41 protein-coding genes and 1 pseudogene are annotated in these 48,645 nt (G+C 62.7%); 26 read left to right on the top strand and 16 right to left on the bottom strand.

Translation table 11 applies throughout. The annotated features are described in order from the left end of the window. The 6 genes and pseudogenes from RID11_RS12555 to RID11_RS12530 all read left to right on the top strand — a co-directional run. A pseudogene (locus tag RID11_RS12555) lies at positions 1–137 on the top strand (peptide chain release factor 1); the annotation flags it as partial. Continuing rightward, positions 134–1,000 carry a peptide chain release factor N(5)-glutamine methyltransferase gene (prmC, locus tag RID11_RS12550; RefSeq protein WP_350139625.1) on the top strand — a complete coding sequence of 289 codons (867 nt, stop codon included), beginning with the start codon at positions 134–136 and terminating at the stop codon, positions 998–1,000. The pseudogene RID11_RS12555 and the gene prmC, both read left to right, overlap by 4 nt. A gap of 209 nt (positions 1,001–1,209) precedes the next feature. After that, entirely contained in the window at positions 1,210–1,833 is a 624-nt protein-coding gene (locus tag RID11_RS12545; protein WP_350139622.1) for a DUF4167 domain-containing protein, read from the top strand. A 164-nt stretch (positions 1,834–1,997) separates the two neighbouring features. Further along, entirely contained in the window at positions 1,998–2,741 is a 744-nt protein-coding gene (locus RID11_RS12540) for an RNA methyltransferase (protein WP_350139620.1), read from the top strand. Between the two features lie 55 nt (positions 2,742–2,796). Beyond that, a complete protein-coding gene (gene ctaA / locus RID11_RS12535) occupies positions 2,797–3,945 on the top strand; it encodes a heme A synthase (RefSeq protein ID WP_350139618.1) in 1,149 nt (382 codons plus the stop codon). Continuing rightward, positions 3,942–5,408 carry a carboxypeptidase M32 gene (locus RID11_RS12530; protein ID WP_350139616.1) on the top strand — a complete coding sequence of 489 codons (1,467 nt, stop codon included), beginning with the start codon at positions 3,942–3,944 and terminating at the stop codon, positions 5,406–5,408. The genes ctaA and RID11_RS12530 overlap by 4 nt, the downstream gene beginning before the upstream one ends. Before the next feature lie 269 nt (positions 5,409–5,677). On the opposite strand, the gene RID11_RS12525 is transcribed toward RID11_RS12530, so the two are convergent. The 3 genes from RID11_RS12525 to gyrA form a co-directional block, all read right to left on the bottom strand. Continuing rightward, positions 5,678–7,189 carry a UDP-N-acetylglucosamine 4,6-dehydratase family protein gene (locus RID11_RS12525; RefSeq protein WP_350139613.1) on the bottom strand — a complete coding sequence of 504 codons (1,512 nt, stop codon included), beginning with the start codon at positions 7,187–7,189 and terminating at the stop codon, positions 5,678–5,680. Positions 7,190–7,338: 149 nt separating this feature from the next. After that, positions 7,339–8,187, bottom strand: coding sequence for an NAD-dependent epimerase/dehydratase family protein (locus RID11_RS12520; RefSeq protein ID WP_350139610.1), 849 nt, complete (start codon positions 8,185–8,187; stop codon positions 7,339–7,341). 16 nt (positions 8,188–8,203) lie between these two features. Further along, a complete protein-coding gene (gene gyrA / locus RID11_RS12515; protein ID WP_350139608.1) occupies positions 8,204–10,894 on the bottom strand; it encodes a DNA gyrase subunit A in 2,691 nt (896 codons plus the stop codon). A 229-nt stretch (positions 10,895–11,123) separates the two neighbouring features. On the opposite strand from gyrA, the gene RID11_RS12510 reads away from it, so the two are divergent. Together RID11_RS12510 and selD are read left to right on the top strand one after the other, a co-directional pair. After that, entirely contained in the window at positions 11,124–11,393 is a 270-nt protein-coding gene (locus RID11_RS12510; protein WP_350139606.1) for an usg protein, read from the top strand. 253 nt (positions 11,394–11,646) lie between these two features. Next, on the top strand, positions 11,647–13,839 hold the full coding sequence (gene selD, locus RID11_RS12505) for a selenide, water dikinase SelD (RefSeq protein ID WP_350139604.1): 2,193 nt from the start codon (positions 11,647–11,649) through the stop codon (positions 13,837–13,839). On the opposite strand, the gene mnmH is transcribed toward selD, so the two are convergent. Further along, entirely contained in the window at positions 13,830–14,867 is a 1,038-nt protein-coding gene (gene mnmH, locus RID11_RS12500) for a tRNA 2-selenouridine(34) synthase MnmH (protein ID WP_350139601.1), read from the bottom strand. The two genes, selD and mnmH, sit on opposite strands and share 10 nt — an antisense overlap. 134 nt (positions 14,868–15,001) lie before the next feature. Here mnmH and RID11_RS12495 point away from each other — a divergent pair, with 134 nt between their 5' ends. Genes RID11_RS12495 through modC form a run of 4 tightly spaced genes read left to right on the top strand, consistent with a single transcriptional unit; the run spans position 15,002 to position 18,016 of the window. Beyond that, positions 15,002–15,385, top strand: a complete 384-nt coding sequence (locus tag RID11_RS12495; protein WP_350139598.1) for a winged helix-turn-helix domain-containing protein — start codon at positions 15,002–15,004, stop codon at positions 15,383–15,385. Between the two features lie 29 nt (positions 15,386–15,414). After that, positions 15,415–16,227 carry a molybdate ABC transporter substrate-binding protein gene (gene modA, locus RID11_RS12490; RefSeq protein WP_502949356.1) on the top strand — a complete coding sequence of 271 codons (813 nt, stop codon included), beginning with the start codon at positions 15,415–15,417 and terminating at the stop codon, positions 16,225–16,227. 5 nt (positions 16,228–16,232) lie between these two features. Next, positions 16,233–16,931: a molybdate ABC transporter permease subunit gene (gene modB, locus RID11_RS12485; protein ID WP_350139594.1), complete on the top strand. Its 699-nt coding sequence runs from the start codon at positions 16,233–16,235 to the stop codon at positions 16,929–16,931. Beyond that, positions 16,931–18,016, top strand: a complete 1,086-nt coding sequence (gene modC / locus RID11_RS12480) for a molybdenum ABC transporter ATP-binding protein (RefSeq protein ID WP_350139592.1) — start codon at positions 16,931–16,933, stop codon at positions 18,014–18,016. Before modB ends, modC begins: the two co-directional genes overlap by 1 nt. 102 nt (positions 18,017–18,118) lie before the next feature. Here modC and RID11_RS12475 read toward each other — a convergent pair whose 3' ends face one another. Together RID11_RS12475 and RID11_RS12470 are read right to left on the bottom strand one after the other, a co-directional pair. After that, positions 18,119–18,577 (bottom strand): DNA polymerase III subunit chi, encoded by a 459-nt coding sequence (locus RID11_RS12475; protein ID WP_350139589.1) that lies wholly within the window; start codon positions 18,575–18,577, stop codon positions 18,119–18,121. Further along, positions 18,577–20,049 (bottom strand): leucyl aminopeptidase, encoded by a 1,473-nt coding sequence (locus RID11_RS12470; RefSeq protein WP_350139587.1) that lies wholly within the window; start codon positions 20,047–20,049, stop codon positions 18,577–18,579. The genes RID11_RS12475 and RID11_RS12470 overlap by 1 nt, the downstream gene beginning before the upstream one ends. Before the next feature lie 150 nt (positions 20,050–20,199). Here RID11_RS12470 and lptF point away from each other — a divergent pair, with 150 nt between their 5' ends. From lptF to rsmA, 6 genes are read left to right on the top strand one after another with little or no spacing between them, the layout of a single operon-like run. Further along, entirely contained in the window at positions 20,200–21,327 is a 1,128-nt protein-coding gene (gene lptF / locus RID11_RS12465; RefSeq protein WP_350139627.1) for an LPS export ABC transporter permease LptF, read from the top strand. Continuing rightward, complete coding sequence (gene lptG / locus RID11_RS12460; protein ID WP_350139585.1) at positions 21,324–22,415, top strand: LPS export ABC transporter permease LptG; 1,092 nt, start codon at positions 21,324–21,326, stop codon at positions 22,413–22,415. Before lptF ends, lptG begins: the two co-directional genes overlap by 4 nt. Beyond that, positions 22,412–24,583, top strand: a complete 2,172-nt coding sequence (locus RID11_RS12455) for an LPS-assembly protein LptD (protein ID WP_350139583.1) — start codon at positions 22,412–22,414, stop codon at positions 24,581–24,583. The genes lptG and RID11_RS12455 overlap by 4 nt, the downstream gene beginning before the upstream one ends. A 5-nt stretch (positions 24,584–24,588) precedes the next feature. Continuing rightward, on the top strand, positions 24,589–25,836 hold the full coding sequence (locus RID11_RS12450; protein ID WP_350139580.1) for a peptidylprolyl isomerase: 1,248 nt from the start codon (positions 24,589–24,591) through the stop codon (positions 25,834–25,836). Further along, on the top strand, positions 25,833–26,804 hold the full coding sequence (gene pdxA, locus RID11_RS12445; protein ID WP_350139577.1) for a 4-hydroxythreonine-4-phosphate dehydrogenase PdxA: 972 nt from the start codon (positions 25,833–25,835) through the stop codon (positions 26,802–26,804). The genes RID11_RS12450 and pdxA overlap by 4 nt, the downstream gene beginning before the upstream one ends. Continuing rightward, positions 26,801–27,652, top strand: a complete 852-nt coding sequence (gene rsmA / locus RID11_RS12440) for a 16S rRNA (adenine(1518)-N(6)/adenine(1519)-N(6))-dimethyltransferase RsmA (protein WP_350139574.1) — start codon at positions 26,801–26,803, stop codon at positions 27,650–27,652. The genes pdxA and rsmA overlap by 4 nt, the downstream gene beginning before the upstream one ends. Positions 27,653–27,935: 283 nt before the next feature. Here the strand turns inward: rsmA and RID11_RS12435 are convergent, their stop codons facing one another. Then, positions 27,936–28,514 (bottom strand): retropepsin-like aspartic protease family protein, encoded by a 579-nt coding sequence (locus RID11_RS12435; protein ID WP_350139571.1) that lies wholly within the window; start codon positions 28,512–28,514, stop codon positions 27,936–27,938. 17 nt (positions 28,515–28,531) lie between these two features. Beyond that, entirely contained in the window at positions 28,532–29,158 is a 627-nt protein-coding gene (locus RID11_RS12430) for a MarC family protein (RefSeq protein WP_350139568.1), read from the bottom strand. Between the two features lie 223 nt (positions 29,159–29,381). Here RID11_RS12430 and RID11_RS12425 point away from each other — a divergent pair, with 223 nt between their 5' ends. Continuing rightward, a complete protein-coding gene (locus RID11_RS12425; protein WP_350139565.1) occupies positions 29,382–29,654 on the top strand; it encodes a hypothetical protein in 273 nt (90 codons plus the stop codon). Between the two features lie 75 nt (positions 29,655–29,729). Here the strand turns inward: RID11_RS12425 and RID11_RS12420 are convergent, their stop codons facing one another. Beyond that, the gene (locus RID11_RS12420; protein ID WP_350139563.1) at positions 29,730–31,577 is read right to left on the bottom strand and encodes an ABC-F family ATP-binding cassette domain-containing protein; all 1,848 of its coding nucleotides are present in this window, start codon (positions 31,575–31,577) and stop codon (positions 29,730–29,732) included. Between the two features lie 136 nt (positions 31,578–31,713). Between RID11_RS12420 and ndk the strand changes: the two genes are divergently transcribed. Next, entirely contained in the window at positions 31,714–32,136 is a 423-nt protein-coding gene (gene ndk / locus RID11_RS12415; RefSeq protein ID WP_350139561.1) for a nucleoside-diphosphate kinase, read from the top strand. Positions 32,137–32,424: 288 nt separating this feature from the next. Here the strand turns inward: ndk and RID11_RS12410 are convergent, their stop codons facing one another. The 5 genes from RID11_RS12410 to RID11_RS12390 form a co-directional block, all read right to left on the bottom strand. Further along, the gene (locus RID11_RS12410) at positions 32,425–33,474 is read right to left on the bottom strand and encodes a zinc-dependent alcohol dehydrogenase family protein (RefSeq protein WP_350139559.1); all 1,050 of its coding nucleotides are present in this window, start codon (positions 33,472–33,474) and stop codon (positions 32,425–32,427) included. A gap of 110 nt (positions 33,475–33,584) precedes the next feature. Then, on the bottom strand, positions 33,585–34,466 hold the full coding sequence (gene sucD, locus RID11_RS12405; RefSeq protein ID WP_350139557.1) for a succinate--CoA ligase subunit alpha: 882 nt from the start codon (positions 34,464–34,466) through the stop codon (positions 33,585–33,587). Next, positions 34,466–35,659: a malate--CoA ligase subunit beta gene (locus RID11_RS12400; protein ID WP_350139554.1), complete on the bottom strand. Its 1,194-nt coding sequence runs from the start codon at positions 35,657–35,659 to the stop codon at positions 34,466–34,468. The genes sucD and RID11_RS12400 overlap by 1 nt, the downstream gene beginning before the upstream one ends. A 15-nt stretch (positions 35,660–35,674) precedes the next feature. Further along, a complete protein-coding gene (locus tag RID11_RS12395; protein WP_350139552.1) occupies positions 35,675–36,616 on the bottom strand; it encodes an HpcH/HpaI aldolase/citrate lyase family protein in 942 nt (313 codons plus the stop codon). A 13-nt stretch (positions 36,617–36,629) separates the two neighbouring features. Continuing rightward, entirely contained in the window at positions 36,630–37,838 is a 1,209-nt protein-coding gene (locus tag RID11_RS12390; protein ID WP_350139549.1) for a pyridoxal-phosphate-dependent aminotransferase family protein, read from the bottom strand. A gap of 226 nt (positions 37,839–38,064) precedes the next feature. On the opposite strand from RID11_RS12390, the gene RID11_RS12385 reads away from it, so the two are divergent. Next, entirely contained in the window at positions 38,065–38,706 is a 642-nt protein-coding gene (locus tag RID11_RS12385) for a LuxR family transcriptional regulator (protein WP_350139547.1), read from the top strand. Positions 38,707–38,765: 59 nt separating this feature from the next. On the opposite strand, the gene RID11_RS12380 is transcribed toward RID11_RS12385, so the two are convergent. Next, complete coding sequence (locus tag RID11_RS12380) at positions 38,766–39,020, bottom strand: PAAR domain-containing protein (RefSeq protein WP_350139545.1); 255 nt, start codon at positions 39,018–39,020, stop codon at positions 38,766–38,768. 16 nt (positions 39,021–39,036) lie between these two features. Beyond that, positions 39,037–40,950, bottom strand: coding sequence for a type VI secretion system Vgr family protein (locus RID11_RS12375; protein ID WP_350139542.1), 1,914 nt, complete (start codon positions 40,948–40,950; stop codon positions 39,037–39,039). Between the two features lie 642 nt (positions 40,951–41,592). Between RID11_RS12375 and RID11_RS12370 the strand changes: the two genes are divergently transcribed. The 5 genes from RID11_RS12370 to RID11_RS12350 all read left to right on the top strand — a co-directional run bounded on the left by RID11_RS12370 (position 41,593) and on the right by RID11_RS12350 (position 48,427). Continuing rightward, complete coding sequence (locus RID11_RS12370) at positions 41,593–42,879, top strand: tyrosine-type recombinase/integrase (protein ID WP_350139539.1); 1,287 nt, start codon at positions 41,593–41,595, stop codon at positions 42,877–42,879. Between the two features lie 112 nt (positions 42,880–42,991). Then, complete coding sequence (locus tag RID11_RS12365; RefSeq protein ID WP_350139537.1) at positions 42,992–44,323, top strand: hypothetical protein; 1,332 nt, start codon at positions 42,992–42,994, stop codon at positions 44,321–44,323. 458 nt (positions 44,324–44,781) lie between these two features. Further along, complete coding sequence (locus tag RID11_RS12360; RefSeq protein WP_350139534.1) at positions 44,782–45,138, top strand: hypothetical protein; 357 nt, start codon at positions 44,782–44,784, stop codon at positions 45,136–45,138. 470 nt (positions 45,139–45,608) lie between these two features. Then, positions 45,609–47,336 carry a hypothetical protein gene (locus RID11_RS12355; protein ID WP_350139531.1) on the top strand — a complete coding sequence of 576 codons (1,728 nt, stop codon included), beginning with the start codon at positions 45,609–45,611 and terminating at the stop codon, positions 47,334–47,336. Continuing rightward, complete coding sequence (locus RID11_RS12350) at positions 47,333–48,427, top strand: transporter substrate-binding domain-containing protein (RefSeq protein ID WP_350139529.1); 1,095 nt, start codon at positions 47,333–47,335, stop codon at positions 48,425–48,427. Before RID11_RS12355 ends, RID11_RS12350 begins: the two co-directional genes overlap by 4 nt. The last annotated feature ends 218 nt before the right edge of the window (positions 48,428–48,645 follow it).

The following is a 48,645-nucleotide window of genomic DNA, read 5'->3' as shown; positions in this document are numbered from 1 at the left end:
CGCAAGGCCGGATGACCGACCACCGCAACAACCTCACGCTCTACAAGCTCCATCAGGTGATACAGGGCGAACTCGACGCTGTGATCGACGCGCTGACGGCGGACGCGCAGGCCACGCTATTGGCCGAGATGACGTGAGCGCGCAGGCGGCACTTGTCGCGGCCACGCGGGCCTTGCAGGCGGCGGGGATCGAGGCGGCGGCCGGTGATGCGCGCGCGCTGATGGCGGCGGCCATGCAGGTCTCGCGTGATCGGCTGACCTTGCATCTGGGCGATGATCTCGATGCGGCGGCAGCGGCACGGTTTGACGCGATGATCGCGCGACGCATGGCACGCGAGCCGGTGGCGAAGATCATCGGGCGGCGCGAGTTCTGGGGGCGCAGCTTTGAGGTGACGGCAGATGTGCTCGACCCGCGCCCCGAAACCGAATGCCTGATCGCCGAGGCGCTGCGCGGCCCGGTCCCGGCGCGGTTGCTTGATCTCGGCACCGGAAGCGGAATCATCGCGGTAACGCTACTGGCCGAAATGCCCGGGGCACGGGGCGTGGCCACCGATATCAGCGCCGCGGCGCTTGAGGTGGCGGGGCGCAACGCGGCGCGGCACGGGGTGGACACACGGCTCGATCTTTGCCGCTCGGACTGGTTTTCGCAGGTCACAAGTGAGTTTGACCTGATCGTCTCGAACCCGCCCTATATCGCGGCGGACGAGATGCCGGATCTCAGCCCCGAGGTGCGCGACCACGACCCTGAGCGCGCGCTGAGCGATGGCGGCGACGGGCTTTCGGCCTACCGGATGATCGCAGTGGGGGCAGGGGCGCATCTGCGCCCCGGTGGCCGTATCGCGCTGGAAATCGGCTGGCAGCAGGGCGCGCAGGTGCGCGATATACTGACACGCGCGGGCTTTGCCGAGGTGGGCGTGCTGCCCGATCTCGACGGGCGCGACCGCGTGATCGTCGGCGTCTGGACCGCGAAACAGGGCGGATCGGTGCCGTCTGACCGCTAAAAACCGCGCAAAGTGAATAAAAATCTCGCTTTCCTCTTGTGCGGCGCGGTCCAGCGTGTTTAGTGGAGATTATCAAGACGGCGGATGCCCGATGAGGGCGGTCCCGCTTGATGCCAAGCCAATACATGTCCGATTCGACAGATTTCGGCGCAAGGACGCGCCAGTTCGGATCAAGCGACGCATTGACCACAAGGCTGGACTGCAAAAATATGAGATCATCCAAGTCACGTTCGCGGAACAAGCCGAACCGCAACCGCTCGGTCGGGAATATCGTCAACCGGGTCTTCGACAGCTCCGGCCCCGAGGGTAAGGTGCGCGGGACGCCGCAGCAAATCATCGAGAAATACAATCAGCTTGCACGCGATGCGCAATTGTCGGGCGACCGGGTCGCCACCGAGAATTTCCAGCAGCATGCCGAACATTACCTGCGCATGCTGGGCGAAGCGCAAAAGGAACAGGACGCCCGCCGCGAGGAGCAGGAGCGTCAGAACCGCGACCGTCAGGCGGATCGTGACCGTGATCGCGGCGATCGCGGGCAGGGCGGGCGCGATGACGGCCAGACGCGCGACGATAGCGACAGCGGTGGCCAGGGGCCGCGCCATACGCAGCCCGATCCGGCCCGCAGCACGCAGCCCGATGTGATCGACAGCAGCGGCGATAGCGAAAGCGGCCTGGTCGAGACGCCGGAAACCCAGGAAAAGCCTGCGCCGCAGAAACGCCCGCGCAAGCCGCGCGCCAAGAAGCCGCCGAAATCCGAAGGCGGCGACGACCAGCCGCAGGGGGATGAGGCCAAGGATGCCTCCTCTGGCGGCCCGGCGGAAGCGGCGGAATAAGCCGCCACGCGATGGACTGTTCAAGGGCGTGCGGCCAATCGGGGCGCGCGCCCTTTTGCTTGGGTTTGGCATGAGTATTTTCAGAAAGGTGACGGGCAGGGGCTTTTCAGTTCCGCGGCCCTGTCCTAAACCCGGCGCGCCGCCTATCCGGAAAGAGAGCACCGATGCCCAGTGACCGACCGCAGCCCGCCTTCGTGCTCGTGCGCCCGCAGATGGGTGAGAATATCGGGGCCGCCGCGCGGGCGATGTGGAATTTCGGCCTCGACCGGATGCGCATCGTGGCACCGCGCGACGGCTGGCCCAACCCCAAGGCCGTGGCGATGGCGAGCGGCGCGGGGCGTCTTCTGGACGAGGCGCAGCTGGTCGAGACGACGGCCCAAGGCGTGGCAGATTGCGCCTATGTTTTTGCCACCACGGCGCGGGCGCGGGGCCTGACCAAGCCGGTTTTCAGCCCCGAACGCGCGATGGCGCTGGCCGCCGAAAAGATAGCCGGGGGGCAGAAGGTGGCCGTGCTTTTCGGGCCAGAGCGCGCCGGGCTGGAAAACGATGATATCGCGCGGGCCAACGCGATCATCAACGTGCCGGTGAACCCCGAATTTGCCAGTCTCAACCTTGCGCAATGCGTGCTGCTGACCGCTTATGAGTGGCAGCGCGCCGCAGGTGAGGTGGTGCATGAGCGCATGGACATGGCCAAATCCGATTGGGCGGAGCAGATCGAGATCGAGAGGCTGGCGGAGCATTACGAAGAGCGGCTGGGCGAGGTGGGGTTTTTCTTCCCCGAGCACAAGGCCGAGAGCATGAAGAGCAACCTGCGCAACCTCTGGAGCCGGATGCCGCTGACCCGCGCCGATGTGCAGATGCTGCACGGCGTGTTGCGGCAGATGGTCCGCTGGAAGGAGCGCGGTTGAAGCGGGCAGGTCCGCGACCTAAGCTGTCAGGCGGTCGGAACCGGAAAGGCGGGACATGAGCGGGAAACGCAGTATTTTCGAAGAGGTGGGCGGCACCGAGGCCCCCAAACAGGCCCCCAAGGGTGGTATGATCGATTCCGGGCGGCGCGGCGCGCGGCGCGGTATCCGCATCTGGCTGATGATCCTCTTTGCGCTGGTGGTGGTGATGATCGCCGTGGGCGGGCTCACGCGGCTGACCGATAGCGGGCTGTCGATCACCGAGTGGAAGCCGGTGAGCGGGGCGCTGCCGCCGATGTCCGACGCCGTCTGGCAGGAGGAATTCGACAAGTATCGTGCGATTCCGCAATACGAGCTTTTGAACAAGGGCATGAGCCTTGCCGAGTTCAAGGTGATCTACTGGTGGGAATGGGGGCACCGGCAATTGGGCCGGGTCATCGGGCTGGTCTGGGCGCTGGGCTTTTTCGGCTTTCTGCTGGCGCGGCAGATCCCCAAGGGCTGGGCGGGGCGTCTGCTGGGCTTGGGTGCTTTGGGCGGGGCGCAGGGCGCGATTGGCTGGTGGATGGTGTCCTCGGGGCTTTCGGGGGAGATGATCGCCGTGGCCTCTTACCGGCTGGCGACGCATCTGGGGCTGGCCTTCGTCATCCTCGGGCTGATTGCCTGGTATGTCTTTATGCTTGGCCGTGAAGAGCGGGAACTGATGCAGGCCCGGCGCGGGCGTGAGGCCAGGCTTTTCAGCCTCTCCACCGGCCTGATGCATTTCGCCTTTCTGCAAATCCTGCTGGGCGCGCTGGTGGCGGGCATCGACGCAGGCCGCACCTATACCGACTGGCCGCTGATGGCCGGGGGCCTCCTGCCGCCTGACATGATGGACCTTGCCCCGTGGTGGCGCAATTTCTTCGAGAACCCCGGCACGGTGCAGTTCATTCACCGGGTCAGCGGCTATCTGCTGCTGGCCTTCGCCGTGGTGGCCTGGCTGCGCGGACGGCGCTCTGCGCATGGCATCACACGCGGCGCGTTTACCGCGATGTTCGCGGTGCTGCTGTTACAGATCGTGCTGGGGATCATGACGGTACTCTATATCGCGCCGTGGCATCTGGCGATTGCGCATCAATTCGTGGCGGTGGTGCTCTGGGTGCTGATCCTGCGGGCGCGGTTCCTAAGCCAGTATCCGCGCGCCACATCCATTCGGGGGGCGACGGCATGACGGCCTATGACGATCTGATGGCGCAGGAGCGCGACACGCAGGCGCTGGCACAAGTGGCCGGGCGGCTGGGCTGGGATCAGGAAACCATGATGCCGCGCGGGGCGGCAGAGCAACGGTCCGAGGAGTCGGGCGCGATGCAGGCGGTGCTGCACGCCCGGCGCTGTGATCCCCGGCGCGGCGATCTGCTGTCCGAGGCCGAGGCGGAGGTCAGCGACGAGGTCGCCCGCGCGCAGCTGCGCCATATCCGCCGCGACTATGATCGCGCCACACTGGTGCCTGGTGATCTGGCGGTGGCGCTCGCGCGGCTGACCAGCCGCGCGCAGGGGCAATGGGCCGAGGCACGCGCGGCGGATGATTACGCTGCCTTCGCGCCGGTGCTGGCCGAGGTGATCCGATTGAAACGCGAGGAGGCCGCCGCCGTGGCGCGGGGGCGCGACCTCTATGATGCGCTGATCGACGATTTCGAGCCCGACATGACGGCGGCGCGGCTAGACGCGATGTTCGCCGAGATGCGGCCCCGGCTGGTCGATCTGCGCGCCCGCGCGCTGGAGCGCGACTGGCCCGCGCTGGACGCGCATTTCGACGAACAGGCGCAACTGCGTCTCTCGCGCGAATTGGCACGGAATTTTGGCTATGATTTCGCGCGCGGGCGGCTCGACATGGCCGTGCATCCGTTCAGTTCGGGCAGCGGCGACGATGTGCGTATCACCACGCGGGTGAGCGAGCATGATCCGTTCAACTGCCTCTATTCCACGATCCACGAGGTCGGCCACGCCTGTTATGAGCAGGGCATCGACCCGGATTATCGCCTGACGCCGCTGGGGCAGGGCGTGTCGATGGGCGTGCATGAAAGCCAGAGCCGGATTTACGAGAACCAGCTTGGGCGCAGTCGAGCCTATACCGGCTGGCTGTTCGAGCGGATGCGCGACACCTTCGGCGATTTCGGAGTGGACGATGCCGAGACGTTCTATCGCGCGGTCAACCGGGTGCATCGCGGGTTCATCCGCACCGAGGCGGACGAGGTGCAGTACAACCTGCATATCATGCTGCGGTTTGATCTGGAAAAGGCGCTGATCGCGGGGGATCTGTCGACCGACGATCTGGAGGCCGCGTGGAATGACCGCTTCGAGGCCGATTTCGGCTATGCGGTGGATCGGGCCTCGAACGGGGTGTTGCAGGATGTGCATTGGTCGGTGGGGCTGTTCGGCTATTTCCCGACCTACAGCCTGGGCAATGTCTACGCCGGCTGTCTTTACCAGGCGATGCGCGGGGCGGTGCCGGATCTGGAGGTGCATCTGTCGCGCGGCGATCTGGGCGGGGCGACATCCTGGCTGCGCGCACAGGTGCAGCGCCATGGCGGGCGGTTTGCCCCCGCCGAGGTGATCGGGCGCGCCTGTGGAGGGGCGGAGCCCACGGCGGGGCCGCTGCTGGAGTATCTCGAGGAGAAATTCGGGAGGCTTTGAGGAGGGTAGGTTTTGGCCTCGAGCGGTCGTTTAGTTGCAGCGCCAATGCGCGGAATCAAGGCGCGGAACGCGCCGCCGCGCAGCGCCCGACCGCCCCCCCGGGCGGGCGCTTTTGCAACGTCATAACCCCGCGCAATCGCTGCAGTATTTGGCTGCCATAAAGCGCGCCCCGGAAAGGTTGCAGCGCCCACCCGCGGTCGGGCACAGCGCGGCTCATCTCGGAAACGTCAACGACAGCATCAGGCCCAAATCAACCGCCTTCCGACCCCTCAGTCATTCACCGCCTCATCCGCCTCGGTCTGCTCGATCCACTGCGCGAGGATCGAGCGCAGCAGGGCCACATCGCGGGTTTCGATCGCCTCGGACAGTGACTTGAGCGCCTTGGCAAGCTCGATCTCCGACAGGTGCCCCTCCTGCGCGCGCAGGATGCGCGGATGCAGTGTGGTCAGCATATCCGAGCCGATCAGCAGTTCCTCGTGCAGCTTCTCGCCGGGGCGCAGCCCGGTGATCTCGATCTCGATATCGCCGCGCGGATTGGCAGCATCGCGCACGCTATAGCCGGACGCCTCGATCATCCGGCGCGCGATGTCCTGAATGGCGACCGGTTCGCCCATATCGAGCACGAAGACATCGCCGTCGCGGGCGAAGGATCCTGCCAGCAGCACCAGTCGCACTGCCTCGGGAATGGTCATGAAATAGCGCGTGACCTCCGGGTGGGTCAGCGTTACCGGTCCGCCGCGCGCGATCTGATCGGCAAAGACCGGGATCACCGAGCCCGAAGAGCCCAGAACATTACCGAAACGCACCATCGAAAATCGCGTCTTGTCCGACCGGGTGGCCAGATCCTGCACGATCATCTCGGCAAATCGTTTAGAGGCCCCCATCACCGATGTCGGGCGCACCGCCTTGTCGGTGGAGACGAGGATAAAGCGTTCGACCCCCGCCTCGCGCGCGGCATTGGCGACGGTACGGGTCCCGAGTACGTTGTTGCGCATCCCCTCGATGGCGTTCGATTCCACCAGCGGCACGTGCTTGTAGGCGGCCGCGTGCAGCACCACGTCAATCTTCTTGGCGTGCATCAGCACGTTGACGAGGGCGGCGTCGCAGACCGAGCCGAGGATCGGGATGATCTCCAGTTCTGGGGCGAGACCGCGCAGTTCGCGCTCGATCTGAAACAGCACATGTTCGCCGTGATCCATCAGGATCAGGGTTGTGGGGCGGCATTGCACCAATTGACGGCAAAGCTCGGAGCCGATGGAGCCGCCCGCACCGGTCACGAGAATGCGCCGCCCGGCATAGACGTCGCTCACATCCGGCAACTCGTTCTCGAGTGCGTCGCGCCCCAGAAGTGCTGCCGGATCGACGGCGCGGCCCGTGGGACGGGTTCCGCCGTCATGTCGCCGCCAGAGGTGGCGCGCGCCCGATATGAGCAGATACACGATCCCCGTTGCGATGAAGAACCGCGCCGATGGTCCGGCTACCATCACCGCCGACAGGAGGATGCCGGTGAGGCTTGCAATTCCGGCGACAAGGGCAATCCGTCCCATGTCGCTGGTGAGGTGGCGGATCGGTGTGGCGCGGTGCAGGTCGAGCGCGTTTCCCAACCCCGCCGCGATCAATATGGGAGGCAGCGCCCAGAGACCCGATATGGCGAGCGCGCGCGCGTCACCGGTGAGCAGCGCACCGAGGGTGATGGCCAACAGCATCAGCCCCGCCTCGATCACCGCGTGCAGGATACGCCCTCGCTCGGGGCGCGGAAGGCGGGTCAGCCGGTGGGGCATGGTCGTCTCCGCAGGAAAGTGCCCCCAAATATTTGGGCAGCGTCATGGTATAATAGGGCGTGCCTCGGTCTTGGGGCAATGTTTCTCACCATGCCGTGACCGGATCCGGGCGGGAAGTGAAGGATATGTCCATAGCATGGGCTTGCGTGTCAGGCCGTGCGAGCTTGGGCGCTACGCCAATCGGCGAGCATCTCGCGGGGGGTTACATGGTGCACCGCGCCCGGCAAGAGCCGTGCCAGCCGGTTGCCATCGAGCGAGACCTCCGCCTGCGCCTCGGGCGGCGCTGCGCGCCAGATGATCGGGCAGCCCGCAGCCCGTACCAGATCCTCCATCGCCACGGGCGCGGGCGCTGCGATGTTGAGGAGATCGGGCAAATCGTCCGTGGCCAGCCGGGCCAGCCCGGCCAGCACCCGCGCCAGGTCGCCCGGCGCGACATAGCTGCGCCGCGGCCCGGCCCCATCCGCGAACCGGTCGAGCGTGACGCCGCGCGTCGGATCGTTCAGCGCAGGCGCGAGGCTGTCCGCGCCCACCACGTTGGCCAGTCGCAGGATCACATGATGCAGGCCGTCGCGGGGCAGGGCGGCGACGGTATGCTCCATGTCCAGCTTGGCGTGGCCATAGGCATTGACCGGGGCCGGGATGCGCGACTCGTCCATCGTGTGGCCGGGGCCGTAGATCGCGGCGGTCGAGATATGAAAGACGCGCTTTGCCCCGCAGGCGTGGGCCAGCCGAACGCCTTGCGCCACGAGGCCCACATTTTGCGCAATTGTCTGCGCGTCGCCCGATGTCTGCCCCCAGAGCGCCACCATTGTCTCGCAGAGGGGCAGGTCGGGGAGGGGGGTGGGCGCGCCGGGCCAGAGGATATCCGCATCGCCGCGCCGGGCGAGCCAGATGGGCTGTGGGCCGTCATCAACAGGCCACGCCATGCGCAACAGGCGGCCAAGCCGGCCATTCGCCCCGGTGATCAGGCAGCGAGAGGCCGGGGCAGCGCCTTGCATCCGCCCCGCCCCGCTCTCATTCCTCCGACGATGCCGTCTCGTCCTCGTCCTCGGCCTGCTCGGCGATCCACGCGACCGAGACGACCTCTTCGCCCTTGCCGGTGTTGAACACCTTGACGCCACCGGCGCTGCGCGAGCGGAAGGAAATGCCCATCACCGGCACGCGGATCGACTGCCCGCGCGAGGTGGCGAGCATGATCTGATCTTCCAGCGTCACCGGGAACGAGGCCACGAGTGGCCCGCCGCGCATCGCGCGGTCGATGGCGGCGACCCCCATGCCACCGCGCCTGCGCACCGGGTAGTCATGGCTCGACGACAGCTTGCCCGAGCCATTGGCGGTGATCGTCAGGATCAGGTTCTCGGCGGCTTGCATCTCCTCGAACCGCTCGGCGCTCAGCACGGCGTCGGCGTTGCCGTCTTCTTCGCCGCTCTCGTCCTCGGGGGCCCCGGCGGCGGCGCGGCGCATCTTGAGATAGGCGGCGCGCTCGTCCGATGTGGCCTCGAAATGGCCGATCACGGACATCGACACGACGCGGTCGCCGTTCTGCAACCGGATGCCGCGCACGCCGGTGGATTTGCGGCCCTTGAAGACGCGCACATCAGGCACCGGAAAGCGGATCGCGCGGCCGGAATTGGTGACCAGCATCACGTCATCGGCAGGCGAGCAGATGCGCGCATTGACCAGTTCCACGCCCTCGGGCAGGTCCATCGCGATCTTGCCGTTGCGCATGACATTGGTGAAATCCGACAGCGCATTGCGCCGCACATCGCCCGCCGAGGTGGCGAACACGATCTGAAGGTCGGCCCATTCCTCCTCGGCGCGGTCCACCGGCATGATCGCGGCGATGGAGACGCCGGTGGGGATGGGCAGGATGTTGACGATGGCCTTACCCTTGGATGTGCGCCCGCCAAGCGGCAGACGCCATGTCTTGAGCTTGTAGACCATGCCTTCGGTGGTGAAGAACAGCAATTGCGTATGGGTGTTGGCCACGAAGAGCGTGGTGACCACGTCCTCATCCTTGGTGGCCATGCTGCTGAGGCCCTTGCCACCGCGCTTCTGGGCGCGGAAGTCGGCGAGCGCGGTGCGTTTGATATAGCCGCCCTGCGTGACGGTAACGACCATCTCCTCGCGCTCGATGAGATCCTCATCCTCCATGTCGCCGGACCAGTCGACGATCTCGGTGCGGCGCGGCACGGCGAATTGGTCGCGCACTTCCGTCAGCTCGTCGCGAATGATCTGCATGATGCGCTCGCGGCTGGCGAGGATGGCGAGGTAGTCCTTGATCTTGCCCGCGAGGTCCTGCAACTCGTCGGTGACTTCCTTGACGCCCAGTTGGGTCAGGCGTTGCAGGCGCAGATCGAGAATGGCGCGGGCCTGCGTTTCCGACAGGTTATAGCTACCGTCCTCGTTGGCGCGATGGGTGGGGTCGTCGATCAGCGCGATATATTCGAGGATATCGCCTGCAGGCCAGCGCCGTTCCATCAGCTTCTTGCGTGCCTCGGCGGCATCGGCCGAGGAGCGGATGGTCGCCACCACCTCATCGACATTGGAGACCGCGACGGCGAGACCGCAGAGCACATGCGCGCGTTCCCGCGCCTTGCGCAGATCAAAGGCGGTGCGGCGCGCGACCACCTCTTCGCGGAATTGAACGAAGAGCGACAGAAAGCGATGCAGCGTCAGTTGCTCGGGCTTGCCGCCGTTGAGGGCCAGCATGTTGCAGCCGAACGAAGTTTGCATCGGGGTGAAGCGGAACAACTGGTTGAGCACCACTTCGGCGGTGGCGTCGCGCTTGAGTTCGACCACCACGCGCACGCCGTTGCGGTCGCTTTCGTCCTGAACGTGGGAGATTCCCTCGATGCGCTTCTCGCGGGCGGCCTCGGCGATCTTTTCGATCATGCTGGCCTTGTTCACCTGATAGGGGATATCGTCGATGACGATGGCATAGCGATCCTTGCGGATTTCCTCGGTTCGGGTCTTGGCGCGGATGATGACGCTGCCGCGCCCCTCCAGATAAGCCTTGCGCGCCCCCGACCGGCCCAGCATGAGGCCGCCGGTGGGGAAATCGGGGCCGGGGACGTAGCGGATCAGATCCTCGGTCTCGAGATCGGGGTTGTCGATCAGCGCCAGCGTGGCGTCGATCACCTCGCCCAAGTTGTGCGGCGGGATGTTGGTGGCCATGCCGACGGCGATGCCGCCCGCGCCATTGACCAGCATGTTGGGGAACCGCGCGGGCAGCACGGTGGGCTCGCGGTCCTTGCCGTCGTAATTGTCCTGAAAATCGACCGTCTCTTTCTCGATATCGGCGAGCAGAAAGGACGCAGGCTTGTCCATGCGCACTTCGGTATAGCGCATGGCCGCCGCATTATCGCCATCCATCGAGCCGAAATTGCCCTGACCGTCCAATAGTGGCAGCGACATCGAGAAATCCTGCGCCATACGCACCAGCGCGTCATAGATCGCGGAGTCGCCATGCGGGTGATACTTGCCCATAACGTCGCCCACGGCGCGCGCCGATTTGCGGTAGGGCTTGTCGTGGGTATTGCCACCCTCATGCATGGCATAAAGGATGCGCCGGTGCACAGGTTTTAGGCCGTCGCGCAGATCGGGGATCGCGCGGCTTACGATCACGCTCATCGCGTAATCGAGATAGGAGGTCTTCATCTCATGCGTGATGGAAACCGAGGGCCCGTCATATGCGGGGGGCATTTCATCTGTGTTTTCAGGGGGTTGAGGCGTATCGCTCACGTTTTTTACCGTCCTGTGATCTGGCGCTATATCTTGTTGGAACGACTATATCAGAGCCATGATATGGGGTGCAATGGCGCAACGGGGTGGCATTTGTCAGCCACACTCGCCGAGTGCCAACATACTGTTTTTATTGAAAAGTAATTTCTTTCGGGCATCATCGGAGGACAGGCAGTTAGTGGAGAGACATATGGAGACCTCTGAAACCGAACTGATGCTCAAGGGCTACGGGCTGACCACGGCGGAATTCTTCTACAGGATGCCCGACTATCAAAACGTGCTCAATACCTATCTCTGGCAGGACTATGACCTTGCCCCGGATCATCCGAAACTGTTCGAGTTCATCGAATTCTGGCAGCGCGAGATCGAGGGGCCGCTGCATTCCGTGCGCTTCACCCATCGCAAGTTGATCGCGCCCGGCGAATGGCGCAACGTGACCGGCGAATTCACCCTGCACTGAGTGTTGGATTGATACGCGGGCCGGGTTTGTTTAGGTGGAGCGGCTGCGCCGCGTAGGTTTTGCCGGATTGGGGCGATGCCCGCAAACCCCCGGAGTATCCTGAAAGGAGGACGGCCGCGCGGAGGGGCGACGGCGCGATACGATCGCCATTCTGGTGGTGACAGTCTCAGGGATTCAGGAAACATAGCGTCGTTGCGCTTTTCGCCCGCGCGGATATGCCCTATGCCAACTCCGAAAACTGGAGGCCCATTCCATGATGCAATCCACCGCACCGATGTCGCGCGACCTCGTCCTCGTGGGCGGTGGCCATGCGCATGCGCTGGTGTTGCGGATGTGGGGGATGGACCCGCTGCCCGGCGCGCGTCTGACGGTGATCGACCCCAATCCCGTTGCCCCTTATACTGGCATGCTGCCGGGGCTCGTGGCCGGTCATTACCGGCACGAGGAACTGGAGATCGATCTCGTGAAGCTGGCGCGCTTTGCCGGTGCGCGGCTGGTGGTGGGGGCGGCCACGCGGATTGACGCAGGGGCGCGGCGCATCACCGTCGCGGGCCGCGGCGAGATTGCCTATGACGTGGCCTCGGTCGATGTCGGCATTCATTCGGGCATGCCGGACCTTCCGGGCTTTGCCACCCATGGCGTGGCGGCCAAGCCGCTTGGCCCCTTCGCGCAGGCCTGGGACGGGTTCGTCGCGCGCGTGGCCAAGGGGGAGGCGCCGGCGCAGGCGGCGGTGATCGGCGGCGGCATCGCCGGGATCGAACTGGCGCTGGCGATGGCGCACCGGTTGCAGGGAGCGGGCGCACGGCCCGAGATCACGCTGATCGAGCGCGCGCCCGAGATTGCGCCCGACGCCCCGGTGGCGCGCGCGCGCCTGCTGGCGGCGCTGCGGGGCTACGGCGTGCAGGTGCTGACCGGGGCCGAGGTGCGTGCGATCTCTGAGACGGGCGTCGAGATGGCCGACGGGACGCCCATCCCCGCGGGTTTCATTGCCGGGGCGGCGGGGGCGCGGGCGCATCCTTGGCTGGCAGCTTCAAACCTGCCGGTGACCGATGCGGGCTTTCTGCGCGTCGGCCCGGATCTGCGGGTCGAGGGCTGTGAGACGCTCTTTGCCGCCGGGGATTGTGCTCACCTGGCCCATGCGCCGCGCCCCAAGGCGGGGGTTTACGCCGTGCGCGCGGCCCCGGTCCTGCGTGACAACCTGCGCGCGGCGCTGAGCGGGCAGGCGTTGCGCCCCTTCCATCCGCAGCGTCATTACCTCAAGCTGATCTCAATGGGGCGCAAATCGGCCCTCGCCGAAAAGGCGGGCCTGGCCTTTGCCGGGCCGGTTCTGTGGCGTTGGAAAGACCGGATCGACCGCAAGTTTATGGCGAAATTCGAGCCGCTGCCACAGATGTCGAAATCGGAAACCCCGCGCGTCAGAGCACTCAGCGAGGAGACGGTGCAAGAGCCGCTCTGCGGCGGTTGCGGCAGCAAGGTGGCTCCGGATGTGCTGTCGGGCATGCTGGCCGCGCAAGGTGGTGCCGCGCGTGCCGACATCCTGACAGGGCCGGGCGACGATGCCGCCGTGCTCGACATCGGCGGTGTGCGTCAGGTGCTGACCACGGATCACCTGCGTGGCTTTACGATGGATCACGGGCTGATGGCGCGGGTCGCGGCGCTGCATGCGTTGGGTGATATCTGGGCGATGGGCGCGTGCCCGCAGGCGGCGCTGGTGTCGATCACGCTGCCACGCATGTCCGAGCCGTTGCAGGCCCGCAGCATGTCCGAGATCATGGCGCAGGCAGGCGATGCCTTGCGTGCAGCGGGGGCAGAGATCATCGGCGGGCATTCGACGATGGGCGCAGAGTTGAGCATCGGCTTTACCTTGACCGGACTGCTGGAGGGCGACGCGATCACCACTGCCGGGGCGCGGCCCGGAGATGTGCTCGTTCTCACACGGCCCATCGGTTCGGGCACGCTCTTGGCCGCCGAGATGCGCGGGCAGGCGCGCGGTGGTGACATCCGCTCTTTCTTGGACGTGCTGGCCACCCCGCAGGGCGATGCGGCGGCGATCCTGTCCGACGCGCGGGCGATGACGGATGTGACGGGGTTCGGGCTGGCCGGGCATCTCTGGGCGATCAGCCGGGCCTCAGGCTGTGGCGCGGCGCTCGACCCGGCGGCGGTCCCGCTGTTCTCCGGGGCGGAGGCGCTGGCAGCCACGGGCCTGCGTTCGACCATCTGGGCGGCAAATCGCCGTGCGGCCCCCGTGGCCGGGGCCGGTGAGGATGCGCGCGCCATCCTGCTGCACGATCCGCAAACGGCGGGCGGGTTTCTCGCGGCGGTGGCCTCTGACGTGGCAGAGGACCGGCTGCGCGCCCTGCGTCTGGCAGGCCATGACGCGGCGATCATCGGACAGATGGAAGAAGGCGCGCCGGGCGTGCGCTTGCAGGGTGTTGCTCAGCCGTGACCGGCGATCAGGTGGCGCGCGGTTGCGGCCAGCGTCGCCTCTTCCAGGTCGGGCAGGCAAAGCGGCGCGGCCTGTCCCGGCCCGGCGATGCGAGTGTAACGCGGGTCGTAATGCGTGACGATCAGCGACTCGACCAGCCGCGCCAGATCACCGGTTGCGGCCAATGCGCGCCACTCCGCCACCTGGTCGTGCCCGTGATAGCGCACCAGCCGCCCGAGGATCGTGTCGAGCGTGCCCGGATCGGCGACGAGGTCTGCATAGTCTGACAGAAGATGCGTGACCCGCGCTGCCATTGGTGCGGTGATGCGCACCACCTCCGCCGCCTTCATCGCACGGGCGAGCGCGGGCGGCAGGTTGATCCGCCCGATCCGGGTGCTTTCGGCCTCGACAAAGACCGGGCGCGCGGGATCGAGCGCCGTGATGTGGGCCGCAAGCGTGCTCTCGAACGCCTTTTGCGGCGGTTGCCCGCCTGCGATCGGGCCAAAGACAGAGCCGCGATGGGCCGCCATCTCCTCGAGGTCCAGAACCTGACCGCCCTGCGCCGCGATATGGGCCAGCAGCCGCGTCTTGGCGGTGCCGGTGCCGCCGTCGATCAGCACGACCCGGGCCGGAAAATCCTGCTCGTAGAGCATGTCCGCCACGAGGCGGCGATAGCTTTGATAGCCGCCCGCCACGGTCTCCGCCTGCCAGCCGATCTGCTTGAGGATCACGGTGAACGACCCCGACCGCTGCCCGCCGCGCCAGCAATAGACCAGCGGCCGCCAGCCGCCGCCGCGATCCGCAAGCGGCCCCTCGATATGTGCGGCGGCATTGCGCGCCACCAGCGCCGCCCCGATCTTGCGCGCGAGGAACTTGTCTTCCTGCACATAGATCGTGCCGACGCGGGCACGCTCGGCATCCGAGAGCACCGGCAGGTTGATCGCGCCGGGGATGTGATCCTCGGCGAATTCCGACGGCGAACGCACGTCGATGATCTCGTCAAAGGGCAGCGCGGCAAGAGCGCCGAGGCTGTCGAGCGTGACCGGCATGATCAGGAGGAGAGGGCAGTTGTGGTCATCCCCGTTCCATGCGTCGCCCTGCGCCCGAGTGCAAGGGGCCTTGCGGGCCATCCCGCCCCACGATATATCTTGCAAGACAGATCGAAGGCGAGGCATAAAGCGGTATGAGCGAGGATCGGCATACCGGGGCAGAGGCCTCCCGTCTGCGGCTGCGCATCGTGTTCGGCGAGGATGCGATGCTGGGCCCGGGAAAGGCGGACCTGCTCGAAGGAATCCGCGAGACCGGCTCCATCGCCGCGGCCGGGCGACGCATGGGGATGAGCTACAAACGCGCATGGAGCCTTGTCGAGACCATGAATACGGCGTTTCACGCGCCCCTCGTGACCTCCTCGCGCGGCGGGGCCAAGGGAGGCGGGGCGGCCCTTACCGAGACCGGCGAGACGGTGCTGATGCATTACCGCAAGCTGCAGGAGATCACCGCCGAGGCGGGTTCGGCGCGGATCAGCGCGCTATGTGATCTTTTGGCCGATAGGTCTGATGGAAAATAACGCTTGATCGCTCGGCTTGCCTCGGCGATATGTTTTCTGAGACATATCTAAGGGGAATTTTCGTGCGGTCTCAGGTCTTGCGCTCATCCATCCTGTCGCTGGCTCTTGGCCTTGCCACGCTTGCCCCTTCCGGTGCGCGCGCCGAAGGCGTCACGGTCTTTGCCGCCGCCAGCCTGACCAATGCCATGGCCGAGATCGAGACAGGGTTTGAGGCCCTGACCAGCCATGATCTTGCGATCTCGCTGGCCGGGTCCTCGGCCTTGGCGCGCCAGATTCAGCAAGGTGCCCCGGCGGATGTGTTCATCTCCGCCAATCCCGGCTGGATGGATGCGCTGGAGGCCGATGGTCTGATTGCGCAAGGCACGCGGCGCGATCTGTTGCGCAACTCTCTCGTTCTCATCGCGCATGACGCGCTGCACCCCATGGTCAAGATCGGCCCCGACATGGACCTTGCCGCGATGCTGGGCGACGGACGTCTCGCCATGGCGCTGGTCGAGGCCGTTCCGGCCGGTATCTACGGCAAGGCAGCGCTGGAAAACCTCGGGCAATGGCAGGCGGTCGCCCCCCGCGTGGCGCAGAGCAACAACGTGCGCGGGGCGCTCGCCCTCGTGGCGCTTGGCGAGGCACCTTACGGCATTGTCTATGCCACCGATGCCGCAGCCGAAGACGCAGTGTCGGTCATCGGCACCTTCCCGGCCGGGACCCACCCGCCGATCGTTTATCCCGTGGCCGGGATCGCCGGGCGCGAGGGGCCGGCGCAATCGGCCTTGCTCGACTACCTGCAAGGGGCCGAGGCCCGCGCGGCATTTGCCCGGCAGGGCTTTGCCGTGATTGCGGACTAAGGCCCATGCAGGACTGGCTCAGCCCTGCGGAATGGGAGGCGGTGCGCCTGTCGCTGCGCGTCGCGCTCTGGGCCACCCTGTTCAGCCTGCCGTTCGGTCTGGCTGTGGCCTATGCGTTGGCCCGCTGGAGGTTTCCGGGGCGCGAGGTTCTCAACGTCGTGGTGCATCTGCCCCTGATCATGCCGCCGGTAGTGACCGGCTATCTGCTGTTGCTGGCCTTCGGCATCAAGGGGCCCATCGGCGGGTTTCTGGACAGCACGCTGGGGTTCACCTTCGCCTTTCGATGGACGGGGGCGGCACTGGCGGCGGGTGTCATGGCGTTCCCTTTCATGGTGCGCGCTGTGCGCCTTTCGATCGAGGCGGTGGACCCGAAACTGGAACAGGCGGCGGCCACGCTCGGGGCGTCGGGGGCGTGGGTGTTCCTGACCGTGACGCTGCCGCTGATCCTGCCGGGCATCCTCGCCGGAACGGTGCTGACCTTCGCCAAGGGCATGGGCGAGTTCGGGGCCACGATCACCTTCGTGTCAAACATCCCCGGCCAGACCCAGACCATCCCGCTGGCGATTGACCTGTTGCTCGAAACCCCCGGCGGCGAGGCGCGGGCGGCGCGGTTGGCCGGGCTGTCGATCCTGATGGCTGCCGCGGCGCTGGCCTTCTCGGAATGGATGGCGCGGCGCGTCGCGGCCCGTGTGGGCGGGCGCTGATGCTGGAGGTACGACTGTCCCATACGCTCGGGGCGCTGAGCCTCGACGTGGCGTTCGAGGCCCCCAAGGGGATCACGGTGCTCTTTGGTCGCTCGGGCTCGGGCAAGACCACCATCGTCAACGCGGTGGCGGGGTTGCTCCGGCCCGGCACAGGTCGGATTGCCATCGGCGAGCGGGTGCTGTGTGACACCGCGCAGCGCCTGCACCTGCCGCCGCATCGGCGCAGGCTGGGCTATATCTTTCAGGAGGGGCGGCTGTTTCCGCATCTGAGCGTGCGGCAGAACCTGCGCTATGGGCAATGGTTTGCGCCAAAAAGCGCGCGGCCCGCGGATATGGACCGTGTGGTCGAGATGCTGGGTATCGGTGATCTGCTCGCACGCCGCCCCGGCGCGCTCTCGGGCGGCGAGAAACAGCGCGTGGCCATCGGGCGTGCGCTTCTGTCGGCCCCGCGCGCGATCCTTGCGGATGAGCCTCTGGCCTCGCTCGACGAGGCGCGCAAGGCCGAGATCCTGCCCTATCTGGAGCGGCTGCGCGACGAGGTGGACATTCCCATCCTCTATGTCAGTCATTCCGCCTCTGAGGTGGCGCGGCTGGCCACGACGGTCGTGGCGCTCGATGCAGGCCGCGTGGTGGCGCAGGGCCGTGCCGAAGAGGTGCTGGGCGATCCCGCGATCACGCCGCTCGGTGCGCGCGAGGCGGGCGCAGTGCTGGCGGCGCGGGTGGTGCGGCATCACGAGGACGGGTTATCGGAGCTCAATGCCGGTGGCGCGGCCCTGTGGCTGCCGCGTGTGGACCGGGCGGAAGGGGCCGAGTTGCGCGTGCGCATCGCCGCGCATGACGTGATCGTGGCGCGCGGACGGCCCGAGGGGCTGTCTGCGCTGAACGTGTTGCCGGGGGTGGTGCAGGCGGTCCGCGAAGGGGCGGGGCCGGGGGCCATCGTCGCGGTGGACACACAGGCAGGGCGCGTGCTGGCCCGGATCACCCGGCGTGCGGCGACGGCACTCGCTCTTGCCCCCGGTGCCGAAGTGCATGTCGTCGTCAAGGCGGTATCGGTCGCGCAGGCGGATGTGGGGGCTGCAGGGTAGGGGAGGTCGGCATCGGGCGGTTCTTGAAGCGATCCGTGCATCGGTGACCATCGGGCCGCGCCGCGCGCAGACGCCTCAATCCAATGACGGCTTACCGCCAGATCACGCCTCCGCCTTTTTCTCCCATTTTCCAGAGGCTTCGGACCAGTATTGCGCCGAACAGCCCGCTGCTGTCAGGGCCTTCCACTGGCTTCGGGCAACGGTGACCGCGTCGGTATCATTGCCATCGAAGAGGATGCAGACCCGCTGCAGCGCCTGCACCTCGTCCGGGGCCACCTCGGCTCCGTCCACCGCCATCACGCAGACCGCGCCGTTGGGCCGCTCGGCCCCGATGGTCAGCAGCACGGGCTGTTCCGCGTCGTGCGGCCCGCCCGCCAGACCATGTGGCAGAAAGCTGTCCTCGGGGCCCAGCCACAGCTTTTGATCGAGCCAGCCCATGCGCCCGGTGTCGCGCCCGCGTACCACCACGCGCCAGCCCGCCTGAAGTGCCTTGCCCAGAAGCAGGGGCAAGGTCACCTCGAGCGGGCGTTGCGTGAGGTGATAGAAATAGGCCGCGCCCATCAGTTCCTCTCAAGCATGTCCGCGACCAGACGGTTGAGCGCCATCACCCCCCAGCCCGAGGCGCCCTTGGGCCCGTAAGGCGTTTCGGCCTTCACGCTGGCGACGCCGGCGATGTCGAGATGCACCCAGGGCATGCCGTCCTGAATGAAGCGGTGCAGGAATTCGGCCGCCGTGATCGTGCCTGCAGGCCGTCCGCCCGAGTTCTTGATATCGGCGATCTGGCTTTTCATCATGTCCGCGTAGGCCTTGCCAAGGGGCAAACGCCACGCGCCTTCGCCCTCGGATTTGGCGGATTTGAGGAAGGCGTCGCAGAGCGCGTCGTCATTGCTCAGCACGGCGGCGTTCTCATGGCCGAGCGCCACGATGCAGGCCCCAGTGAGCGTGGCAAGGTCGATCACGCCGCGCGGCTTGTAGGTTTCCTGCGCGTACCACAGCACGTCCGCGAGCAGGAGACGGCCTTCGGCATCGGTATTGATCACCTCAATGGTGTCGCCCTTCATCGAGGTCACCACGTCGCCGGGCCGCGTCGCGCGGTCCGAGGGCATGTTTTCCACCAGCCCGACGAGGCCCACGACATTGGCCTTGGCCCCGCGCCGCGCCAGCGTGCGCATGACGCCCGCGACGACGCCCGCGCCGCCCATATCCATGGTCATGTCCTCCATGCCCTGCGCGGGCTTGAGGCTGATGCCGCCGGTATCGAAAACCACGCCCTTGCCGACGAGCGCGAGCGGTGCCTCGTCTTTGGGTCCGCCCTGCCATTCCATCACTGCCAGCTTGGTCGGGCTGATGCTGCCGTGCCCGACGGACAGGAGCGCGCCCATGCCGAGTTTCTCCATGTCCTTTTCCTCAAGCACGGTGATCTTGAGGCCGAGGTCTTTCATCGCGGCGATGCGGTTGGCGAATTCGGTGGTGGTGAGGTGATTGGCGGGTTCGCTGACCAGATCACGGGTGAAGAACACGCCCTCGGCCACGGCAAGCGCCGGGGCGGCCTCGGCCTCGACCTCTTCGGGCTTGGCGACCATGACGGTGATCGGCCCGGCCTCGGTCTTGTCGCCCGTCTTGTGAGCGGTGAAGCCATAGCCACGCAGCACCGCGCCGAGGACCACCTCGACTGGACGCTTGAGCGCGCCACCCAAAAGGGTAAGCGCCTTGTCGCCCTTGGCCCGGCCGAGCGCCACACCGGCGCGGCGGCTTTCCTCGACGCTTGCGTTGCGCGGCAGCACGACGATATCGAGCGCCTCAGCAGCCAGACCCACCGGCCATGCCAGCGTCAAGATATCGCCTGGCTTTTTCTTTTCCAGCGTGCCGCTCTCGATGATACGCGCAAGCGTGCCCTTGGTCAGACGGTTCACCCGCCGCGCGGCCTGATCGAGCTTGCCGTCGGGGGTGACGCAAACCGCAACACGGCCCTCGGCGGTGGCGACGGCATCGAGGTCGATCTCGGTGAAGGCAACGGAAACGGGGGTGGTCATCGAAAGGCTCCTCTCTCACTTGGTTGCCCCAGACCTAGCGCGGCTTGTCGCCGAAGGCCAGTTAGCAGTTTTCCCCCGCAATCAATTCCGCTAGGTTGCCGTGCAAGTCTGCTGCCGTGGGGGAAAAGAGTGACCAGATTCGACAGATACATGCTGTCGCAATTCATGGTTTTGTTCGGTTTCTTTGCGCTCGTTCTCGTGTCCATCTTCTGGATCAACAAGGCGGTGCGCATGTTCGACCGGCTGATCGGGGATGGCCAGCCCGCCTGGGTCTTTCTGGAATTCACGGCACTCACGTTGCCGGGGGTGATCGGGGTCGTGCTGCCGATCGCGGCCTTTGCAGCGGCAGTTTACGTGGTGCACAGGTTGTCGGCGGAAAGCGAGCTTACGGTGATGCAGGCCATGGGCTATTCGCCGCTGCGCCTCATTCGGCCGGTGCTGGTGTTCGGCGTGGTCATCGCGCTGATGATGTCGGTACTGGCGCATCTGCTAATCCCCAACAGTATGAGCCAGCTACGCCTGCGCCAGGACGAGGTGTCCCGCAACATCTCGGCCAAGCTGCTGACCGAGGGGGAATTCCTGCATCCGGCCCCCGGTATAACCTTCTATATCCGCGAGATCACGCCCGAGGGCGAGTTGCGCGACGTGTTCCTTTCGGACCGGCGCGACCCCAAGAGCGCGGTCACCTATACCTCGTCGCGCGCCTATCTGGTGCAGGAGGCAGGTGGCACGCGGTTGGTGATGGTGGCCGGTCTGGCACAGAACATCCGACGCGAGGGCAATCGCCTCTTTACCACGCATTTTGACGATTTTTCTTACGATATCAGCGCGCTGGTCAGCAATGATGCGATCAATCTCAACAAGGTCGCCTATGCCTCGACGCTCGACATGCTGCGCGCGCCCGAGGCGGTCGCAGAGCGCACGGGCACCGAGTTGGGGCTGGTCATGTCCGAGTTGCATGGCAGGTTCACCGATGCGTTGATGTGCATCGTGGCGGCGCTTGTGGGGTTCTGCACGCTGCTGGTCGGCGGCTACAGCCGGTTCGGCGTCTGGCGGCAGGTGCTGACCGCCTTTGGCCTTCTCGTCACGATAAAGATCGTCGAAAGCGCCGTCGTCGCCCCGGTGCTGGTCAATGCCGCGCTCTGGCCGCTGCTGTATCTGCCGATCCTTCTTGGCGGCGCGGTCTCGATGGGGATGCTGGGGCTTGCGGTGTATCCCGGGTTCCTGCGGCGGCTCACGGGATGGATGCGGTCGGGCGCGACGGGGGCCGGCGCATGATCCTGCAACTCTACTTTGCCCGCCGTTTTCTGGCCAGCTTTCTGGGTGTCGCGCTGTCACTCGCCGCGCTGATTGCGCTGATTGAGCTGATGGACGAGCTGAGCGACATGCCGGACCAGCCGTTCCGGGAAGTGCTCGGGATCGTGCTGCTCAAGATGCCTTGGGCCAATTACGAAATCCTGCCGTTGGTGGTGATCCTCGCCTCGACAGCCCTGTTCCTGCGCTTGTCGCGCTCGTCCGAACTGGTGGTGCTGCGGGCCTCGGGGCGCTCTGCATTACGGGGATTGCTGGCACCGGCCTGTGTGGCGCTGATGATCGGTTTGCTCTGGTTATCGATCGGCAATCCCATCGTCGCTGCCACCTCCAAACGCGAGCACGACCTGTCGAACTTTTACCAGGGATCAGAAACCGCAGCGCTTGCGATTTCTTCCGAAGGGCTCTGGCTGCGCCAAGGCGGGCCCGAGGGGCAGACGGTGATCTTCGCCCTGCGCGCCAGCTCGGATCTGGGCACGCTCTACGAGCCGAATTTCCTCGATTTCGACCGCGACGGCATGCCGGTCCGTCGGATCAACGCTGGCGCGGCGCAGCTTCGGGACGGGGAGTGGTTTCTGCGCGATGCCAAGATCTGGGACTTGTCTGGCGGCGGCAATCCCGAGGCCGAGGCGACGCGCGCGGTGACGCTGACCATTCCGTCGGACCTGACGCAGGACCGCATCGTCGACAGTTTCGGCAAGCCGCGTTACATCCCCGTGTGGGACCTGCCGGATTTCATCGCCGAGCTGGAGGAGGCGGGCTTTTCGGCGCGGCGCTACGCGGTCTGGTTTCACAGCGAACTGGCGCAGCCGGTCTTTCTCGTGGCGCTGGTTCTGATGTCGGCGGCTTTTACCATGCGCCATGCGCGGGGTGCCAATATGGGGGTTATGGTGCTGGCGGCGGTGCTTGCGGGCTTTGGCCTGCACTATATCCGGAATTTTGCACATATTCTGGGTGAGAATGGTCAAATCCCCATTCTGCTGGCCGCGTGGGCCCCACCCTTGGCGGCGATGTTCCTGGCGCTTGGCATTCTCTTGCATTTGGAGGACGGATGAGCAGGTTTGCGGGGATTCTCTCGGCGCTGATAATCTGGTCGGGTGCGGTTGCGGCGCAGGATGCACCTCCCGATCCGGCCATGCTGATCGCAGATGACGTGCAACTTACCGCCGATGAGCAACTGATCGCCACCGGCAATGTCGAGGCATTGTATGAGGGCCGCCGCTTGACCGCGCAGCAGATCACCTATGACCGTGCCACGGATCAGTTGAGTATCGTCGGGCCGATGACCCTGACCGAGGCAGAGAACACGGTTGTCGTGGCTGATAGCGGTGCGCTCGACCGTGATCTGACCAACGGCATCCTGCGTGGTGCGCGAATCGTCATGCAGGATCAGGTGCAACTCTCGGCCAATCAGATGCGGCGCACCGATGCGCGTTTTAATCAGCTTTACAAGGCGTCGGTGACCTCATGCCGGGTCTGCGAGAGTGGGCGTCCCCCGCTCTGGCAAATCAGAGCCGAGCGTATGGTTCACGATCAACAGAAGCGCCAGCTTTACTTTCAGAATGCGCAGCTTCGGGTTTTGGGCACCCCGGTGCTCTATCTGCCGCGCCTGCGCATGCCGGACCCGACGCTCGAGCGCGCGACCGGGTTTCTGAACCCCGAACTCGTGACCTCGTCGCTCCTTGGTACGGGGGTGCGCGTGCCGTATTTCATTCGCATCGACGATCACCGGGACCTGACAGTCGCGCCGTTTCTGGCCACGGATTCCCGGCGGCTCGAATTGCGCTACCGTCAAGCTTTCCGGCGGGGCGAGATCGAGTTCAACGCGGCCATCTCGGATGACGATTTCAGCGCAGAGGACACCCGGGGCTATCTCTTTGGCCAAGGGCGGTTCGAGTTGCCGCAGGATTTCATTCTGCGCTTCAATATAGAACTGACCAGCGATGATACCTTCCTTCTGGATCACGACTTTTCTGACAAGGACCGGCTTCAGAATGAGGTGTCCGTGGAGCGCGCCCGGCGCGATGAGTTCATTCGCGGCGCGATCACCCATTTCAAGTCGCTGCGCGTGGGGGAAAACAACGCCACGCTGCCATCGCTCGTTGGGAACGCCGAATACGAGCGTCGCTACTTTCCGTCGCGCATTGGCGGCGAATTGCGGTTCGCCGCTGTTGCCCACGGCCATATGCGCAATTCCGATCTGGTGACCGATGGTCCCGATCCCGATCGCTTTGCCGATGGCCGGGATGTGTCGCGGTTTACCACCAGCCTTGACTGGCGGCGTAACTGGATTTTGCCTGCGGGCCTGCTGGCCAACGTCGAGACCGGGCTGACCCTCGATCATTTCGAAATCTCCCAGATCGGCACGACCGCAGAGGATCAGGCCACCGAACTCACTCCGAGTGCGGCGTTCCGGCTGCGCTGGCCGTTCATGAAAACCGGCGTCTCCGGGGTCACGCATGTCATAGAGCCTGTTGTGCAACTGGCCTGGTCGGGTGGGGCGAACCCGGATATTCCACAGGACGAGAGTACCGCGATCGAGTTTGATGAGGGCAATCTCTTCAACATCTCGCGGTTCAACGCGCCGGACCGGCGTGAGCGTGGCTATAGCGGCGCCTATGGCATCAGCTATGCGCGCTTTGACCCAAGTGGCTGGGAAGGGCGGTTGGCGGTTGGTCAGGTGATCCGAGACGAGCGCCTGCGAGAGCCTACCGGCACGCCCACCTTTACCAAGTCTTCGGGCCTGCGTGATCAGACCTCCGATCTGCTTGTCGCCGGGCAGTATCGCAACGCCACTGGTCTTGCCGTGACCGCGCGCGGTCTTTTTGACGAGATATTCGATGCGACCAAGGCCGAGGCGCGCGCAAGTTGGCAAAACGACCGGACCAATATCGGGGCAACATATATCTGGCTTGCGGAGGACCCGCGCGAGGCGCGCAATTCTACGGTCGCTGAATGGGCCATTGATGGCCATTACCGTTTTGCCCGTCACTGGACGGCGAGTGGTGAATGGCGCTATGACGCGAGCACAGATCGCAACGTCCGGGCCGGGGTGGGCCTCACATATACCAACGAATGTGTCGATGTCACGCTTTCCGTCTCGCGCCGCTTCACCTCATCGACTATCCTTGAACCCGAGACCAACATCGGTTTTACCGTGGCACTACGGGGTTTTTCCGCCGCGACCCAGGACAAGAGCTTTACTCGGACATGCAGGAACTGATCAGAATGACACCCAGCCTTCGCCGCATACCGGCCCTTGTGGCCTCTCTTCTTCTCGCGGCCCTGATGGGCGTGGCGCTGCCGACGGGTCCGGCTCTGGCGCAAAACCTGTTCGCACCGGTCATCTTTGTCAATGATCAGGCGATTACCCGCTACGAGATCCAGCAGCGCGCGCGCATGCTGACCCTGTTTCGCGCGCCCGGCGATCCACAGCAACTGGCCCGAGAGCAACTGATCGAGGAACGGATCAAGCTTGATGCCGCCACCGGGGCGGGGCTCAGCCTCGACGACGACGCCGTGCGCACCGGCATGGAGGAATTCGCGGCGCGTGCCAACATGGATGCCGAGCAAATGATCGCCGCGCTCGGGCAATCGGGTGTCTCCGAGGAATCGTTTCGCGAGTTCGTGCGCGCGGGGATCACCTGGCGCGAATTCACCCGCGCACGCTTTGCCTCGCGGGTCTCTGTCAGCGAGGATGATCTGGAGCGCGCCACGCGGACGCTGACCGGCGGCTCTTCGGTGCGGGTGCTGCTATCAGAAATTATCCTGCCAATCACCAGTATCGAACAGGCTGAGGCACAGCAAAGGCTCGCTGCGCGCATCGCCGCCGCCGATAGCGAGGGTGCGTTCGCGACCTTCGCTCGGCAGCATTCCGCCGCAGGCTCTGCTGGGCGGGGCGGGCGCATGAACTGGACACAAGTGTCCGATTTGCCGCCGGCCTTGCGCCGGATCGTGCTTGGGCTTGCCCCCGGAGAAGTGTCTGACCCACTGCCTATTGAAGGGGCACTTGCTCTGTTCTTCATGCGCGACATCGAAGAGACATCCGTGTCACCTCGAGAGTTCTCGGCCATTGAATACGCTGCCTACTACATCCCGGGCGGTCGCAGCGAAGAGGCGTTGCAGCGCGCGGCCCGGGTGCGTGCCGAGGTTGATACATGCGATGACCTCTACGGTGTGGCTCAGGGTCAGCCGCCTGAGGTTCTGGAACTCGGCGCAAAGGCCCCCGAGGAGATCCCCACCGATATCGCCTCCGAACTGGCGCGACTGGACCCCGGCGAAACCTCGGCCAATGTGACCCGTGCGAACGGACAAACGCTGGTCTTCCTGATGCTCTGCGGTCGCACGCCCAAGCTGGATGGTGATCAGCCCACGGTCGAGGATCTGTCGAATTTCATCCGCAACCAGCGGATCGAGTCCTTTGCCAACGGTTTTCTGGAGCAGCTGCGCGCCGAGGCGCGGATCGTCGAGCGGTGAGCGTTCCGGTTGCGCTCACCTGTGGCGAGCCGTCCGGAATCGGCCCTGAAATTGCCGCGGCTGCATGGGGCGCGTTGCGTGGCGACCTGCCGTTTTTCCTGATCGGCGATCCGGCGCATCTGCCCGAGGACACGCCGCATGTGGTGATCAAGCACCCCGCCGAGGCGATGGCGGCCTGCGCGCAGGCCTTGCCGGTGCTGCGGCATGATTTTGTCGGGGCGCGCACCCCCCGCACGCCGCAGTCTGCGCAGGCGCAGGGCGTGATCGACGTGATCGCGCGCGGCGTGGATCTGGTGCAGGCCGGTGAGGCGACAGCCCTGTGCACCGCGCCCATTCACAAGCAGGCGCTACAGGAGGGGGCGGGGTTCGCCTTTCCCGGCCATACCGAGTATCTGGCGCATCTGGCGGGGGTCGAGCGTGTGGTGATGATGCTGGCCTCGGATGCGTTGCGCGTCGTGCCCGCGACGATCCATATCCCGCTGAAGGACGTGCCGCAGGCGCTGACCGCCGATCTGCTGGAGCAGACGATCCGTATCACCCACGCCGCGCTGATCCGCGATTTCGGAATCGCGGCCCCGCGCCTTGCCGTGGCGGGCCTCAACCCGCATGCGGGCGAGGGCGGGCTCATGGGGCGTGAGGAGATCGAGGTGATCGCGCCGGTGCTGGAGCGGTTGCGCGGTGAGGGGCTTGATCTGTGCGGGCCGCTGTCGGGCGACACGATGTTCCACGCCGCGGCGCGGGCGGGTTATGATGCCGCCATCGCGATGTATCACGATCAGGCGCTCATCCCGATCAAGACGCTGGATTTCGACCGGGGGGTGAATGTCACGCTCGGGCTGCCGTTCATCCGCACCTCGCCCGATCATGGCACGGCACTCGACATCGCCGGACAGGGGGTCGCCAACCCGACCTCGCTCGTTGAGGCGCTGCGCATGGCGCAGGCCATGGGCCGGGCGCGGCTAGGATGAGCGGGCTCGACGAACTGCCGCCGCTGTCGCAGGTGATTGCGGCGCATGGCCTGTCGGCCCGCAAATCATTGGGGCAGAATTTCCTGCTGGATTTGAACCTGACGGCCAAGATCGCGCGGCAGGCGGGCGACCTGTCGGGCTGTGATGTGCTGGAGATCGGGCCCGGGCCCGGCGGGTTGACGCGCGGGCTGCTGACGGAGGGCGCGCGCCGGGTGCTGGCCATCGAGAAGGACGCGCGTTGCCTGCCCGCGCTGCAAGAGATCGCCGCAGTTTCGAACGGGCGGCTTGAGGTGATCAATGGCGATGCGCTCGATATCGACCCTCTGGCGCATCTGACGCCGCCGATCCGGGTGGTGGCGAACCTGCCCTATAATGTGGGTACGGAGTTGCTGATCCGCTGGCTGACGCCGCGCGACTGGCCGCCGTTCTGGCAATCGCTGACCCTGATGTTCCAGCGCGAGGTGGCGGAGCGGATCGTGGCTGTTCCGGGGTCCAAGGCTTATGGGCGGCTCGCGCTGCTGGCGCAATGGCGGGCAGAGCCGCGCATCGTGATGCATCTGCCGCCCGGGGCCTTCATCCCGCCGCCCAAGGTGTCGAGCGCGGTGGTACATCTGACGGCGCTGGCCGCGCCGCGTTTTCCCGCCGATCCCAAGATCCTCGAACAGGTCGTGGCGCGCGCCTTCAACCAGCGCCGCAAGATGCTGCGCGCTGCCCTCAAGGGCGCGGCGCCGGATATCGAGGATCGGCTCCGGGCCGCCGGGATTGAGCCCACCGACCGCGCCGAGACGGTCGATCTGGAGCGGTTCTGCGCCCTTGCTCGGCGTATGCCCGGAGGGTCGGAGGCGTGAGGGTGGGGGCTTTTGGCCTGAGGCGGACCTTGGATCAAAGCACCCGCGCGATACGCGGTCGAAGACCGCCGCGCATCGTCATGCCAGAGGCATGCCTCCGGCATGACGCTGCCCCGACGGCACGGCGATTTGGCTGCAACCTGCGGATTAAATGAATGTTTTCCTGACTTGGCAGACATAAAGGTCTGCCGAATGAGCGTTGGATCGCCGCACCGCGGCCCGTCGATGCGCGGCTTATGCCAAGGTCCCCTCCAGGCCAATCCCCCGGCGGCCTCCGAAACTCTTACCGCGTCAGGACCAGCTTGCCTCCGGTGATCTCAATGCTGGAAAACCGCTGCAAGTAACTCATTCCCAGGAGCGAGCCGCTCATCTCGCCCTCGTTTACCACCGCGCGGACATCCTCGTGCCGGACCGGCCCCACCTCGACGCTCTTCAGTCTGACCGGCGCGGTGCGCACCTCTCCATTGGCCGTATAGGCGCGCCCCAGATAGGCGAGGCGCCCGGTGTCGATGCCAATACGCTCCGCATCGTTCTGGCCCAGCACGATCTGGCTCGCGCCGGTATCGACGACAAATCGGATCGGCTCGCCATTCACCTGCGCCGTCAGGTAGTAATGCCCGTCCGGCGCGCGTGGCAGTTCGATACGGTCCTCTGACACCACGCTCTGCATCGGACGCACGGTCTGGCGGATATCGTCCCAAAGCCCGACCACTGCGATGGCCCCGACAAAGATCAACACCCAGATCAGCGCCTGCTGCATCAGCTTGCCGATGGACTCGCGGTTCTGCACCACGAACCAGAGCACCAGCACCGAGCCGAGGATCACGAGATAGGTCAGATGTGCGAAATCGATCTGTTGCATGATCCCGATATAGGCGCTCAACCCGTCAGACCAAAGCCGCGCAACCCGTCGAGCACGAATTGCACCGCGAGGGCCGCCAGAAGCATGCCCAGAAGGCGTGTGACGACGTTGATCCCGACGCGGCCAAGCGCGTGCTCCAGCAGGCTGCCCATCAGGAACATCACGAAGACCAGTGCCACCACCGACAGCATCACCCCGATCACCATGGCCAGCCCCTCGGCCCCCGGTTTCTGACCTGCCAGCAGGATCACCGAGGCGATGGAGCCGGGCCCTGCGATGAGCGGGATGGCCAGCGGAAAGATCGACGGATCGTCGCCTTCATCCTCTTCGGCGGCATCGGCCTGACCCTTGCGCCGCTGCCCGCGCCGCTCGAACAGCATGTCGAGTGCTGTCAGGAACAAGAGCATCCCGCCGGCGATGCGAAAGGCGGGCATGGAAATGCCGATGAAGCCCAGCACCGCCTCGCCGAAGGCCGCAAAGACGATGAGCAAGAGCGCCGAGGTCACGCAGGCGCGGATCGCGATGGCGCGGCGGCGCGCATGGCCCATGCCTTGTGTCAGCGCCACGAAAAGCGGCGTCATGCCAATCGGGTCGATGATCACGAAAAGCGTGACGAAGGCGGTGATGAGGAATGCGGTGTCCATGCCGCGCAGCCTATCGCGGTTTTGGGCGGGGTGCCATGGCGCGCGATGCGGTCATACAGGCGACAAAAAAGTTTCCGCGATCTGCTGACTTCCGTTCGATGGTCGCTAAGTCATGGCGTGTGGCGAAATGAGCATCCTGATGCCCACTTGAGGCGAATGCTTGGCTTGCGATGACAGGAGGTGGCGGCAATGACGCTGGTTATCGTGAAAAGCGCCGCCTCGCGTGAAAGATGAAACCCACAGGCAGGACGTGATCATGAACACGAATTCGTATATGACTTGGGCGCTCCTCGGGGCTGCCATTGGGGCTGGCTTTGGCCTTTTTGCCGTTCCGTTGATCTACATCCTGATCAATCTGTTCGCGGATGGCGTGACATTTGGAGAAACCGTCCGTTTTGCCATTGCCAACGGGGCCACATGGGGCGTTTTGGGCCTGTTTGTCGGTGTTTTCTGCTGGGTGATCTACAGGATCCAGACGTCGCCCAAAGAAGATTGATCCCGGCCTGAGATAAAGGTCCGGCAGCCGAGTCAGGTGTTTGACATCCAACCTGCGCCCGAGACTGGGCCGATCCTAGCGTTCCGCCGCATCGAGCTTTTCCTGCGCCTCCATCCAGAGCCGTTCGGCCAAGGCCAGACCATCCTCAATTTCGGCATATTTCTTTTGCCATTGGGTCACGCCATGCACGTCGTCATAGATCGCGGGATCAGCCAGTTTCTTGGCGACCCTGCTTTCCATTTCCGTAAGTTTTTCAACGCGCTGCTCGCACTTCTTCACCTCTTGCCGCAGTCTGAGGATGGCATCGCGCGAGGGGCGTTTGGGCTTGTCGATCTTGGGTTTGGGAGCGGGTTTATCGCTATCCGTGCCAGAGAGCAGCATGGCCCGGTAGCTGTCCAGATCTCCCTCATAGGGGCGCACTTCGCCCTTGTTCACCAACCAAAGCCGGTCCGCCACGAGGCTCAGCAGGTGCATGTCATGGCTGACAAGGATGATCGCGCCGGAATAGGCGGTGAGCGCCTCTACCAGCGCCTCGCGGCTCTCGATGTCGAGGTGGTTGGTGGGCTCGTCGAGGATCAGCATATGCGGCGCGTCGAGCGTAGCGAGCATCAGGCTGAGCCGCGCCTTTTGTCCGCCCGAGAGCTGAGCAACCGTTGTCTCCGCCTGCTCGGCACCGATGCCGAAGCCACCGAGCCGCGCGCGCAATCGTGCGGGGGGCTCGGTTGGGCGCAGGCGGCGGATGTGGTCGATAGGGGTTTCGTCGATGTGCAACTCGTCCACCTGGTGCTGCGCGAAATAGCCGACGCGCAGCTTGGAGGCCTTGTGAACCTGCCCCTCAATCAGTTGAAGTTTGTCGGACAAGAGTTTGGAAAGTGTTGATTTTCCCTCACCGTTCCGCCCCAGAAGCGCGATCCGGTCGTCTTGATCGATCCGCAGGTTGAGCCGCCGCAGCACAGGCACACCATCATAACCGACCGAGCCGCTCTCGATCCGCAGGATCGGTGGTGAAAGTTCTTCGGGCGTGGGAAAGGTAAAGCGTTTGAGCGCTGCCTCTTGCGGCGTCGTGATCGGCTTGAGCTTGGCGATCATCTTGAGGCGCGATTGCGCCTGCACTGCCTTGCTCGCCTTGGCGCGGAAGCGATCGACAAAGCTCTGGAGATGCGCGCGCCGCGCGTCCTGCTTCTTTGCCTCGGAGGCGGCGACGGCGAGACGGGCTGCGCGGGTTTCCGCGAAGGTCTCGTAACCGCCCTGATAAAGCGTGAGTTTCTTGGCCTCGAGGTGCAGGATCGACCCGACGGCGCGGTTGAGCAGGCCACGATCATGGCTGACGATCAGCACCGTATGGGGATAGCGCGCGAGATAGGTTTCCAGCCAGAGCGCGCCTTCGAGGTCAAGATAGTTGGTCGGCTCGTCGAGCAGCAAGAGGTCGGGCGTAGAGAAGAGCACACCAGCGAGGGCCACGCGCATCCGCCAGCCGCCCGAGAAGGCGGAGCAGGGCATGAGCTGTTCGGCATCGTCAAAGCCCAGCCCCTTGAGGATGCTCGCGGCCCGCGCTTCGGCGCTCCACGCGTCGATATCGGTGAGGCGGGTCTGAATCTCGGCGATCCGCGCGCCATCGCTTGACATGTCGGATTCTGCCATGAGTTCAGTGCGTTCCGTGTCATAGCTCAACACGGTTTGCAGCAGAGATACCTCGTTGCCGGGCACCTCTTGCGCGACACCGCCGATACGGGCGCGGGGCGGCAGGCTGATGCTCCCGCCTTCGAGTGCCAATTCGCCCCGGATCAGGCGAAAAAGGGTGGTCTTGCCGGTGCCATTTCGCCCGACGATGCCGACCTTGTGGCCCTCAGGGATGCTGGCCGAGGCATGCTCGATCAGGGTGCGGCCCGCGACCGCGTAGGTGATATCATCAATGCGCAACATGACCCCCCGCATGCCGCAACCGCGCGTCGGCGTCAATCGCGGCTTTTCAAGGTGCGTCCCCCATGCTATCGGAGCCGCGATCAAACAGGGTCAGGCACAGGGCCGGGCCGGTGATTTTAACTGAAAAGAGGCTGAAATGGCTGTTGAACGCACGCTGAGCATCATCAAACCCGACGCGACCAAGCGCAACCTGACCGGCAAGATCAATGCCAAGTTCGAGGAGGCGGGTTTGCGCATCATCGCGCAAAAGCGCATCCAGCTGACCCCGGCGCAGGCGGGTGTCTTTTACGAGGTCCACAAGGAACGCCCGTTCTATGGCGAGCTGTGTGATTTTATGGCGTCCGGCCCGGTCGTGGTGCAGGTGCTCGAGGGTGAAGGCGCGATTGCCAAGAACCGCGAAGTGATGGGCGCGACCAACCCCGCCGATGCCGCACCGGGCACGATCCGCGCGGAATTCGCGGAATCCGTTGGTGAAAACTCGGTCCACGGCTCTGACGCGCCCGAGACGGCGGCAGCAGAGATCGCCTATTACTTCTCGGGGCTCGAACTGGTCGGTTAAGCCCTGTCGAAGTCAAAAGAAAAGGCCGCGACCCTCTGGGTGCGCGGCCTTTTTCTTGGTCATATGCTGGCGAAGTCGCGAAAGATTGGCTTGGGTTCCTTGCGGGGTGGTCTGGGCGGTTTGGCGCCGCCTTTCGCATCGCTCTTGGGGGGTGTTGCCTGTGGCATTTGCCTGCTCCTTTATGGGACAGGGCCACCGGCGGGACCGGCCCCTGCCTTGGTTAGTCCAATCACGAAAGCATTTGGCCGAGGCATGAGCGTGGCGTAAATATGACCTAAATAAGGCAGGTTAGCCGGTCATGTGGTCGACCACCGTGACGCCCGCGCCGCTGTAGCCGTCCATCGCGGCAAGGGCCGTGTTGAGGCCTGAAAGCCCGATGCGGTGGGTCACGAGGCGCGCGGGATCAAGGCGGCCTGCGGCGATCATGTCGAAGAGCGCGGCGAAGCGGTCCGCGCCGATGCCACGGGTGCCGTGCAGGGTGATCTGCCTTGCATAGACCAGATCGAGCAGCGGCAGATCGGGCGTGGCATGAGGCCCAAGCGGCATGCCGATCTGCACGTGACGCCCCATCTTTCGCAGGCTTTTCAGAGAGTTGTGAAAGGTCGTCGTGATCCCGAGCGCGTCGAGCGAGACATGCGCGCCGCCCCCGGTGAGGTCGCGCACGGCGGCACCCACGTCCGGCACCTCGCTCGCGTTCAGGGTGGCGTTGGCCCCGAGGCTGCGGGCGAGGCTCAGCGCCTCGGGATTGACGTCGACGGCCAGAACCTGTGCGCCGATGGCGGCCCCGATCATGATCGCCGAGAGGCCGACGCCGCCGCAGCCATGCACGACAAGCCATTCACCGGGTTGGGTTTTTGCACGGTCCACCACGGCGCGGAACGAGGTGGTGACGCGGCAGCCCATGCCTGCGGCGGCGGCGAAATCCATCGCGTCGGGCAGGCGGACGAGGTTGAAATCGGCGCGCGGGATTGCGACGCGCTCGGCAAACGCACCCCATTGGCTAAAGCCGATCACCTGTTGGTGGTCGCAGATGGTGGGCTCTCCACCCCGGCAGTCGGGGCAGGTGCCGCAGCCGAGGATGAACGGGGCAGTGACCCGGTCGCCCACGGCGAAGGCGTGACATTCCGGCCCGGTTTCAAGGATTTCACCGGCGAATTCATGGCCCATCACATGCGGCAGAACAACGTCCGGGTCGGCGCCTTTCCATGCGTGGTGATCCGAGCGGCAGACGCCGCAGGCTTGCACGGCGATGATCGCACCGTCGCGGGGGCAGGCGGGGTCTGGGACGTCGGTGATGTCGGTGGGGGTGTTGTAGCGGGTGAGGAGGGCTGCGCGCATCGGGCACCTTTGGCTGGAGTTTGCCGGAGCCTAGGATGGGGTGCGCGTGGCGGCAAGGCTTGATGCGGGGCTGCCGTGAGATGCGGACAGCCCCGGTGGTCTTCGAGGGATCAGGCGACCATGCGCTCGACCACCTCGCCAAAGGACGAGGGCGTCGGCACGATGGTGACACCGGCCTCTGACAGGATCTCGACCTTTTCCTGCGCCGATTCGCCGAAGGCCGAGACGATGGCCCCGGCATGGCCCATGCGCCGCCCCTTGGGGGCCGAGAGACCGGCGATATAGGCGGCGACCGGCTTGGTCATGTGGTCGCGGATATAGGCGGCGGCCTCGGCCTCTTGCGGGCCGCCGATTTCACCGACCATGACCACGGCATCGGTTTCGGGATCGTTCTCGAAGAGCTCGAGAATATCGCGGAAGGAGGAGCCGTTGATCGGGTCGCCACCGATGCCGACCGAGGTCGAGACGCCGATGCCGCGATCCTTCATCTGGCTTGCGGCCTCATAGCCCAACGTGCCGGAGCGTCCGACGATACCGACGCGGCCCGGCGCGTAGATATGCGGCGGCATGAGACCGGCAAAGGCCTGTCCGGGGGTGATGATGCCCGCGCAGTTGGGGCCGATGAGGCGCATGCGGCGTTCGGCCTTGTAGCGGCGCATGTAGCGTTTGACCTTGATCATGTCGCGCGCCGGGATGCCGTCGGCGATGCAAACGCAGGTGGTGATGCCCGCATCCGCTGCTTCCATGATGCTGTCGGCGGCGAAGGGGGGCGGCACGAAACAGATCACGAGGTCGGCTTCGGTTTCAGCCACGGCCCCTTTGACCGTGTTGAAGACGGGCAGGCCGTTGTGCTTGGTACCGCCCTTGCCGGGGGTGACGCCGCCCACGACGTTGGTGCCGTGCTTGATCATGTCCTCGGCGTGAAAGCTGCCGATGCGGCCGGTTAGACCGGTGACGAGCACGCGGCTGCTCTGATCTATGAGAATGGCCATCATGCGGCTCCTTTCTTGGGGTTGGGTTTGGTGTCGGACCAGGCGCGCACCACCAGATCAGCCGCGTCGGCGAGCGTTTCGGCCGTGTGGATCGGCAGGCCGCTTTCGGCGATCAGGCGCTTGCCCTCTTCGACATTGGTGCCCGAGAGGCGCACCACGAGGGGCATGGTCAGTTCCAGTTCCTTCACCGCGCGGACCACGCCCTCGGCGATCCAGTCGCAGCGGTTGATGCCGGCGAAGATGTTGACAAGGATCGCCTCGACATTGGGGTCGTTGAGAACCGCCTGAAACGACATCAGCACGCGCTCGGGACTGGCGCCGCCGCCCACGTCGAGAAAGTTCGCAGGCTCGCCACCCGCCATCTTGATCATGTCGAGCGTGGCCATGGCGAGACCCGCGCCGTTGACGATGCAGCCAATCTCGCCCTCGAGCCCGATATAGCTGAGACCGCGATCACTGGCGAAGGTTTCGCGCGGGTCCTCCTGGCTCTTGTCGCGCAGTTCCGAGATTTCGGGGCGACGGAAGAGGGCGTTGTCGTCAAAGCTGACCTTGGCATCAAGCGCCATGATTTCGCCTGAGCCGGTGACGACGAGGGGGTTGATCTCGACCATATTGGCGTCGGTTTCCTCCATCATCTTGTAGCAGCCGATGATGGTCTTGACCGCCTGCGGAATGAGGGCCGCGTCGAGGCCAAGGGAAAAGGCGATCTCGCGGGCCTGAAAACTCTGCATGCCGACCGCAGGGTCGACGACGGAGCGGATGATCGAATCGGGTTCCTGCGAGGAGATTTCCTCGATCTCCATGCCGCCCTGACCAGAGGCCACGACGACGACGCGCTCTTCCTTGCGGTCCATCACGAAGCCGAGGTAGATTTCCTGCGCGATGTCCGTGGCCTCTTCGACATAGAGGCGGCTGACCAGCTTGCCCTGTGGCCCGGTCTGATGGGTGACCAGCATCCGGCCCAACATCCAGCTTGCGGCCTCGCTGATCTCTTTTTCGGATTTGCAGATCTTGACGCCGCCCGCCTTGCCGCGCGCGCCGGAATGGATCTGGGCCTTGACCACCCATTTGTCACCCGACAGTTCCGAGGCGCGGTAGACCGCCTGTTCGGGGCTGTAGGCGATGCCGCCGCGCGGCACCTGCACGCCGAAGCGCTTGAGCATGTCCTTGGCCTGAAATTCATGGATATCCATTTGATGTTCCTCCCTTTATCCCTTGGCGGCTATGGCGTCGGCGACGCTGAGCACGTTGTTGGCCATCCGCTCTGATGCTGCGTCGATCATCTTGCCGTCGAGGCTGGCGGCCCCCTTGCCCTCGGCGGCGGCTTTCTTGAGCTCCTCCAGGATGCGGCGCGCGCGGGTCACCTCGGCGTCGGGGGGCGAGAAGACGTCGTTGGCCAGTGCGATCTGGCTGGGGTGGATGGCCCATTTGCCCTCGATCCCGAGGGCGGCGGCGCGTTTGGCGCTGAGCGTGTAGCCCTCGGGGTCGGAGAAATCGCCGAACGGACCGTCGATGGCGCGCAGCCCATAGGCGCGGCAGGCGACGGTCATGCGGCTGAGCGCAAAATGCCACTGATCGCCCGGGTAATCGGGGTTGAGCCCGCCAATCACCACGGTGCGCGCCCGGTTCGAGGCGGAATAGTCGGCGACGCCGAAATGCAATGCTTCGAGGCGGCCGGGGGCGGCAGCGATCGCCTCGACATTGGCCATGCCGAGGGCGGTCTCGATCAGCGCCTCAAGGCCGATCTGGTGGGTGAAGCCCATGGCCTCTTCGATCTGGCTGACCATGGTTTCCACGGTGTAGAGATCGGCGGGCACGCCCACCTTGGGCACGAGGATCGTGTCGAGGTGCTGGCCCGCTTGTTCGACAATCTCGACCACGTCGCGATACATGTAATGGGTGTCGAGCCCGTTGATGCGGATCGAGATGGTCTTGCCTTTAGCCTTCCAGTCAATGTCATTCAGGGCCTGAATGATATTGGCGCGGGCCTGAACCTTGTCGGGCGGGGCGACGGCGTCTTCGAGATCGAAGAAGATGTAGTCGACGTCCGACTCGGCGGCCTTTTCGATCATTGCCGGGTTGGAGCCGGGTACGGCGAGTTCCGAGCGTTGCAGGCGTTGCTTTTTCAGCGGGTGCAGGGTGTAGCTCATGTCATTTGTCCTTTCAGGCGGCGCGCGCCGCGGCGGCGCGGGCCTGCACCGGGGGGGTGGTCAGGCGAAACGCCTCTTGCGCGGCGGCGACGCCCTGACCGGGGGTGATGGCCGCGCCTGCATCGCAGAGCGCCATTTCAGCCGCCGATAGCGCGCCGCAGAGCATCACCGGGTTGAGAGATCCAAGATGGCCGATGCGAAAGGCGCGACCGGCCAGTTTTGCGAGGCCGGAGCCGAGCGAGGTCTGGTATTTGTGATAGGCTGTCTCGATCACATGACGGGCGTCGATGCCGTCGGGGGCGTAGATCGCCGATACGGTGTCAGAGTGCCATTCGGGGCCGTCGGCCACGAGGCGGCAGCCCTGCCATTCGGCCACGGCGGCGCGGACGCCCGAGGCGAGGCGGTGGTGCCGGTCCCATACGCTTTCCATGCCCGCATCGAGCAGCATGTCGAGCGAGACGCGCAGGCCGCGCAGCAGTTGGGTGGGCGGCGTGTAGGGGAAATAGCCGGTGTCGTTGAGGCGGATCATGTCGGCGAAGCTGAAATAGCAGCGCGGCATATTGGCGCGCTCATGGGCAGCGAGGGCCTTTTCGCTGACGGCAAGCAGGCCAAGACCGGCGGGGAGCATCAGGCCCTTTTGCGAGCCGGCGACGGCGAGGTCGACGCCCCAATCCTCCATCTCGAACTCGATTGAGCCGATGGAGCTGACGCCGTCGACGAAAAGCAGGGCAGGGTGATCGGTGGCGTCGAGCGCGGCGCGGATAGCGGCGATGTTGGAGGTGACGCCGGTGGCGGTCTCGTTATGGGTGGCGAAGACGGCCTTGATCTCGTGCGCCTTGTCGGCGGCGAGGCGGGCGGCGTAGTCTTCGACCGGCACGCCCTTGCCCCAATCGACGTCGATCACGTCTACATCAAGACCGAGCCGTTCGGCCATATCGACCCAAAGCATTGAAAACTGGCCGAAACGGGACATCAGCACGCGGTCGCCGGTGTTGAGCGTGTTGGTGATCGCGGACTCCCACGCGCCGGTGCCGGAGCCGGGAAAGACGAAGACGCGGCCGGTCTCGGTGCGGAACACCTTTTTCAGATCCGCAAGCAGCGGCGAGATGAATTCGCCGAAGTCTGGGGCGCGCATGTCCTCCATCGGCACGTTCATCGCGCGACGCACTTCTTCGGGGATATTGGTGGGGCCGGGGATGAATAGATGGGTGTTGCCGTTCATGGGATCCTCCTCTCAGGTTGCCCTGTTTATCGGCGGGATGAGGCCACCTGGTAATGCCCGCGCGCATGGGAAAGCGCGGCCATGCGGGGGGCGTTGTGCCCCTGCGGGTAGGGGCTCCTACCCGCAGAGGTATTCCCGGCATGCGGTTGCATGCTGAAAAATTGTTTGATTTCAGAGTGTTCATTGGTCTTACTTGATCCCTACGGAGGAGGAGACCGTGCGAGACATGACGGAAGCGACCGCTCAGGACGCGGAACAGGGTGTGCCCGAGGTGATCGTGGCCGACCGCCAATTGATTGTCTGTCAGGGATTGGGTTCGCTGGTTGCGCAGATGGCGCAGGTGCGGCTTGGCTCCTTTGCGACTGATCTGGCGAGCCTGCGAAAAGCCCTCGGCGCGCGCCACGGTCCTGCCATCGTGGTGTTGGGCGTGCGGCTGGCAGATGCCGATCTGGGCCGGGTGCTGGAGACGCTGCGCCGCGATCACCCAAGCGTGATGGTGGTGGTCGTAGCTGAGGAAAGCGAGTTCGCCTTTATCCGCACGGCGGTGAAGGCGGGGGCGCATTCAGTCTGCATGATGGGGCAGGTGCTGACCAGCCTGCCGCGCATTCTGGGGAACCTCGTGGACGGGCACAGCCTATTGCCGGTGGAGATCCTCAAGCGGTTGATGGGCGAGCAGGGGGATAGTTTGACCCGGCGCGAACATGAAATTCTGGGGCTGCTGGTCGATGGGTTGACGAATTTCCAGATCTCCGCGCGGCTTGGCCTCTCGGAAAACACGGTGAAATATTACCTGAAGGCAATCTACCAGAAACTCGATGTCAATTCGCGCGGTGGCGCGATCGCAAAATACGTGGCGGGCACCTATTGAGGTGGTGACGGGCCGGGGCTGCCAACATGTCGCGCAACCGGGCCGAGCGGCCCGCAGTATCAGACAAGAGCGTTGGTGGAGCCCGTCAGGATCACCCCGCCATGCGACGTGGTCGAGCCGATGTGGGCGGCGGGCCTGCCTTCGAGCGTGGTGAGCGGACTGCCGGTGACGATGACCGCGCCACAGGCGCAGGCATCGCCCACGGCGGCCATCGGGCGTCCATCCGCCGTCGACGGCGAGGCGGTGGCGACGATCACGTTCTTGCCGTGCATCGGGCAGGCGTGTTCGTCGCCGAGGCGGGCTGCGGGTTTCATGGCTCAATACCCTCCGTCATTCGTCAGATAGCGGGCAGTGCGACACGAAGGGCGTGCCTTCGCCAGCCGCAGCCTCCAGCACCGCCGGAATCGCTGGCACTGCGGCCATGCTGGGCGAGGCCTGTCCCACATGCAGCATCGGGGCGATATTGACCGTGCCCTGAACGGTTAGCGCAGCCCCGCCCGCCACAAGCGTGATCTTGGTGGCATCGAGCACGATCTCGCCTCCGGCCTTGATCGTCACATCGCCGCCGGCCCGGATCGCGTAATCCCCGGCAACGTCCGTGCCACGATCTCCGTCCGTCTTTTCCGCCACCGGGCCGGTGACGGTGACGTCCATCTTGCCCTCGATGGTTTCGGTGCGGTTGGCGGCCACGTCGAGGTTCGAGTCGTTGCCGACAGAGACGTTGTCGTCGAATTCGACCCGTCGCCGCGCGCTGTTGAGAACATGCACATCGAGGTTCTTCTGCGCGTGCATGTAGATGAATTCCTCGCCGGCCTCGTCCTCGAAGGTGAGTTCGTTGAAACCCTCGCCCTGATGGCTCTTGGTCTTGAAGATCGAGCGGCTCTTGTGGGCGGGTAGGGTGGCGGGTGGCGCGTTGATGCCATTATAGACGCAGCCGGTGACGATCGGCTTGTCGGGGTCGCCCTGCAGGTGCTCGACGATCACCTCCATGCCGATGCGCGGAATCACCATACCGCCCCATCCGCGCGAGGCCCAGTTCTGGCTGACCCGGCAGCGCATCGAGTATGCGCCGTCCAGATCCCAGTGGAAGCGCACGAGGATACGGCCGAATTCGTCGCAGTCGATTTCGCCGTCGCCGACCACCACCGCCGTTTCCGGCCCCTCGACGATCGGTCGGGGGGTGCGCCGCTCGGGGCGCAGAGGGCTGTCGTCGGGCATCAGGGTGTAGTGGCCTTCATAGGCCTTTTCGTCATTGGCGGCATCGCCCGATCCATAGGCCTGCGAGCGGTAGCTGTGGAAGGTGTGCAGGCATACGAAACGTTTGCCGGTCGCGCCCTTGACCTCATCGCCCTCAAGGGTGACGCAGACCCCGGCCCCGAGCCCCGGCACATCGCCGGTAGCATAGTGGCGGGCCGCCTGTCCGCGCTCGGCCTCGAGCCGTTTGCGTGCCACGTTCGTCCCCGCGCCCGGGTCGAGATAGTCGCCGGGCCAGTCAAAGCTCTCGATATCGCCCTCGGCATGCTGGGCGTCGCCCATGTGGCTGACATCCTGCGCCACCCGGGGCGTCTTGAAATTGTATTCGGTGAGCTTGACCGTGCCGGTGGTCACGCGGGCGCCGCCACGCCACTCGCTGAAATGCTCCTCGTCGGCCATGTGATGGCCGTCGACGCCGTGATAAGGGCGGCTGCCGCCGCTGATTTCGGGCAGGTTGATGGTATCGTCCACCATGACCAGAGTGTGGGTGTCGGCCTCATGCTCGAACATCCAGGTGATGCCGAAACGCTCCATCAGGCGACAGGCGAAATCAGCGTCGCTCTCGCCATATTGGACCGAGTATTCCAGCGGCGGATAGTCGTCCATCAGCCGGTTGGCGAGATGCGGGGCCCCCAAATCGCTGTAATCCGACAGCACCTCTTCGATGATTTCGCTGACGGTCATGTTGTGAAAGATGCGGTGGTTCCGCCGCAGCCCGGCGAGATGAAGCCATGGCCGCAAAACGAGGTCGTAGCGCACTCCATTCTCCGTGTAGCCTGCAAGCGTCGCCTCACAGACGATACCGTCGAAATACCGGCTGCCCTGCGACATCTCCACCTCTACGGTGGCGTGGGTGCCGAGCAGCGCGTCAAGGTCGATATCCGGGGCGGTCGAGAGCGCCTCGATGCGCCATTCAAAGGGACCCGCAAGCCGTTCGGTCCCATTCATTCGCAACAGCACCAGCCTGTCGCCGCCGAGCGCCGTGTTCAACCTGCCACGACGGGTTTCTTGTGAAAACGAAAGGCTCAAAATTCCGCTCCGCTCAAATCAATCGCGATGATGTGTTCCATAATGTCACAGAATGCCGCGGAGGTCGAATATTTGAATGTACACGGCCCGACCGTCCCATTCCGGCATTTGCTTGGGTTGGTGCAAGCCGATCTCGATCGTGATGAATGGCTCATTAATGAGCAGCAATAACCTATTGCTTTGGTCCGAGAGGGGAAGTTTTAAGAAATTGACTCATCAAACATGATTTCCAGAATTTGGATCAGCTTACTGCATCCCGCCTCGGCAAGTATCGGCATGAAAGTGCTCAGTTGCGAGATCGACAAAACCTAACTATTCCAGATGGTTGTATGGAGTTAACAAAATCCTCGCAGTCATGAGGTCCAGAGAATATTGGCTCCGAGAAACCGCTTCCGGGCCTTCTTGCAAAGGGGCCAGTGCTCAGCCCCTCCCGCATAACCCTCAATAATACCGGAAAAATCCGGTCACTGCTGGATCGGGAGAACGCTTTCGCGGAGACATGTGGCGGAGAGACAGGGATACTATGACGACATGAAAATTTCCCTTATTATCAATAAAACAAGGGTTTAAATCTCTAAACGTGTGTGGTTAGCGTGTGTGGTAATGGCTCAGAGGAATCCCCAATATCTTCAAAAGAGGCGGCATGGTTGGTATGCCGTCTTGGAAATACCGAAACCCTTGAGACCAAAGTTTGGCGGCAAAGCACGCTTCTTCCAAAGCCTGAAAACCGACAGCTTGTCGGAGGCAGAGCGCCTGAAATGGTCGCTGATTGGCGAGTGGAAAGCGGAAATAGAAGCGGCGAAAACCGGCAAGCGTTCAGAGAAACTAGAGCCCGCTGCCTTGGCTCATGAATTAACTGAGGGCCAGGAACACGATACTTCAGGTATGCGAGATATTCGCCAAGGTTTCATATCGGACCAAGCTTGGGAACTGCATGAAAAGGACCCCAATGCGGCCCAAGCCTTCATCAAAATGGTTGATGGCGATAGTGTCCTTACCTCGAAATACATAGAGGATTGGTTGGCTACCGTAAAAAACGAGCCAAAGACCATCGATATGAAGCGGTCTGATGTTCGCCGTCTTGCCGAAAAGTTCAAGTATACCCATGAAATTGATCATAGGGCGATCAAGCGCTGGGTTCATGATCTCCAGGGAGGGGAACTGGGGCTTTCAGCCAGCACCCTTGGTCGGATCATCTCGGCATGTCGTGGATACTGGATTTATCTCAACGATGCTGGACTAATTGTCAGAGACGATGATCCCTTCAAGAATGTCGTTCGAAAGCCGTCGAGCCGCAGTAAAGCGAGCTATGAAGATGATCGCTTGCCGTTCAAAGAAGCTGATCTGAGCAAATTGGTTAAGGCGGCTCAGAAAAAAGGCGACAAAAGACTGTGCGATTTGATCCTGGTTGCGATGTGGACAGGGTGTCGCATTGAAGAGATTGGAATGCTCAGGCTGGCAGACATCGGCGACGAATGTATGGATATCACCGGGGCCAAGTCAAAGGCTGGCAACAGAAAAATCCCCATTCACACGCAGCTTCGACCGCTGATCTCCCGCCTCTCCAAGGAAGGAAGTGATGGTTTTCTGTTGTCCGGTCTAGGCCCAAACAAATATGGCAACCGTTCTAACGCCATTGGAAAACGCTTCGGCAGGCTCAAAGAGTCGCTAGGGTATGACAGACGATATGTCTTCCACAGTATCCGAAAAACAGTCGCCACAGAGTTAGAAAACTTGGGCGTTTCTGAAAACGTAGCCGCTGATATTCTTGGGCATGACAAGCCAACGATGACCTATGGAACATACTCTGGCGGGACGTCATTTGAGGTCAAGAAAGCTGCACTGGAAAAGCTCAAGTTTCCCGAAGTCGCGGCGATGCAGCTAGCATAAAGATAACGCCTCCAAAACCTGTGACAGCAAATGTCCTTACTAGGAGAGAGAACCCGTCTTTCTCTCGCTGGCGAACGACCCAGCGCCAACGGAATCTAATAAGGACTACCAAATGACAATCCGAAAAGACGTGCCCAAGGACATCCTTGGGGCAGCCAAAATGGCTGAATTTCTGATAGCACCCGAGACGGAGAATGCACGGCAATTCGTGCAAGCCCTGGTCAAACAGACATTCGACCACGAAGCGGCATATCATCCCCGAAAACGCAAGCGCCGAGAGGCCGACCAGAAAGCCTTTGAACGGGCCATTGCAGCCTACGCAGGAGACCTTCTGCATCACAGTGCCAATCAAGAAGCCGATGGCTTCATGTATCGCCCTGGTGATCGTGATAAGCTTTCCGAAACCCTTGTCTCAGGTCGCCATTTTGAACAACTCAACACTTACTGGCGCGAGATGAACTTGACCGAGATGACGGGTTTTTTCCAGGCGAAGACACACCTCGAATGCCCGACTGACGATGTTTATCTGGCAAGAACTCGGAGGATCAGAGCAACGCAGGCGCTCTTGGATAAGGCGGCTGGGTTTGAGCTCTACCCCGATACGATCCTGGCAGATTTCCCAAAGCAGTCGAGATTAATCAGGCCTGTCACCGTGCGGGATGAGGTTTATCTGACGCCTCGGAAGAGAAGACCACCTCGGAACATGAAGATTCGAGGGCCTGGATATGAGAGACAGGTTGCCCTCGTTACGGAGCTCAACCAAGCCTATGCGCATCATTCGTTTAACCTGGAAGACCAGCCCAGGCTGTATAGGCTGTTCAATCGCGGAAACTTTGCTGACTTCAATTTCAACAAGGGAGGGCGGTTATACTGCGCATCGGATGACAACTGGCAAAGCATAGATTCGGAGACTCGCAAAGGCATTGAAATCGACGGAGAGCCAACCGTTGAGCTAGATGTCAGAGCCAGCCATTTGGCGATCCTTCACGGCCTTCACGGAAAATCTTTAGATACCCAAGCCGACCCCTACCACATTGACGGTATCGAACGAGAGGTAGTGAAGCTCATATTCACCGCTTGGACTGGCCGTGGAACACCACCTGCTCAATGGCCCAAGAAAGAGGCTGAAAAATACGCCCAGCGCCATGGCCGGAAACTCAGCGACACTTACAAGCTCAAGGATGTGGTTGCAGCGCTCAGAAATCGTCATCCAGTCCTGGACAAGATCAAACCGCGCGCTTTGGACTGGTCTAATCTCCAGTTCGTCGAGTCGGAATGCTTCCTGTCAGTGATGCTGGAGCTTTTCAGGTGCTATGAGGTCCCGGCATTGCCGGTCCATGACAGCCTGATTGTCCGAAAGCGAGATGGCGACTTGGTCGAAGATATCCTGGGCCAGTCTTACCAGCGAAGATTGGGTTTTAGGCCGGTCATCAAAGCTGCCTGATCTTTGCAATCAGAGATCGATAAAGTCGGGCTCATTCCTGGAAATGCCCTTGGACCTATAGGGGATATCCAAATGGTATCTACTTCTATGGGGACATCCCATCTGGGAAGTGTCCTTGGTCCCTAATGACATCCGAAGGGGTTCTAACGCATTACCATGAAACGTAAGGTTTCAGCCCTGGTAACAGGTTCCATAACACCTCGGCCTTATGGTGGTATCCTATGGGTAAAAGACACCTATAGGTATCACTGAAACTGGGTGGTCCCTTGGTCCCTAATGACATCCATGAAGGTTCTAAGGCATTACCATGAAACGTAAGCCCCAATGAGCTCTGGCTAGCTGCCCAGGGCTATCCCCACCTCCATCACAACCAACCAAGCAGACTGGCCCAGCGCCCTAGGAACAATCCTGGGGCGTTTTGTCATGTCTGCCTCAATCCCCAAAGAAAGGCACGGGAAATGAAACACACACCCTCAATCAGCCAATATGCCGTGGATGCAGCCGGGTTCGACGATCCTGGCGACGTATCCCCCATGAATGATGATGAACGCACTGTATCCACGAGAAAATGGTGGACGCCCTGGCATGAGCTCGTCGGGGCGAATGGCATTCTCGCCCAAAGCGGCAGGATCAGGGTAAGGCTAAGCGATGATCAGTGGATGATCGATAGGTTCAACAAACAATGGAAGCCGATCTCGTTTCACCGCGATTGTGAATCTCTGAAAAGAGTGCTTGGCGAGAAGAGCCGAATGAAGGCCAATGCTCATCTGGCTTCTGATTATCTGGAGGTCCGTGGAAGGCTTGAGGCACTATAGTAGCCGAAATGCCGTGGGGGGGTCAGGGGTCTCGTTTTGATGGGACAATGCGCAGGGAGCGAAGTTTGTAAATTCATTACCGAACCTCAACAACGAAGATTCGTTCTGGGCGCAAAGTGGGCAGAATCGGTCATTGATAAGCAATTACTTACAGAGCGCGACCTGTGCAAACGCGGGATTTGCTCGATCGTCCAGCAACTGGTGGTTGACGTAAAGGCACAAACGTCCTATTTTAAGGAGTTGTTAGTTCCTGAATTACCGCTGGATAGATCATGAAATATGCACCTAACTTGCTGATAGTCAGCCTGATAATATTTCATTTCACGAGTAATGAGTTAGTGGCTCAGCACTCAATCACTGGGCATGGTTTTTTGGAGCAGACCTCTTCTGAAATAGAAGCAGCACCCTGCAATCCAAAAGTAAAGCCCTGTCGCTAAGGCAACTTCTTAGAAGCATAGGGGCTTGATGGAATGATCGACCTCCCCCCTTGGATTGCTTACTTATCGGTCTATGTGATTGGAGCCCTGTCCGTTGGTGTATTTGCTCGGCGCCAGTTTGACACTCCATCCCAAGTTTTTGATGAATCAAGTCCCCACCTTCTTCTCTCGACTCCCCTTAGCTATATTGCGGGAGAAGGCGCATACTTGCGTGGTGCAGTCATCTACGTTGCAGTCTTTGAGGCCGCCTACTTCCTAATTGCATCTTCGTCTTTGCTGCTGAGCTTGGCCCTCAACGCAGCACAAGCATCCGAAATTGAATTGATAGGCTTTATTTCTGACGCCGCCGACGACATAGACGTGAACGGTTCAAGTACCAGTCGTTTCAATATCGCAGTACCGTTAGTCGTCTCATCGCTTATCATCACGTTTGCTCGATTTCCACCATTCTCCGAATTAGAGGCGATAGTAAGAAGCCTCGCCCACAGTGCCGCTGGCGTCCCACGAAACATCTATACGGCCTTTGATCGAATTCGAACCTTTGATTTTGAGTCAGAAGCGTCATCTAGCGCGAGTGTTGCCAATGCAGTTGAATTGGCAAATGCCGCCTTCGGTGCGACGGATGGTAAGCTCGATGAGCTCTCCCGCTATTCCCTAAAAAACTCAATTCTTCGGTGCTTTTCTTTACTTCCTTGGGTTGACGGAACCTTGCCACTTGTTCAATCTAGGGTAGCGTCAAGTTTAGGTGTTACGACCCTCCAAGCATCTTCTGCTGCCGATACCTTAAAAGCTCAATTGCATAGAGCGATTCAAGAGAACTCTTCAGAGACGGAATGGGAAATCTTGGTCGAAAAGTCCCGGAGGGTCAGCGACGATGTCGCAATCGCTTTCGGATTACTCATAATCAATGATAAGGGTGCTCGACCTTCGACGTCAGCTCCGGTAGTCACTTCCCTGATTGAGCAAATAGTAAAGACACCCCGCCGCCGGATTGCAAGTTCGATAGTGGGAGCGCTTATATGGGGTAGCCTACTCTCTGTCTTCTTAGTATTGGTAATACGGTACCTTTCTCGTTCGATTGAGGTGGCATTATCTCAAACACCTCCGGGAGTGGATGCAGAGCTCGACGTAGCTGGCGCCGCCCTAGCTCCGGGGGTTGGGGAGAGAGTTTTTTACTCATTGAATGCCCTTCCACCGGATCTACTATTTCACGGTATTATTTTCGTAGTGACCGCCATTGCAGCTCTTAGTTTGAGGTCAAATAGGCTTGATCATAAAACTTGGACCCCGCATAATAAGGGTTCAGATCATTACTCACAGTATGCACTGCTATCGATACTTTCTACTTTTGTTGTGGTTCTTCCCGTTTTCGTAGTGACCATTGCTCTCATCCGCGCTTTTCCGGAATTTAGCCAAGACGGCTGGGAGGATGGTCTTACTGCTCTTCAAGAATCTATTCGACTTTCTGTTCTTTTGGACAACTTACCCACTGTTTTGGTGAGCATTCCAATCACTTGGACCATTTTCAAGTTTTCGGACCTCGCACCAGACTTTCTGGGAAAGAAAGTTTCTTTTGCAGACTACCTCGCTGCTATTTTGTTCATTGCGCTGTTTATAATTTTTGCTAACGCAAACCGATATAGTGGTGAATTTGGCTATGGTGCTGTTAACAAGTTATTCGTAGAGGTTTCCATACCAATTGCGTGTTTTGTGTCGTACGTGTTTTTCTTTGGGCGAATACAAGGTGTGCCTCGATCATGAGATATGTGGTCATATTCCTTGGCGTTTCAGTGTGCAGTTTTTGCATTCTTCTAGGCCAGTCGTCCGGCGCGCAAAATTCAGTTGTGGCGGTTGATACTATCCATGTTGGAGTTCGTGCAGATGCGGCTCCGTTTTCGTATCGAACTGAGTCTTCTCCATCTGCGAGTCTTGATGATTACCGTGGCTATGTAATTGAGTTGTGCAAGGAGGTTTTGGCCGAGGTTATAAAAAGTGCTCCGTTCAAGGATGCCCAGCTTACTGCCAAAGAAGTTGATGCAGGTGGGCGATTTTCTCCACTGCGTCTAAATGGTGATGTGGATCTTCTGTGTGGACCAACCAGTGCCACTGCGGACAGATTGGACTCCTTCCTCATCTCGTTGCCGATCTACCTGACAGGCGCAACTGTCGCCTCGCTTAACCTAAGGTCTGAGGGCGGCTCGTACCCTGAGTCGTTGTATTGCCGATCGATTGTTGGTTATGTCGCCAACACAACGTCGGAAAACCCGGGGCTTTCTATTCTGGCTTCCGAGGGAAGGTTCGATAGGTTCAGTCCAGCAATCGACCACTTTCTGAAGCAGTTGGATGTTAATCAAGACGGAACTTTTTCGAAAGCGTCACTAGAAGCTCTCGCCGGACTCACTCTTCCAGACAGTATGCACGAAAACATATGCGCAGGTGCTTTTTTATCTGCGCCAATACGGCGGTTCGACAGCCATATCAAAGGATTAGCGGCTTTTTGCAATGAAGAAATTCTGTATTACGTAGCAGACGTAGACATAATCGCAGACTACCTTAGAAAGAATGCCGCAGAATGTGCTGCGTATCTGGACAGGAAGGTGGCTTTCATTGAGCAATATGCAATTTTTTTCAGAACGGTAACAGTTCAAGATGTTGAAAGTGGAAACGCCAAACTTGAGGACCTCCTTCGATCTCAACTCCTGTATTCGAGTTTCAACCAGGCTCTAATGCGGCTTTCGAGATTGGACTCTGGCGTCTTTGAGAGGGCGTACTCTAGGGAATTTGGCAAAGACCGGCCAAGAACATCTGCATTAGAAGATTTTTTTCGTTCGCTTAGTTACGGGCTTAGATAAATCGTTTGTCTAAGAATCTGTTTGCAGTCTTCCAGCTAGAAATGATTTCCACTGCTCTGGTTTCGGGCTTGAAGGAGGTGACCTGCCACTGAACTTTCATCCAGCCGGAACCGGAGCCCTTTGGTTTGATACGCCGATTGGCGCAGGTGGAGCAACCGACATCCGTGCGGAGCTTTCAGATGGCGCAGCGCGGGTGTCGGTTGCGGTGGTGAGGTGTT

Origin of the sequence: Roseovarius sp. (assembly GCF_040219995.1) — a bacterium.
In the GTDB taxonomy this organism is placed as follows: Bacteria; Pseudomonadota; Alphaproteobacteria; order Rhodobacterales; family Rhodobacteraceae; genus Roseovarius.
The sequence above is the reverse complement of the archived record's forward strand: the minus strand, read 5'-3'. Positions and strand labels throughout refer to the sequence as shown.

Bases quoted from the DNA above. Each gene is read 5' to 3' on its own strand.
- RID11_RS12410 (WP_350139559.1), bottom strand. From the start codon at position 33,474: ATGCGCGCAGCCCTCCTCACCCGCTACAACACCCCCACCGACATCACC.
- RID11_RS12430 (WP_350139568.1), bottom strand. From the start codon at position 29,158: ATGGACACCGCATTCCTCATCACCGCCTTCGTCACGCTTTTCGTGATC.
- RID11_RS12470 (WP_350139587.1), bottom strand. From the start codon at position 20,049: ATGACCACCCCCGTTTCCGTTGCCTTCACCGAGATCGACCTCGATGCC.
- sucD (WP_350139557.1), bottom strand. From the start codon at position 34,466: ATGGCCATTCTCATAGATCAGAGCAGCCGCGTGCTCGTCACCGGTCTA.
- RID11_RS12525 (WP_350139613.1), bottom strand. From the start codon at position 7,189: ATGCCCCACCGGCTGACCCGCCTTCCGCGCCCCGAGCGAGGGCGTATC.
- RID11_RS12350 (WP_350139529.1), top strand. From the start codon at position 47,333: ATGAGATATGTGGTCATATTCCTTGGCGTTTCAGTGTGCAGTTTTTGC.
- RID11_RS12380 (WP_350139545.1), bottom strand. From the start codon at position 39,020: ATGAAACCCGCAGCCCGCCTCGGCGACGAACACGCCTGCCCGATGCAC.
- RID11_RS12390 (WP_350139549.1), bottom strand. From the start codon at position 37,838: ATGAACGGCAACACCCATCTATTCATCCCCGGCCCCACCAATATCCCC.
- RID11_RS12435 (WP_350139571.1), bottom strand. From the start codon at position 28,514: ATGCAACAGATCGATTTCGCACATCTGACCTATCTCGTGATCCTCGGC.
- lptF (WP_350139627.1), top strand. From the start codon at position 20,200: ATGCTGTCGCAATTCATGGTTTTGTTCGGTTTCTTTGCGCTCGTTCTC.
- ndk (WP_350139561.1), top strand. From the start codon at position 31,714: ATGGCTGTTGAACGCACGCTGAGCATCATCAAACCCGACGCGACCAAG.
- RID11_RS12370 (WP_350139539.1), top strand. From the start codon at position 41,593: ATGGCTCAGAGGAATCCCCAATATCTTCAAAAGAGGCGGCATGGTTGG.
- RID11_RS12540 (WP_350139620.1), top strand. From the start codon at position 1,998: ATGCCCAGTGACCGACCGCAGCCCGCCTTCGTGCTCGTGCGCCCGCAG.
- lptG (WP_350139585.1), top strand. From the start codon at position 21,324: ATGATCCTGCAACTCTACTTTGCCCGCCGTTTTCTGGCCAGCTTTCTG.
- selD (WP_350139604.1), top strand. From the start codon at position 11,647: ATGATGCAATCCACCGCACCGATGTCGCGCGACCTCGTCCTCGTGGGC.
- RID11_RS12545 (WP_350139622.1), top strand. From the start codon at position 1,210: ATGAGATCATCCAAGTCACGTTCGCGGAACAAGCCGAACCGCAACCGC.
- RID11_RS12395 (WP_350139552.1), bottom strand. From the start codon at position 36,616: ATGAGCTACACCCTGCACCCGCTGAAAAAGCAACGCCTGCAACGCTCG.
- modB (WP_350139594.1), top strand. From the start codon at position 16,233: ATGCAGGACTGGCTCAGCCCTGCGGAATGGGAGGCGGTGCGCCTGTCG.
- RID11_RS12520 (WP_350139610.1), bottom strand. From the start codon at position 8,187: ATGCAAGGCGCTGCCCCGGCCTCTCGCTGCCTGATCACCGGGGCGAAT.
- modA (WP_502949356.1), top strand. From the start codon at position 15,415: ATGTTTTCTGAGACATATCTAAGGGGAATTTTCGTGCGGTCTCAGGTC.
- RID11_RS12455 (WP_350139583.1), top strand. From the start codon at position 22,412: ATGAGCAGGTTTGCGGGGATTCTCTCGGCGCTGATAATCTGGTCGGGT.
- ctaA (WP_350139618.1), top strand. From the start codon at position 2,797: ATGAGCGGGAAACGCAGTATTTTCGAAGAGGTGGGCGGCACCGAGGCC.
- RID11_RS12365 (WP_350139537.1), top strand. From the start codon at position 42,992: ATGACAATCCGAAAAGACGTGCCCAAGGACATCCTTGGGGCAGCCAAA.
- modC (WP_350139592.1), top strand. From the start codon at position 16,931: ATGCTGGAGGTACGACTGTCCCATACGCTCGGGGCGCTGAGCCTCGAC.
- gyrA (WP_350139608.1), bottom strand. From the start codon at position 10,894: ATGCCCCCCGCATATGACGGGCCCTCGGTTTCCATCACGCATGAGATG.
- RID11_RS12385 (WP_350139547.1), top strand. From the start codon at position 38,065: ATGACGGAAGCGACCGCTCAGGACGCGGAACAGGGTGTGCCCGAGGTG.
- RID11_RS12530 (WP_350139616.1), top strand. From the start codon at position 3,942: ATGACGGCCTATGACGATCTGATGGCGCAGGAGCGCGACACGCAGGCG.
- RID11_RS12510 (WP_350139606.1), top strand. From the start codon at position 11,124: ATGGAGACCTCTGAAACCGAACTGATGCTCAAGGGCTACGGGCTGACC.
- RID11_RS12475 (WP_350139589.1), bottom strand. From the start codon at position 18,577: ATGGGCGCGGCCTATTTCTATCACCTCACGCAACGCCCGCTCGAGGTG.
- RID11_RS12495 (WP_350139598.1), top strand. From the start codon at position 15,002: ATGAGCGAGGATCGGCATACCGGGGCAGAGGCCTCCCGTCTGCGGCTG.
- RID11_RS12450 (WP_350139580.1), top strand. From the start codon at position 24,589: ATGACACCCAGCCTTCGCCGCATACCGGCCCTTGTGGCCTCTCTTCTT.
- RID11_RS12355 (WP_350139531.1), top strand. From the start codon at position 45,609: ATGATCGACCTCCCCCCTTGGATTGCTTACTTATCGGTCTATGTGATT.
- RID11_RS12400 (WP_350139554.1), bottom strand. From the start codon at position 35,659: ATGGATATCCATGAATTTCAGGCCAAGGACATGCTCAAGCGCTTCGGC.
- mnmH (WP_350139601.1), bottom strand. From the start codon at position 14,867: ATGCCGGTCACGCTCGACAGCCTCGGCGCTCTTGCCGCGCTGCCCTTT.
- RID11_RS12360 (WP_350139534.1), top strand. From the start codon at position 44,782: ATGAAACACACACCCTCAATCAGCCAATATGCCGTGGATGCAGCCGGG.
- rsmA (WP_350139574.1), top strand. From the start codon at position 26,801: ATGAGCGGGCTCGACGAACTGCCGCCGCTGTCGCAGGTGATTGCGGCG.
- RID11_RS12420 (WP_350139563.1), bottom strand. From the start codon at position 31,577: ATGTTGCGCATTGATGATATCACCTACGCGGTCGCGGGCCGCACCCTG.